Origin of the sequence: Dermacoccus sp. 147Ba, from assembly GCF_004151355.1 — a bacterium.
GTDB classification, from domain to species: Bacteria; Actinomycetota; Actinomycetes; order Actinomycetales; family Dermatophilaceae; genus Dermacoccus; species Dermacoccus abyssi.
In genome coordinates this window covers 1-44,711 of record NZ_SEHL01000013.1, presented here as the reverse complement: position 1 = coordinate 44,711, position 44,711 = coordinate 1, and the positions used below count along the sequence as shown (strand labels likewise).

The following is a 44,711-nucleotide window of genomic DNA, read 5'->3' as shown; positions in this document are numbered from 1 at the left end:
ACGAAACTCGTGCGGTGGGGGCATGTTCTTGCGCGAAAGCCCGTCGTCTCCGCTATGACGTGGATCAGCCTAACCGCGAGGAGCGGCTGAGTGGTGGAGCGGCCGCGCGTCTCGTGATCGGGCTAGGTCGCAGTGCGCTACCCGGCGTCGGCCTCCATCAGGGCTGGTCGCGTGAGAGAGTCCCAACCATGAGCACATCTCCCCTCAGCGGCGTCCGCGTCGTCAGCCTCGCGCCGAACCTCCCGGGGCCCGCGGCGGCCATGCACTTCGTCCGGCTCGGGGCGCAGGTGACGAAGGTCGAGCCGCCGAGTGGTGACTTCATGGAGGCCGCCGCGCCCGCCTACTATCGTGAACTCACCGCGGGGCAGGAGATCGTCACGCACGACCTCAAGTCCGACGAGGGCAAGGCAGCCGTTGCGGAACTGCTCGCCGACGCCGACATCCTGCTCACCTCGTCGCGCCCGTCGGCCCTCACCAAGCTCGGCCTCGGCTGGGACGCTCTGCATGCCGCCCACCCGCGGCTCGTGCACGTCGCCATCGTCGGGCACCCCGGCGACGAAGCCGAGATCGCCGGCCACGACCTCACCTATCAGGCCGTCAACGGAACCCTCGACCCACCGTCGCTTCCCCGCGTCCTCATGGCCGACCTCGGCGGCGCCGAACGCGCCGTCTCCGCCGGCCTCGCCGCCCTCGTCGAACGCTCCCGCACCGGCACGGGCAGCTATTGCGAGGTCGCCCTCAGCGACGTCGCCTACGACTTCGCCGCCCCCGCCCGTCACGGCATGACGACGCCCGACGGCCCACTCGGCGGCTCGCTGCCGCAATACGCGCTCCACCGAGCATCCGACGGCTGGGTCGCCGTCGCCGCCCTCGAGGGCCACTTCTGGACCCGCTTACGCGACGCCCTCGACCTGCCCGACGGCGACGACGCAGCCGGCGCCCTGAGCGCAGCCCTCGCCACCCGCACCGCCGCGGAGTGGGAGGAATGGGCGCGCGAACGCGACATCCCGATCGCCGCCTGCGCGGCACCGTCGAAGGGGCAGCACTGATCCGCTGACCGGGCGCGGGCGTCAGGCGCGTCGGAGCACCCGCAGCGAGCCGGTCACACTGACTTCCTCGAAGCCCTCGGCCAGCGCCCGCTCCACGACGTGCCAGGGCGCCTGACCGCCGTCATTCGGGTCGGGGAAGACGTCGTGGACGGCGAGCAACCCGCCCGGCGCCACGTGCTGCGCGAACGCCGCATAGTCGTGCTGCGCCATCTCCTCCACGTGGTTGCCATCGAGGAAGAGGAACTCCACGGGAGTGCTCCACCACGCGGCCACCTGCTCCGTCGTCGCGACGACGGCCGAGACGACATCGCGGACGTGGTCGTCCCAGGTGCGCCGGAAACTCGGCAACGTGTCGAGCAACCCCGAGTGCTCGTCCACCATCGTCGTGTCGTGCCACTCCCACCCCGGCTGGTTCTCCTCGCTGCCGTGGTGATGATCGACCGTGACGATCTGGGTACCGCCCACCTCGCGGGCCGCCTGCGCGAGCAGCACTGTCGACTTGCCACAGTAGGTGCCGATCTCCAACCACGCGCCGGGGCGAGCGGTGCAGGCCGCCTCGAAGAGCGCACGGCCTTCGTCGAGCGGCATGAAACCCGTCGTCGCGTCGAAGGCGTCGAGCACGTGCTGAGGCAGTTGCGGGGTCATCGTGTCTCCTGCATCGAACGGGGGAGGGCTGAGTCGGTCGAAGGGGCGGACGCTGCGTCACCGGTTTCGGGCCACGTCATCGCGTGGAAGAAGTTCGCCGCCGGCGTGAGGCCGTCGAGGGCATCGGCGGCGAGCAGCACCGCCCCGGCGGTCCAGCCGGTGCGTTCCTCGGGCCAGATCGCGTCGTCGTCGACGACGTAGCCGGTCCAGTACGCGCCGTTCCCGTCACGCAGTCTTTGGATCTCGGCGAGTACGCGGCGTGCCTGCTCACGCGCCCGCGCCTCGTGACGTGTGCCGTCGAGGCAGCACAACGCCATGACGAGTTCCGCGCCCTCGCCGCCCGTCACCCACGGCCGATCGTCGACGCACCGCACGCCCTCACCGACCCAGACGAACCGGGCCCAGTCGGCCTCCAGCCGTGCCCACGCGGCGTCACCCGTGAGCGCGCCGCCTAGGACGGGGTAGAACCAGTCCATCGAGAAGCGGTCACGGTCGGCGAAGGCCTCGGGCGCGCGCCGCACCGCGTCAGCGAGCCGGCGCGCAGCCTGCGGCCACTCGCCCGGCTCGTGCCCCAGTCGCCGCGCCAGCGCGCACGCCGCCCACAACGACTGCAGGATGCTCGCGTTGCCCGTCAACAGCGCGTGATCACCCAGGCCACCGCGCGGGTTGATCGCCCACGCGATGGTGCCGTCGTCGCGCTGCGCCGTCAGGACGTGGTTGATCGCATCGCGCACCATCGGCCAGTACCGCGCGCCGACCTCGTCGTCACCGGTCGCGAGCACGTAGTGCCACACGCCGACGGCCGGGTAGGCGCACTGGTTCGTGTCGCTCTCGGCGTGGACGACGATGCCGTCACGCACCTCCATCGGCCACGACCCGTCGGGACGCTGGGTATGCGCCAAGTGGTCCAAACCCGCTCGGGCCGAGGCGAGCAGCCGCTCACCGTCGGCCTTGTCGGTCGCGCCAAAGACGACGCCCGAAACCGTCAGCCCCATGAGCGCCTCGGTGTGGTTCCACGCGTCCCACTGCCCACCGGGAAACCACGGTAGCGCGCCGTCGTCACCCTGCATCCGGGCGAGAAACGCGCCGGTCTCGGCGATCTGCGCTGCGGTGAGGGCGGGCGGCATCAGACCTGGGCGGGCTTGCGCAGGTAGACGACGAAGCTCTTGCCCATGACGGGGTTGAGCGCCTTCTCGGCGGTGCGCGTCAGCTTGGGCGCCTTCATCATGTCCCACACGAGCAGGCGGTGGTACGCCTTCACCGCGGGGTTGGTGTCGTTGTCGACCCCCACGGCGCACTTGAGCCACCAGTACGGGGAGTGCAGCGCGTGGGCGTGGTGGGTCGCGAACGCCTCGAGGCCCTGACGTTCGAGGCGCTTCGTCAGCTCCGAGCCCTTGTTGATGCGCACGTGGCCGCCCTCGACCTCGTGGTACGGCGTCGACAGCATCCAGCAGATCTTCTCCGGCCAGTACCGCGGCACCGTCACCGCGACGAGCCCGCCGGGCTTCGTGACGCGCGCGATCTCGGCCATCGCGCTCTCGTCGTCGACGATGTGCTCGAGCACCTCGGAGGCGATGACGCGGTCGAAGCTCGCTTCGTCGAAGGGCATCTGCCGCGCGTCCCCGGCCACGGTGCGGTACGCGCCCGACGCCGGCACCTGACCCTCGGCGTCCATGGCGCCGAACATGGTGGAGACCTCGGCGAGGTCGTCCTCGTTGAGGTCGAACGCTGTGACGTCGCCGCCGCGGCGCAGGGCCTCGTAGCTGTGACGGCCCTGACCGCACCCGACGTCGAGCACACTCATCCCGGGCTCGACGGGGAAACGATCGAAATCAACGGTCAGCACGGGCGATCTCCTGCTCGTAGACACGGACGGTGGCGCGGGCGACGGCCCGCCAACTGTACGTGGATTCCGCACGGGCGCGCCCGTGCATCGCGAATTCGTCCCGCAGGGAGGGATCCGCGAGAAGGCGTTCGATGCCCTCGGCCAGGGCCGTCGTGTCACCCGGCTCGACGAGCAGACCGGCATCACCGCACTCGTCGTCGGGCGTGCCTTCGACGAGCTGCGGCAGTGCACCGACGCGGGAGGCGACGAGCGGCGTCCCGCATGCCATCGCCTCGACGGCCGGCAGCGAGAAGCCCTCGTAGAGGCTCGGCACGACGTGGACCTCGGCGCTCGCGATGAGCTCGGCGAGCTCCTCGTCGCTGATGCCGCTGACGAAGCGGACCTTCTCCTCGATGCCGTGACGCGCGAGCCGCCGTCGTGCGGCGCCGTTCGCCGTGCCGACGACGACGAGTTCGCTCCAGGTTTCCGCGGGCAGCTGCGCCACGGCGTCGAGGAGGACGTCGAGACCCTTGAGCGGAACGTTGGCGCTCGTGATCGTGGTGAGTCGCCCCGCCACCTTCTGCTCCGGCCTCGGCGTGAAGACCTCGACGGCCACGCCCACCGGGACGACGTGGAGGCGCTGCGGGTCCACACCGAATTCGCGGACGATGTCGTCGCGGCTGCCGTCACTCACCGTGATGATGCGGCTGCTCGCGCGGGCGACGCGGGCTTGCATGGGCACGAACGAGTACCAGCGCCACTTCGTGTACTTGCGCCACGGCGTGCGGGCGTCAGCGATTTCGAGGCGCCGGTCGGCGCTGATCGGGTGGTGGATCGTCGTGACGACCGGCAGCCCGGCGCGTTCGACGGCGAGGATGCCGGGCGCGAGGGTCTGGTTGTCGTGCAGGACGTCGAACTCGCGGACGCGCGGTGTGAGAAGGCGACGCAGACGACGCCCGAAGGTGCGCGGCTCGGGGAAGGTGCCCGAGAGCATCCCGGCGAACTCCGCGACGTCAAGGGCGTCACGGAACTCCGAGCGCGCGGGGCGGCGGAACGGGTTCTCCTCGTTGTAGAGGTCGAGGCTCGGCACCTTCTCGAGGCGCACGCCCTCGTCGAGTTCGGGGTAGGGCTGGCCGGAGAACACCGTCACCTCGTGGCCGAGCGCCACGAGCTCGCGGCTGAGGTTGCGCACGTAGATGCCCTGCCCGCCGCTGTGCGGTTTGCTGCGGTAGGACGACAGGGCGATGCGCATCGTGGGTGACCTTCGGCGGTGGGCGAGTGGACTCGCAGTTACTTTACGGGCGAGTAGGCAGACGGCGCGTCGCGGCGCCCTTGTGATCGCACCATCCGCGCAGGCAGTCCATTCGACGAATCGTTCGCCGTTGCGCAGGTCACACGGGCCGTCGCCGCGTCGGCGCCCGCCGTTGCGGCCTCCAACCCGCCGAACACCAGCGGACTTCTCGTCTTCGTGCCGTGGCAGAACACGTTCGGTTCCTCCCGCAGCACCAACGGTCGCGACGGCGCCTTCCTGCCGTACGTCCTCTACCCGACCGCGGCGCCGACGAGTGGCACCTTGACCCAGACGAGCACCGCCGCAACGGCAGGCGACCCGCTTGGTGACACCTCCTACACGCCGATGGCTTCCAGCGCGGGCGCATCGGACGACTCACGATGCTGCTCATCTTCGGCGTCGGTTCGCTGCTCATCACGTGGCCGGTGCTCGGTGCGACGGCAACGAGAAGGGCTTCCGCGTCTACCTCCTGGGCTGCGTCGCGATCTCGCTCGGGGTGTTCCTGTGGGGGCTGCGGAACAAGGAGTTCAGCCACCTCGACCGGGACTTCGGGTCGGCCTGGGACCACGACGACGAAGGCCGCCGACTCGCGGGGGAACCCGCGCGCACGGCATCGCGTCGACGTAATGGACGACGGCGGCGAGGAGATTCATGGAACACGTGCGGACGCCCGGTGCCCTCGACGGGCTGCTCATCGCCGACTTCGGGCGCGTCCTCGCCGGGCCGTACGCGACGATGCTGCTCGGCGACCTGGGCGCAGACGTCGTCAAGATCGAACGCCCCGACTGCGGTGACGACACCCGCTCGTGGGGCCCGCCGTGGACCGACGACGGCGAGGCGACCTACTTCCTCTCCGTCAACCGCAACAAGCGCAGTGAGTTCTGGGATCTGCGCTCCGACGACGATCGGGCCGCTGCGCGCGAGCTCGTGACGCGCGCGGACGTCGTCGTCGAGAACTTCCTGCCGGGCACGATGGCCCGCCTCGGCCTCGGTTAAGACGACGTCAAGGCGCTCAACCCGGACGTCGTCTACGTCTCGATCACCGGTTTCGGGGAGTCGACGCTGCCCGGCTACGACCTGCTCGTCCAGGCCGTTGGCGGCCTCATGTCCGTGACGGGCGCCCCCGACGAGCCGACGAAGGTCGGTGTCGCGATGGTCGACATCGTCACGGGCCTCCACGCGGCCGTCGGTCTGCTGGCCGCGCTGCGGCATCGCGACGCGACGGGGGAGGGCCAGCACGTCGAGGTCTCGCTGCTGTCGTCGTTGCTCTCGGCACTCGCGAACCAGTCCGGCGCGCACCTCATGACGGGCGCCGTGCCGCGCGGCATGGGCAACCGGCACCCGTCGCTCACCCCGTACGAGGTCTTCCCGACGGCCGATCGGCCGTTGGCCATCGCCGTCGGGAACGAACGCCAGTTGGCCCGCCTCGCCGACGTTCTCGGTCACCCCGAGTGGGCTGACGACCCCCGGTATGCCTCCAACGCCCTGCGCGTCGAGCACCGCGACGTCCTGGTGACGGCGATGAACGACGCCTTGTCGTCGCGCAGCGCCGGGGAGTGGGCGAGCGACCTCGGCGAGGCGGGCGTGCCTGCCGGTCCCGTCAACGACATCGAGCAGGCTTTCGCGCTGGCCGACCAGGTAGGGCTCGATATGCGTGTCGACGTCGACGGGCTCGCGCAGGTGGCCAACCCCATTCGGATGTCGGCGACGTCGGCGACCTATCGGCGCCGCCCGCCTCGCCTGGAGACGTGACGTCGACGTCGTGTCAGGCGAGGGCGACTCAGTCGAGATCGAGCTGAGGGTTTACCGTGCCCACCGTGCGAAGGCGCTCGATGACGACGCTCGCACGACGGCGAATTTCGGGACTCAACGCCTCGTCGGAGCGGGCGCTCACCGACAGACGCGTGGCGCCGTCCCGCACTCCGAGGCGAACGTAGGGCCTCTCCGCGGCACTCGATTGCGGCGTCGCTTGTAGTGTGCTCAAGGCCGTCGCGGCATCCGACCATCCGTGGGTCCGCGTCGTCGGACCCACGGCGACGGTGGCGTACGTCTGCGCGCACCGGAAGGTCAGATGAGTGCTAGTGCCATCGGTGCCGGCCGCCTTCGTCAGGGCCGCAACCGTTGGCGCGCTCACGGTGTCGAGATCCTCGCACTTCGTTGCGATGACGTCGGATTCGACGACGAAGGTAGCCTTCGCCGCAGGCTGTGCGCGGTCGGGGAGCAAGCGCGCTTCCGTCCGCGGGTTCGTGCGCGCCACGTCGAGAAAGGCGTGTGCTTGCGCCGGCGTCAGGGCTGGGCCCGAGGTGGTCACGGAGAGGCTGTTGTCACCGTTCGCGTTCAACCCGGCGGTGAAGAAGTGGATGGACGCGGGGATGTTTGCCGCCATCGGGTGCGCGCCCTCGGGGTAGCGGCTGCGGACGAAGGCCGCGGCGCCCCGAACGTTCGCGGCCGTGGCGTCGTCCGTGAGGTCGATGTCGATGTCGAACCCGTAGCGCTGACCCTTGCAGCCGTCGATGCACTCGATCGATTCCTCGGCGCGAACCCTTGCCACGCCGGGCCGCTCTTCGAGTTGCTCCTCGAGAGCATGTGCGTAGGCAGGCGCAGGCTGGGTCGGTTCGCGGAACGAGGAATCGTGCCTTGTGAGGTTGACGACGGCGACACCGGCCGCGATCAGCGCCACCACCAGGGCGAGCGCCACCATCAGCGGCCAGCGTCGGCGTCGTGTTGTTGTCATGATGTTTGGACGACAACGCCCGCGCGCCGGTTCCACGGCCCGCGCGGGCGTTCGGTTCTGGCCGGCGGGCGCGGCGGGAAGGGTTTGCCTCCGGTGTTTGTTTGAATGGTCGACGAACCACAATCTTTTTCGAGGAGCAAGGCCTGTGGCCACCATCGAACTGACCGGTGACACGTTCACCGAGACTATCGAGAACAACGACATCGTCCTCGTCGACTTCTGGGCGGCGTGGTGCGGCCCGTGTCGTCAGTTCGCGCCCGTCTTCGAGGAGGCGAGCAACAAGCACGAGGACATCGTCTTCGCGAAGGTCGACACGGACGCCGAGCAGGAACTCGCGGCGGCGGCGAACATCCAGTCGATCCCGACGCTCATGGCGTTCCGTGACGGCCTCATGGTCTTCTCCAACTCCGGCGTGCTGCCGGCGAACGCCGTTGACGACCTCATCCGTCAGATCCGCGAACTGCCCATGGACGACATCCGCGCGCAGATGGAGGCCGAAGCCAAGGGTGCAGCCCCGGCGGGCGGCGGCTGCGGTTGCGGCGGCTGCAACTGCGGAGCCAACAACGGCTGACCCAGTGGTCATCACCGACGCGATGTCATCGAGCGCCTCCAACGCCCCATCGGGGAGCTGCTGCCCACCCACATCGGCCGGATCCGCACGGTGCGTCTCGGTCTCATGATCGGCGGCGCCGTCGCACTCGTGCCGTGGGTGCTCTACGTCAGCCTCACGCTGCCCGTGCAGTACGAGGCGCACAACTGGCGCTACGCGTGGGTCGGTTTCGATCTCTTCCTCGCCGCGCTCATGGCACTCACCGCCTACTGCGGATGGCGACGCAAGCAGGTCGTCATGCCGCTGTCGTTCGCCACGGGCGTCCTGCTCGCGTGTGACGCCTGGTTCGACGTCATGACGGCGGCGGCCGCGGAGCGTGGCGAATCCCTGCTGTCGGCGGGCTTGCTCGAGTGGCCGCTCGCGTTCGTCATGATCGCCGGATCGCTGCGTCTGTTGCGCGTGGCGGCACTGCGCAGCTATCGCCTCGACGAGGGAGACTCGCTGTGGAACCTCAGTATTCCTGCCGCCTGGGTGGAGCGGACGCACCGTCACTGAGGCGTGTCAGGATGGCGCAATGACTTCGTCGTCCCCGATCGCAGCGCACCTCGTCCTCGGCACGATGTACTTCGGTACGAAGACGGACGAGGCCACCTCGTTCGCCCTCATCGACCGCTACGTCGAGGCCGGCGGCACGGTGCTCGACACCGCCAACTGCTACGCGTTCTGGGCGAATCCGAGCGGCGCCGGCGGGCAGAGTGAAGCGACGCTCGGCGCGTGGCTCCGGGCCAACCCCGGGGTGCGCGACGGGCTCACGATCGCGACGAAGGTGGCCCAGGAGCCCGTGCGTCCCGGCGACTTCACCGAGTGGGAGGGCCTTGCGCCCGAGGTCATCGCCACGCAGTTCGAACGCAGCCGTGAGCGCCTCGGCGTCGACGTGATCGACCTCTACTGGGCCCACGGCGAGGACCGTGCCACGCCCCTGACAGACGTCGTGGCCGCCATGGGCGCCCTGCACGCGAACGGCTCGGCGAGGCGTCTCGGCGTGAGCAACCACCCGACGTGGCGTGTCGAGCAGGCGCGCATGCTCGCCGAGCAGCAGGGCGTCGAATCGTGGACGGCGCTGCAGCTGACGACGAGCTACGTGCGTCCGCGCCCCGACACGCAGGTGCCGGGCAAGGATCACCGCTTCGGCTTCGTCACCGACGAGACGATCGACTACCTGCAGACTCACCCCGAGATGGAGTGCTGGGCCTACAGCCCGCTCGTGCAGGGCAGTTACGACCGCGCCGACCGTCCGTTCCCCGACGTCTACGACCACCCGGGGACGACGGCGCGTCTCGCAGCTCTCGCTGAGGTGGCCGAGGCGCACGGTGCCAAGCCGGGGCAGGTCGTGCTCAGCTGGCTCGTGCAGAGCGAGCCGAGCCTGCGACCGATCGTCGGCGTCAGTTCGCTCGAGCAACTCGACGAGGCGCTCGCCGCGCCTCAGCTCACCCCCGACGAGATGGCAAAGCTCAACGAGGCTAGCTGAGCGTCACGAGCGACGGGTCATTCGGCACGCACGACGACCATCGCGATGCCGATGCGTCCTTCGACGCCGAGCTTGCGCTGGATCGTCGCGACGTGTTGCTTGACCGTGCTCTCGCTGAGGAACAGCTCGGCAGCGATGGCCGGGTTCGTGCGTTCCGCCGCGACGAGCCGGGCGATCTCGACCTCCCGCTCGCTCAACCCTTGAAGCAGGCGACGTGCCTCACGACGCCCCTCGCCTCCGCCGTCGAGGTAGCCCGAGCGCAGGTGACCCGCGCTGCGCGCCGACATCGGGCTCTCGCCCGCGTGCGCTGCACGAACAGCGTCGTACAGCTCCTTGCTCGCGGCCGACTTGAGGATGAAGCCCACCGCTCCCGCGTCCATCGCGCGCGGCACGTACTCCTTCTCGTCGAACGTCGTGAGGATGACGACGCGCGGCGGGTGGGGCCGCTTCGTCAGCGCGGCGGTGGCGTCGATGCCGTTGAGGCGTCGCATCTGCACGTCCATGAGAACGACGTCCGGGTGATAGGCCGTGACGGCGTCGATGACCTCGTCGCCGTCGGAGGCGGTGGCGACGAGGACGATGTCGGGGGCGCCCTTGAACATGACGCGCACGAGGTCGAGCACCATCGGGTCGTCATCGACCGCGAGCACGCGGATGGGTTGTTCGGCGTTCGTCATGGGCGCTCTCTTCGCGTCGGGAGTGTGGTGAGTCATCGGGGCAGGTGCCAGGGCAACCTCGCCGTGGCGGTGTAGGTGCGGCCGTCGTCGCTCGGCCCGGCCCAGAACTGGCCACCGAGATCGTTGGCTCGCCGTCCGATGCCGGCCAGGCCACTCTGGCTGCCGGTACCCGAACCGCCGGGAGCCATCGGATTCTCGGTGGAGATGACGAGCCCGTCCCGTGGGTTGCCGTGGATGCTCAGGCGGACGAGGTTTCCGGGGGAATGCTTGCGTGCGTTCGTCAGCAACTCGGTGGTGATCCGGTACGCGCTGCGCGACACGACCGGATCGAGTGGCTTGCTCTGGTCGACGAAGACGTTCGACGAGACGGGGGTGCCCGCGTCGATGCACTCGGAGACGAGCGTCGCGATGTCGGCCAGTTCGTACGGACGCTCGCCGGCCTGGGGCCCGTGACGCAGGATCGCCAACAGCGAACGCAGGTCGGTCATCGAACCGGCCGCGCCCTGTTGGATCTGCCGGGCCCGATCTTCGACCTCCGGCGCCCCGGCTGCCTGTGCCTCGATCTCGAGCGCGTTGGCCTGCATGGCGAGGATGCTGAGGCGATGCCCCAGCACGTCGTGCACCTCCCGCGCCAGGGCTTCGCGCTCGTCCTGCTCGGCCAGGCGTCGCCCCAGATCCTGCGCGCGCGACTGAGCCTCGGCGGCGTATGTACGGGCCTGATGCGCTTGACGTTGGGCCTGTGCGGCGCGGGCGTGCTCGCGCGTCACGTCCCGACGGCTGCGCCGGAGCAGAGCCACCCCCGCGAAGGCCGCGACGAGCAACGCGGTGATGAGCACGACCTGCCACAGCGCCATCGGCTCCCACGTGCCGGGGCTGCCGTCGGGATGTTCGAGGCTGTTCCAGAAGCTCGTGCCGGCGCGCGTGCCTCGCGAGTCGCGCCACACGGCCGCGAACGTCGCCAGCGTCGCGCCCGCCGCCACACCGACCCGAGCGCGCACGTCGGGATGCCACACGATGACGCTCGCCATCGCGATGAGCGCCGGAAGGCTGTCCGCCGGCAGGAACAACGGCGGAAGACAGGCGATGACGGCGGTGACGAGGAGGGCAGCCGTCGAACGAAACCGCCAGCACAGACCCGCACACACCGCGAGTGAGGCGAAGAACGCGGCAGCAGTCAGGTCGCCGATGGTCTCGCCGGCGCGGTGACCGTAGAGGCGGGTGTCCGCATACCCGGCGGCCAGCGAGGCCGAGAGGAACGTCGTTGCGATGATGCCGACGTTCGTCCACACCCGTCGCCGCTTCGACGTATCCCCGACGGGCAGCGTCGAACTCGAAGCGGGCGCGGGGGAACTCACGGCGTCACTGTAGAGGCAGGAGGGTGGCCATCGGCCGGAACTGCCGGGGACGATCCTTCCACCCCGCCTGCAGGAGCCGGCCGCGACGAGCCGGTGCACACCCACCCGTAAGTCCCCTGCCGCCCGCCGGTCAGGTGTGCCTAGGGTGGGAAACATGACGATCAACGCCGAAGGAAACGCAAAGAACACCGAGGAGAAGCGGGCGATCCGCTGGGCTGTCGTGGGAGGCGGCCAGATCTCCCAGCAGGCGTTCATGCCGGCGATCGGCCGTACGGAGAGCTCCGAGCTGGTCGCCCTCGTCTCCGGTGACGAGGAGAAGCGCGACCGGCTCGCCGGGCAGTACGGTCTGGCGGCCTACGGCTACGAGCAGTACCCCGAACTGCTCGCCTCGGGCACCATCGACGCCGTCTACGTCGCCACCCCCGTCTTCCGCCACCGCGAGTTCGCCGTCCCGGCGCTCGAGGCCGGCATCCACGCGCTCGTGGAGAAACCGTTCGAGGTGAGCGTCGAAGCCGCCCAGGCGATCATCGACGCGGCCGAGCGTGGCGGGGCAACCCTCATGGCCGCCTACCGCCTCCACCAGGAGCCGGGCACGGTGGCCCTCGTCGAGGCGGTGCGTGGGGGCGCGGTCGGTGAACCCCGATTCTTCTCGAGCGTCTTCGCCCAGACGATCGACGAGCGCAACCACCGATCCAACAACGGCTTCTGGGGCGGCCCGGTGGCCGACATGGGCACCTACCCGCTCAACGAGGCCCGCATGCTCTTCGACGCGGAGCCGATCGAGGTCAGCGCTCACGGTGTGCGCACGAGCGATCGCGACTTCCCCGACACGGTGGCCGTCACCCTCGTCTTCCCGGACGAGCGGGTCGCGCAGTTCACCGCTGCGTACTCGACGGCGTACACCGAGAGCTTCACGCTGGCGGGCAGTGAAGGCATCATTACGTCCTCGAGCTGCTACGACTGGGGCGGTGACGTCGCCATCACCTGGACGACGACGGATGCCGACGGCAACAGCAGCGAGCACCGGTACGACCCCGTCGACCAGTTCGCCGGACAGGTCAAATACTTCGTCGACTGCGTTCGCGCCGGGTCCGAGCCCGAACCCTCGGGTGCCGAGGGCCTCTGCGACGTCAGGGTGCTCGCCGCCATCGAGAAGTCGCTCGAGTCGGGTGAGCCCGTGAGCCTCGAACCGTACGAGCGCACGTGGCACGTGACGAATGAGCAGGTGCGCTCGGTTGCCCCGGGTCACGACCCGGGCGACGACGAGATGGTCTCCGTCATCACCCAGAACCCGTGACGCCTTCGGGTGTTCACGGGCGCGCCATGCGCTGATCTCGGGGGTTGTCGGTGCCGCGCGGCACAATCGGTAGCAGTCCCCGCGATCAGGAGTGTGCCATGACCGACGAACACCCCGCTGACTCCCACGAGATCATCCGCGTCGAAGGCGCGCGGGAGAACAACCTCAAGGACGTGAGCGTCGAACTGCCGAAGCGGCGCCTCACCGTCTTCACCGGCGTCAGCGGCTCGGGCAAGAGCTCGCTCGTGTTCAAGACGATCGCGGCCGAGAGCCAGCGCATGATCAACGAGACCTACTCCTCGTTCGTCCAAGGCTTCATGCCGACGCTCGCGCGCCCCGACGTCGATCTCCTCGAAGGGCTCACGACGGCGATCATCGTCGACCAGGAGCGTCTCGGCGCGAACCCGCGCTCGACGGTCGGCACGGTCACCGACGTCAACGCGATGCTGCGCATCCTGTTCAGTCGCCTCGCCACGCCGAATATCGGTGGGCCCCGCGCGTACTCGTTCAACGTCGCCTCGGCGTCGGGTAGCGGCTCGCTCAAGAAGGCCGACGGCACGCGTGAGGTGCGTCAGTTCAGCGTCACGGGCGGCATGTGCCCGCGCTGCGAGGGTCGCGGCAGCGTGAGCGACTTCGACCTCGACCAGCTCTTCGACAAGGAGAAGTCGCTCGCCGAGGGCGCCCTCACCGTGCCGGGCATGACGATGGACGGCTGGTACGGCCGCATCTTCGCCGGCTCCGGTTTCTTCGACATGGACAAGCCGCTCAAGAAGTACTCCAAGAAGGAGATGGACAACCTCCTTCACAAGGAGCCGACGAAGATCAAGGTCGAGGGCATCAACCTCACGTACGAGGGTGTCATCCCGAAGATCCAGAAGTCGATGTTGAGCAAGGACGTCGAGGCGATGCAGCCGCACATCCGCGCCTTCGTCGAGCGGGTCGTCGTCTTCCGCACGTGCCCTGAGTGCGACGGCACGAGGCTCACGGAGGGTGCTCGCACCTCGAAGATCGGCGCGTACTCGATCGCCGACGTGTGCGCCATGCAGATCACCGACGTCGCCGAGTGGTCGAAGAGCCTCGACGAGCCGTCCGTCGCACCGCTGCTCAAGGGGCTGACGGAGACACTCGACTCGTTCGTGCAGATCGGTCTGGGTTACCTCTCCCTCGAACGCCCTTCGGGCACGCTGTCGGGCGGCGAGTCGCAGCGCGTCAAGACGATCCGCCACCTCGGAAGCTCGCTCACCGACGTCACGTACGTGTTCGATGAGCCGACCGTCGGCCTGCACCCGCACGACATCGAGAACATGAACGACCTGCTGCGGCGCCTGCGCGACAAGGGCAACACGGTGCTCGTCGTCGAGCACAAACCGGAGACCATCGCCATCGCCGACCACGTCGTCGACCTCGGCCCCAGCGCAGGCAGCGAGGGTGGCCGCATCATGTTCGAGGGCACCGTCGAAGGCCTCGCCGGGTCCGACACGCTGACCGGCCGCCACCTGCACGATCGCGTCACGCTCAAGGAAGCGACGCGCAAGGCGACGGGCGCCCTCGAGATCCGCGGCGCGAACTCGCACAACCTGCGCGACGTCGACGTCGACGTTCCCACCGGTGTGCTCGTCGTCGTGACGGGCGTGGCCGGCTCGGGCAAGTCGACCCTCGTCCACGGCGGGCTGGGCGGGCGAGACGACGTCGTCGCCGTCGACCAGAGCGCCATCAAGGGATCGCGCCGCTCCAACCCGGCGACGTACACGGGCCTGCTCGACCCGATCCGCAAGGCGTTCGCCAAGGCCAGCGGCGTCAAGCCGGCCCTGTTCAGCGCGAACTCCGAGGGCGCATGCGAGGCGTGCAAGGGTGCCGGCGTCATCTACACCGACCTCGGCATCATGGAGACCGTCGAGACGTCGTGTGACGTCTGCGAGGGCAAGCGCTTCAAGCCCGAGGTGCTGGAGTACGAGCTGGGTGGCAAGAACATCGCCGACGTGCTCGCTCTCTCCGTCGCCGACGCCCTTGCCTACTTCCGGGGCGAGACGAACGACGGCGCCGCTAAGGTGCCGGCCGCCGTCAAGGTCCTCGAACGCCTCGACGACGTGGGCCTCGGCTACGTGAAGATCGGTCAGCCGCTCACGACGCTCTCGGGCGGCGAACGTCAGCGTCTCAAGCTCGCCACGCACATGGGTGACAAGGGCGGCACGTACATCCTCGACGAGCCGACCACGGGTCTGCATCTCGCGGACGTCGAGCAGTTGTTGTCGCTGCTCGACTCCCTCGTCGACGCGGGCAAGAACGTCATCGTCATCGAGCACCACCAGGCCGTCATGGCCCACGCCGACTGGATCATCGACCTCGGACCGGGGGCCGGCCACGACGGGGGGCGCGTCGTCTTCGAAGGCACCCCTGCGGAGCTCGTCGCCGATGCTTCGACGCTCACCGGCAAGCACCTCGAGGCCTACGTCGCATCGTGACGGCCACGGGCCCGGCCACCGGTGATGCGAGCGACCGCCCGGCGGTGCCGGTCCTTGCCACCGCGGCGCGCACGGGGCGGGCGTGACCGCGCGCTCGCGAACCGGTGCGACGGCGCCGCGCCACGTCCGGACGGGCGTCAGCAGGCGCTGCGTCTGGCCGTCAGTTCGAGAGGCTTGATAATCGTGCTCATGCCCTTGGGTACGCGAGAGCACACGCTGGCCGCGGAACCGGAGTACTCGACGTTGAAGACAGGCTTGTTCGCCGCGAGCATCGGCGCGTAGCGGTCGCACTCGTCGTAGGCGACACATTCTTCGTTGACGGCGAAGTCGATGCTCGTCTGCAACTGCGGGAGGATTTCCAGGCTGTTCTTCAGGCCGATCGCGAGGCCCCGCTTGTGCGCGTCGGCGATGAGCTGACGTTGGTAAGCGACGGCGTCGGACTGCTTGAGGGGGAAGCCGCTCGTCGCGGCGTAACCGTCCATGTTGTCGGGGTCGACGGCGTCGAAGCCCTTCGCCTTGCACACGTCCATGCGCTTGGCCATGATCGGCGCCAGCGTGGCGCGCTGGCGCACGTCGAGCCAGCGCTCGCCCGGCCAGTCATCGAGCGGCTTGCCCAGCGTCGACGCGGGGAACTTCTTCGCGTCCGGACGCCACTGCTCGTACCCGCCGGCGTTGATGTAGCAGATCACCTTGATGTTGCGCCGGTGCAGAGCGGTGACGGTCTTCGTGCTCGTCCCCTCCCAGTCGAGGTTGTAGACCGATGCCTTGACGGAGGTGTCGAGCGCGCCGCTGTACTGGATCTGCCAACTCTGCCCACGCGCGGGCTTCCACCACGTGGCGCCCGGCTTACCGTTCGACGTTGCGGCGCTCGAGGCCGTTCCGGCGGCACTCGCGGACGACGGAAGGGCCTGGTCGTCCGTGGCCGCGCACGCACTTGTGGTGAGCGCGAGCACGAGCGCGCCCGCTGCGGGGAGCGAGGTCTTCATCGTTCCTTCACGAGTTCAGGGTGACAGTCGGCGTACGGCGCGGGCAGCGCGTCCCACGGGTTGGGCAGGCCACGGTCGGTGGCCCAGCTGAAGTGCGCCCCGCGGCTCGCGGCCAGGGCCGGCACGGAGGCGAGGTGCTCGGGTGGCACGCCGTGCACGAGGTGCCACTGCTTGTGCGGGCTGACCGCCTGCAACCACTCGGGCATCTGCAGGTGGGCGTAGTCCTGCCAGGCAGCCTCGGCCACACAGGTGACGTCGGCCGTCTCGACGAGGCGTCGCGTTGGCACGACGCCGGGGTTGGCGATGACGTGCTCGACCCCGGCACGCCGCAGCGCGTCGATCCACTCGACCGACCAGGCGCCCTGACGATCCTGCGACGGGACGCAGTCGAGCATGACGTCGTGGATGCCGTACCACCGCTGCCACTGTTCGACCTGCTCGAGCACGTCACCCCAGGGGCGCTGGCCATAGCCGACGTTGACGTACCCGACCGTCGTCGTGGCGAGCCCGCGCGCGAGCGGTTCGCGGTAGTAGGGATCCTGCGGTCCGCGGCCGGGCCCGTTCTCGATGTTGACGACGACGAAGCCGAAACCGAACGCGCCCTCGGCGAGGCGCTGCCAGGCGAGCGGAGCCTGCGCGGGGTGGATGTACCAGGGCACGGCCGGGGTGGGTTGAAGAACGTGGAACACGGGGATCACCAATTCGCGGAGTGGGAGGTGCGTCGGGCCGTGACGGCGCTGACGGTGACGAAGAGGACGAGCGAGGCCAGGAGGAGGCCGACGGCGTCGCCGGCGGGCAGGCAGACGAGGACGAGGCCGAGGCTGCCCACCGCCACTGCGGCAGCGCCGAGGGCGTTGCCGGTGCGCAGTTGAACGCCGGAGCCGGTCGTGGCGAGGGCGGTGATGAGCACGGCGGGCAGGAAGACGTGGGCGTCGTTGCGGTCACCGCCCGCGGCAGCGAGCATGTAGAACGCGGCGATGAGCCCTACGCCGCAGACGAGGCCGACGGCGAGAATGCCGAGCCCGGCCGTCATCCACCGCAACTGACGCCAGCTGTCCGTGAGGAACGCGAGGCGCTTCGCGCCGAGCAGGGCACTGTCGAGCACCGGTTCGCAGGCCGCGGAGGCCGCGAGACCAGCGATCGCCATGGGCAGCGTGAACGCGTTGCCGACGTGGGCGACGAGCACCATCAACTGGGTGATGAGCGCGAGCGTCTGAAGGGTGCTCCAAGCCAGGACGGGATGGAGCACCTCGCGCGCCAGACTTCGCGCGCGCTGCTGTTGCTCCCGGGCTGCGCTCGTGACGATGTACCCCGTCACCGCGGCGAACCCGACCACGATGACGCGGCTGACGACCGTTGCCGCGCCCGGTTCGACGACGAGCAGTACCCCCGTCAGCGCGGCGCAGGGCAGGACGGCGACGAGAAGCTGCACGGGCGAACCGATGACGACGAGAGCCGAGATCGCACAACTCCACAGGGCCCACAGCAGCGGCACCCACGAATCCACGACGAGGCAGGCGCCCGCGGAGAGCAGGAGGGAGACGGAGCCGACGCAGGCGCCGTTCACCTTCGCCTTGAGGCGACTCGCAGAGGACAGCCCCTGCCACATCGTCGCGCTGACGAGCTGCCCCGCGAGCCAGCCGACGGCGCCCGCCGTGAAGACGGCGTTCGTGTTGTACGACGTGACAGTCGCGATGCAGATGAGGACGCCGCACAGCATCGTGAGGGATCGGGCGAGCGCCTGGCTCCAGGCCCGCCTCCACGTGCGCACCTCGTCCGTGCGCTCGCGGCCCGTGAGGACGACGGCGCCGGCCAGGCGCGTGCGCACGAGCGCGTCAGCGTGCGCGAAGGTGTTCGCATAGCCGTGGCGCACCGAGCTGCGTCCCCCGAACCCCATCGATTCGAGGTGAGCGGCGGCGTCGAAGAGGTCGACGGTGTTGTCGACCGAGGCGGCGAGCTCGGGGTGCGTCTCGTCGTCGCCCGTCGCCCTCGTCCCGGTCGCTTCCTTGAGCGTCATCGACACGACTCGGCCTCCGTGGTGGTGGGTGCGGCGTGGGTCGCGGCGGCGTACTCACGTGTGGCGCTCGAGTCGGCTGCCTCGAGGGCGCGGCGGACGTCGTCGAGGTCTGCCTCGGGCACCGTGGCGGCGCTGCGCTGGTAGATGCACCGGTAGCGTGCGGTGAACTTCGCGAGGTCGAACGTCGACAGGGCGCGCTCGCGCGCACGGCGTCCCATGGCTTGCCGTTCCGCATCGTCGACGAGCAGGCGCACGAGCGCCTCACCCAGGGCCTGGGCGTCGCGTGGCGGTACGAGCAGCCCGCACGTCTCGTCGCGCCCGACGCACTCGTTGATTCCTCCGACGTCGGTGCTCACGGTCGCGCGGCCGCACATCATCGACTCGATGACGGTGTAGGGCAGCCCCTCGGAGATGCTGGACAGGGCGACCACGTGGCCCGCTTCGATGGCGGGTCGGGCCGAGGGCACCGCGCCCTCGAACGTCACGCTCGCCTCGAGGCCGCATGCGACGACGAGCGCGTCGAGTTCCGCCCGGTAGGCCTCGTTGCCGGCTGGCGTCGGGCCGAAGAGCCGCAGGCGGGCATCCGGTACCGAGTCGCGCACGATCGCGAACGCCTCGATGAGGGTGGCCAGGTCCTTGAGCGGGTCGATGCGACCCACGAAGCTGACGGTCGGCACGTCCGGCTCGCCCTCGACGGGTGGGAAGGCCGTGGCGTCGACGGCGTTGGGCACGGTGATGACGCGCTGCGCCTTCGCTCCGAGCTCGCGCTCCCATCCTGCGTTGAACTCGCTCACGGGCGTCATGAGTTCGCAGTGGTTGTAGACGGTCTGGCAGACGGCGCGCGTCATCGCCATAAGGGCGTAGCGCACGGTCCAGGGGAAGTTCGCGGCGCGCAGCGCGAGGTAGCGCTCGCGCAGGTGCACGCCGTGCTCGGTCAGGACGATGGGTGTGCCGTCCCGCCAGTGCCGGCCGAGTGCCATGAGCCCTGCCGGACCGTTCGTCGTGGCGTGGATGAGGTCGACGCTCGGCCATGACACGTTGAGCACCGCCAGAAAACGGTCGACGTGCCGCGAGACGTCCGCCGCCTGCGACCCCGACAGCGGTGGTAGGCCCGTGCCCTTCACGTGCGACGCCCAGGCGCCCATGAGCGCCTTCGTCCCCAGGCCGCCCGTGAAGTGCGCCATGAGGGGTTGGGCGTACTCGGCAGCGAGGACGCGCAGCCCTGCCGTCGCCGCCTGCAGGTCGACCGAGCGACCTGCAGGTGGCAACACGGCCGACCACAACTGGCGGTAGGCGGAGTCGATCTCCGACGACTCACCCCAGGCTCGCAGCGCCTCGAACGACCACCGACGCCTCACCTCACCCCACATGGGTTTGGCCTGGAACGAGCGGACGTTGGAGGGCAGCGACCACACGCTCTCGTGCTGCGTGCCGGTGAGCGTCACGATGGAGAACTCGTGTTCGGGTAGGTTCTTCACCAACTGGTCGCACCAGGTGCTGACCCCGCCGTGCACGACCGGGTAGGTTCCCTCGTTCAGTAACGCGACGTGCATGCTGGACTCAGCCGGCGGCCGCGATCAGGTCGCTGTCGGCGACCGGCTGTGCGACCACCCGCGTCGACGTGCCGTCCTTCGCCGTGCCCGGTGTGAGGGCAGGCGCGCTCGGGGTGGCGGGCGTCGCGGCGGCGGAGGTGTCCCACGAGGCGCTCGTGGCGAAACCGGTCGCGGTGGGCAGGGTGAACGTCTTGAGGCCGAGGCCGCGCAGGCGCACCCAGTCGGACGACTGCCCGCCGTAGCTCTGCCCGAACGTCGAAAGGCCCGAGCGGGTGCCGGACGGTGCCGTCACGGGCACGTCGATCGCGGAGAAGGAGTTGTTGAACAGCTGCAGCTTGGTGCCGGAGATCGTCGCCTGCACCTGCGAGCTCCTGGCCCGCCACGTCTGCTGACGCACGAGCTGCGTGCCCGCTTCGGCCGTCGTGACGTTGACGATGGGAGCGTTGTCGGCGTAGACGCCGCGGTAGGAGCCGAGAATGCCCTCGACGACCGGGTAGAGGATGCGGTCGCCCGTCAGGTTGCTCTGGTGGGCGTAGTGCGGGCGGGCGTCGTTGTCGAGCACGTGCCCCAGGGCGATCTGCTTCTCCTTGGGCACGATGTAGGAGTCGAACCCGTCCTGCGTCAGCGGCGTGATGCACGTGCTCGTGGCCGGGTTGTCCTCGCACAGCCCGGATCCGCCGTCGGCGCGGCTCGTGTAGAGCCAGTTGTACTCGTCGACGGCGTTAGCCTTCGTCGAGGTGTTGTAGTAGATGTTCATCGGGTGGCGCGGCACGGTCGTCGCGGAGCCGAGGACGCGCGGTTCGCTCTCGCGCGAGGCGTCCGAGGCGATCCACTTGATGCGCTGCTGCGTCAGGGCCGACGCGAGGTAGGGGTTGTCGGCCGGCATCTGCGGCAGCGACTTCAAACCCGAGTGCTCGCCGGTGACGAGGCTCGCGGCGTCGAAGTTGGGCAGCGTGTTCGTCTTGGCGTACGCGACGTTTTTGCTGATCTCGGAGGCGATCGTGGCCTGCGAGGCCCAGTTGATGCCACCCGTCGACGTCTTCGCGCACTGCCACGGCGTCGTCGAGTCGTCGTGAACACAGCCGAGGTAGGGGTGCGACCACGTGTGGTTGATCCAGCGGAACTCGTTCTTGTTGGCCAGCAACGACGCCTCGAGGGCGTCGGAGCCGGTCTCGGCCTTCTGGTCGGCCGCACCCGCGCCGTTGAAGGCGACGTCGAGCTTGACGCCGTTGGTGCGCTGCCAGGCGGCGAGCTGGTCGACGTCCTGGGCCGTCATGCGCGAGGTGGCGCCGGGCGCCGTCTCCGGGTAGGTGGCGGGGTCGCAGTCGTCGCCGACGGTGCAGTTGCCCTCGGCGTTCCACTCGGCGTCGGGCAGCAGGACGTCGTCGACCTGGACCGCAAAGAAGTTGCGCGAGTAGGACGTCGAGATGCCTCGGGTCAACCACGAGACGATGCCGTGCGAGAGCACCTTCCAGTGCTGCTGCGACGCGTTGGACGCGACGGTGCTGATGAGCTGCTCACGCCCGTCCTTGGCGTAGACGCCGAGGAGGGAGCCGTTCTCGCCCGTTCCGGGCACGGGGAGCGTGAGATACGGCGTATAGGTGGCGCCGTTGCTCGTGGCGGCCTTCTTCGCGATGTATCCGTAGCTCTCGGAAACACCGGGGGAGAGGTCGTCGAACGTGACCGATCCCTTGAGGTACTCGAAGCCGTTGGTCTTCGCTGCGCCGGACAGGTCGGCGGCCATGCCGTCGACGGCGCCGCTGTACTGGTTCTCCAGGCCGATGCCCGCGCTGGGCCAGTTGTACGCGCTGAACTCGCGCACCTTGAAGGTGCTCTCGTATCGCGCCAGGGTGGCCCGCTCGGCGGCGGTGAGGCTCGCCGGTTCGGCGCTGGGCGTCACGACACCCATGAACTTCGCCCGAGTGGTGAGCCACCCCTGGCTCGCGAAGAATGCCGGAGTCAGCTGCGGGCGCGAGGCGGAGGTGAGGTCGACCTTCTCGTAGTCGACGCCCTCCTTCGCGAGGCGGTCGACGATGGCACTGACCATGGGCTGGCCGTCGTCGAGGACCAGGACGGTGGCCTGGATTTCCACGGGGCGCGTGGCTGCTGCGGCAGGCGTGGCCAGAGCCACGCCTCCCGTGGCGAGCATGGCCGTAGCGGCCGTCGTCGCGATCGTGGTGGTACGCAGACGTGCGCGAATCGAGCGAGCGTTCATGTACTTCTTTTCCTTGCGGCTGGCCGAGATGACGGCTGCGATCAAGTCGGGCTGAGGCCGGACCGGGGGCGGAGCCCGGTCCTATGGTATGTGCGATAGCAGAATTAAATTTCGCCCAAGAAGCTCACGGGCGTCTAGGGCGGGTACGCTGAAACGGGCAGGGGTTCGCCAGAAGGAGCTGTCTGCCCAGTACTGGCGCCAAGTTGGTCGTGCGTTCAGCGGTTGTTATTTGATCGGTCGGCGTCGAGTGAGATGTCGGTCACTTTTTGGGTGCGCGCGCGGGCCCTGGGGCCATTGCCCGTTCAGAGGGAGTTCATAGCTTCGCGGGTGGCTCGTCGTCGGTGGCGAGTGGTTCGCCGGGACGGCTCGGCGCGGACGGTGCGCCCCGACCGATCGGGCAGGTGGATTCTGCCCGATCGACCGATGTGCGCGAGGGGATCGAGCGCGATGATCCTTCGGGTGTCGCCGCCGGATGCGAAGCGTACGAGGGGGCGACATCAACCATCGCCGTCGGCGCCACGCCGACCTTTCCCCGGAGAATCACATGAACGACGAGAACAACACGTTCCAGCAGCAGGGCCACTACCCCCAGCAGGGCTACCCGCAGGGTGGTTGGCAACCGCAGCCGCCGCCCAAGAAGAAGATTTGGTTCCTGCGCCACAAGTTCCTCACGGCGATCCTCGCGCTCGTCCTGATCGTGGGCTTCGGATCGGCAATCGGGGGAGGTGGCTCCAAGGGTGGTGACGACGCGGCGCCGAGCAGCAGCTCGAAGAGCAAGACCTCCGAGGGCAACTCGGATGGCGGGTCCAAGGACGGCGGAGACGCCTTGCCCGCGGTGGGTACGCCGGTGCGCGACGGCAAGTTCGAATTCACGATCACGAAGGTCGAGCGCGGCAAGAAGACGGTGGGGCAGCAGTACGTGAGTGAAACCGCTCAGGGCGAGTACACCCTCGTCCACGTCACCGTGAAGAACATCGGCGACCAACAGCAGGGCCTCTCGGACTCCGACCAGAAGGCCATGGACGCCTCCGGCACGCAGTTCTCCGCCGACACGATGGCAGGCGCTTCCATCCAGGGAAACGACGTGCTGTTCAACCAGATCAACCCCGGTAACCAGGTCAAGGGCGTCCTCGTCTTCGACGTCCCGGCGGGCACGAAGCTGACCCAGATCGAACTGCACGACTCGATGTTCTCCGGGGGCGTCAAGGCCGCCCTGTGACCCGCGAGGTGTCCGCCCCATCGGCGGGCGCCTCGCGTGGCCGGTCAGAACGGCTCGATCCGCCGGATCGCGTCTGCTCTCGCGCACGACCTTCCCCCGTGCCGGTTCTGGCCCGCCGAGCAAACTCCCTGCGCTCTCGTTGCGCGGGGCTCTGGGGAAGAGGGAGGGGCGCCACTCGCACACGAGTGGCGCCCCTTCCCGCCGTGCGGCGGTCGCTGCTCGGCGGTCTTCCCTGTCTCCGTCCTGCTCGCGGCCTGCCGCGTCCCTTGTCGGGAAATTGACGGCTGCGCAGGGGAAGTGTCAGCAAATCCACAGGTGCGGGAGGAGTGGACGCTCGGTGGAGGTGGTTGGCTGGGAGATGTCCGCGGTCGACCCCGCCTTCTGCGGGTTGGGTTGCCTCATCACTCCAGGAATCACCATGCGAACCTCGTCCGACGCCCCCGGCATCACCAGCTTCACCGACGAGCAACTCGTGCGTGTGGCCCGACTCTTCGCGAGCGACGATTCGCTGGCCGCGCATCTCGACGACCTGCCGGCCGACGGGAACCGCCGCCGTGCCTCGCTGGCCGGCACACCCCACCTCGAGATGTGGGCCATCACCTGGCCGCCAGGCTCCACGAGCGGTTGGCACGATCACGGTGCCGCGTCCGGTGCCTTCGTCGTCGTGCGCGGATCGTTGCTCGAAGAGGTGCACCTGCCGTCGGGGGAGAAGACCACGCGCGTAGTGACGGCCGACGAACACCGTTGGCTTGCGCCCGGTCTCATTCACCGTACGAGCGCCTTCGGTGACAGCCCAGCCCTCACCGTGCACGCCTACGCGCCGTCCTTGGCGGGCGCCCGCACCTACGAGTCGGCGGAGCTGCGCACCGACGCGTGAGCGTGGACGGCGCTCTGACGCGTCGACGCGCGGGGTCATAATGTCGGCCACGACGACCCCCTCGGTCACCGCCGACGACCTTCGTTCTCGCATTCGCCCGATGTCGGGCCGAGACCCCCACGAGAGCGGACGCGTGGCCAGCACGCTCGAGCTCCTGTTCGACCTGACGTTCGTCGTCGCCGTCGCGACGGGGGCGTCGCAACTCGCGCACGGGATTGCGGTGGGCCACGTGGCGGGCGCCGTCGGGCGTTCGCCTTCACGAGCTTCGGCATCATCTGGGCCTGGATCAACTACTCCTGGTTCGCGAGTGCGTACGACTCGGACGACTGGCTCTACCGTCTGCTCACGATGGTGCAGATGGTCGGCGTCGTCATTTTCACCCTCGGCATCCCGCGGACCTTCGAGGCGATCGAGGAAGGGCACTTCGACAACACGGTCATCGTCATCGGGTACGTCATCATGCGGGGCGCGATGCTGTGCCAGTGGGTGCGCGCCTATCGCAGCGACCCCGAGCACCGCAGGGCGATCGCGACGTACATGGCGACCCTCGTCGTCGCACAGATCCTGTGGGTCGCCACGACCTTTCTCGAGGGCATGCACCTGCCGCTCCCGGCGATCTTCACCCTGACGACTCTCGTCACGTGCGTCGAGCTGACAGGGCCCCTGATCGCCGAACGTGGAAAGGGCACCCCGTGGCACGCCCACCACGTCGCGGAGCGACACGGCCTGCTCACCATCATCACGATCGGCGAGATCGTCACGGGCACCGTGCTGACGCTCGAGGAGATCCTCGGAGACGCCGAGCGCACCATCGACTGGGGCAGCGCGATCCTCGTGGCGCTCTCGGGCATCGCCATGGCGGTGGGCATGTGGTGGAGCTACTTCATCACCCCGTTCGGCAAGGTGCTCCATCGCTTCCGCAGCCGCTCGTTCGGTTTCGGCTACGCCCACTTCCTCGTGTGGCCGAGCCTGGCGGCCGTCGTCGGGGGCCTGCACGTCGTCGCCCTGTCGTTCGAGAAGACGGGCTCGCACGTCGACCACACGGTCGCCGCTCTGGCGCTGGCCGTTCCGGTGGGCCTCTACACGGTGGCGCTGTACCTCGCCCACTACCTCACGACCCGCTCCTGGGCCGGCCTGCACACGTTCATCCTGCTCGCGACCCTCGCCGTGCTCGCGGGTGCGGTGCTCCTGTCGACGCAGCACGTGTCGCTTCTCGTCGTCACCGTCGTTCCGTGGATCACCGTGGCGGCCTTCGAGCTCTACCGCGGCGCCGCCCACGAGGCGATGGTGCTCGAGGGGCTGTACGAGCACGATCGTCGTCAGGCTGACGGCCGACGAATGGCTCGTGCGCTGCACAACCCGGGCAATCGCCTGTCGGACGCGGCGCCGTCGACGTACGCTGACGCAATGGCGAATGTGGAGACGACGATCACCGGGGGCATCGCCCACGTCAAGCTCAACCGACCGGACAAGCTCAACGGCCTCACGTTGCCCATGCTCGGGGAGCTGGTGGCTGCGGCGCACCACGTGCGCACGAACAAGGCCGTCCGCGTCGTCGTCGTCTCGGGTGAGGGACGCTCGTTCTGCGCCGGTCTCGACTTCGGATCGGTCAACAAGGCCCCGGCCAAGATCATCCCGGCCTTCATCCCCCGCCCCTGGCGCGGCACGAACACCTTTCAGGAGGCCTGCTGGGCGTGGCGACGCGTGCCGGTTCCCGTGATCGCCGCGGTGCACGGCCACTGCTACGGCGGCGGCCTGCAGATCGCCTTGGGCGCCGACTACCGTTACACGACGCCCGACGCCGAGTGGTCGGTGCTCGAGGGCAAGTGGGGTCTCATCCCCGACATGTCGGGCGTGCAGTCCCTCAAGGAACTCGTCGGCATCGATGTGGCGAAGAAGCTCACGATGACGGCCGAGATGTTCTCCGGCGAGCGCGCCGTCGCACTCGGCCTCGCCTCCGAGGTGCGCGGCGACCCCCTCGCGTCGGCCATGGAGCTCGCTCAGGACCTGACGACGAAGTCGCCCGATCAGCTCGCCGCCGCGAAGCGTCTGTTCAACCGCTCGTGGAACGCCTCGGCGCGTACGACGTTCCGCCGGGAGCGCGCCGAGCAGCTCGTGCTCCTCGTGTCGCAGAACACGGCGAAGGCTCGCAAGGCAGCGTTCGCCAAGGCGGGTGCTCGCGCCGAGGCGCGCGCGGCCGTCAAGTACAGCCCGCGCGTCCTGCCTTAAACGCGTGCAGGGATTTCATCCGTAGAGGGGTGGACGCCTGTCAGAACAAGCCGGTGACGGCGCCCTCGGAGTCGACGTCGATGGCCAGCGCGGCCGGCTTCTTCGGCAGACCCGGCATCGTCATGAGGGAGCCGCAGACGAAGACGACGAAGCCCGCACCGGCGGCCAGGCGCACCTCGCGCACCTCGACGACGTGGCCCGACGGGGCGCCGCGTTCGGCGTCGTCGGTCGTGAACGACTTCTGCGTCTTCGCGATGCACACGGGAAGGTGGCCGTAACCCTCGTCCTCGAACTGGGCGATCTGCTTGGCGACGGCCGAGGGGATCTCGAGTCGCTCCGCGCCGTAGATGCGCTGCGCGACCGTCTCTGCCTTCGCCGCGAGCCCGAGGTCGTCGCCGTAGGTGAACGACAGCTCGGGCTTCTGGCCGGACGTGATCTCGACGAGGGCCTTCGCGAGCCCCGCCGCGCCCTTGCCGCCGTCGGCGAAGTGGGTGCAGATCTGCACCTTCACGCCGAGCCCCTCGACGTGTTTCGTGAAGGCCTCGATCTCGGCGTCGGTGTCACTCGGGAAGCGGTTGACGCCCACGACGACGGGCAGGCCCCACACGTCGCGGATGTTCGCGAGGTGGCGCTCGATGTTGCTCATGCCGGCGAGCATCGCCTCGACGTTCTCCGTAGTGAGGTCGGCGACGGCCACGCCGCCCTGGTACTTCATCGAACGCACCGTCGCGACGAGGACGACGGCGTCCGGGCGCAGGCCGGTGAAGCGGCACTTGAGGTCGATGAACTTCTCCGCGCCGAGGTCGGCGCCGAAGCCGGCCTCCGTCACGGTCCAATCGGCGTGAGCGAGGGCGGTCTGCGTCGCCGTCACCGAGTTGCAGCCGTGCGCGATGTTGGCGAACGGGCCACCGTGGACGAAGGCGGGGTTGCCCTCGAGCGTCTGGACGAGGTTGGGCGCCAACGCGTCGGCGAGAAGAGCCGCCATGGCGCCGTGGACGCCGAGGTCGCTCGCGGTCACGGGTGCCTTCTCGTAGGTTCGCGCGACAACGATGCGACCGAGGCGTTCCTTGAGGTCGTCGATCGAGGTGGCGAGGCAGAAGATGGCCATGACCTCACTGGCGACGACGATGTCGAAGCCGGATTCGCGCGGCACGCCGTTCGTCGGGCCCCCGAGGCCGATGACGATGTCGCGCAGCGCGCGGTCGTTCATGTCGAGCACGCGTTTGAAGGTGATGCGGCGCGGGTCGATGCCGAGCGCGTTGCCCTGCTGCAGGTGGTTGTCGAGCACCGCTGCGAGCAGGTTGTGTGCGGCGGCGATGGCCGCGAAGTCACCGGTGAAGTGAAGGTTGATGTCCGTCATCGGGTTGAGCTGGGCGCGCCCTCCGCCGGCGGCCCCGCCCTTCATCCCGAAGACGGGCCCCATGCTCGGCTCACGCAGCGCGGCTGCGGCGGACTCGCCGATGTGGGCGAGCCCGTCGACGAGGCCCACCGTGGTGGTCGTCTTGCCCTCACCGGCGGGCGTAGGGCTCGTGGCGGTGACGAGCACGAGCTTGCTTCCCTCGCGTCGGGCACGTCGCTGCACATAGGGAAGGGAGACCTTGGCCTTGTGCGGGCCGTAGCGGAAGATCTCGGATTCGGGAATGCCGATCTTCGACGCGATCTCCTCGATGGGTTGCATGGGGGAGGCGGCTGCAATCTCGACGTCGCTGGGCATGCAATCCTCGTGGTTCAGGGGACGATGACGTTCGCCGGTGTGAGCGTCGCCGCTGACGCTACCTTTTGCGCAACTGCTGTTTCACACTCGGCCGAGAGCGAGCGCGGCGAACATGAGAGCGGCGACGCTCTCACCGTCGGTGACCTCACCGTCCGCGACGAGGCGCATGAGGCCTTCCCACGGCACGGCACGCACGGCGGAGATCCCTTCGGCCTTCTGCTCACGGGCTGCCCTCTCGGCGTCCTCGACACTGGCCGGGGCCTGCAAGCCCGTGGCGAGAAAGACGTGCTCGGGGGCGTCGCACACTCCGTTGAGTGCGTTCATGCGCCCGATTTCGCGCCACTCGCGGGCCGTGTAGCCGGTCTCCTCGACGAGCTCACGCTGCGCTGCGAGCAGCAGGTTCTCACCGTCGCTGCCGCCAGCCGGTACCTCGAGTGACATCGCCTGGGTGGGGTAACGGTAGAGCGAGACCATGAGGACTTCGTCCTCGTCCGTCATCGCCACGACGAACACGGCCGGATTGCGCATGGTGACGACGCCGTACACGCCTTCGCCGCCGTCGGGGCGCACGACGGCGTCCTCCCGGACGCTGATCCACGGGTTGGTGTACTTCGGGGTGCTCGAGCGCGTGGTCCAACAGCCGGAGTGCGTCATGACTAGACCGTAGCCAACGGCTCCCGCCGTGGCGTCACCGCGGGGCGCCGGCACCTGCCTCACAGGTGTCCTCGGTGGGTTCTGACATGCTGGGAACCATGAACTTCCGTTCCCTGTACGCGCACGGATTCGCCCGCGTCGCGGCGGTCACTCACCCCATTGCGCTCGCCGACCCGATGACGAACGCCGAGCGCGTTCTCGAGTCGATGCGTGAGCTGCACGACGAGGGTGTGGCGGCCGCGGTCTACCCCGAACTCAACCTCTGCGGTTACAGCGTCGAGGACCTCGTCATGCAGGACGTGCTGCTCGACGACGTGCTGCGCGCGATCGCCGCCGTCGTCGACGGTTCGCGCGGGCTCACGCCCGTCGCCGTCATCGGCGCGCCGATTCGTAAGGGCCAGCGCCTCTACAACTGCGCCGTCGTCGTCAAGGAGGGTGAGGTTCTCGGCGTCGTGCCCAAGAGCTACCTGCCCAACTACCGCGAGTTCTACGAGAAGCGCTGGTACGCGTTCGGCGAGGATCAGCGCGGTGAGCACGTCGACCTCGGCGAGGAACTCGGCGAGGTGCCCTTCGGTCCCGACCTCATCTTCCGAGCACGCGACCTGCCGGATCTGGCCATCCACGTCGAGATCTGCGAGGACGTGTGGGTGCCGATCCCACCGTCGTCCGAGGCGGCCCTCGCGGGTGCGAGCGTCCTCATGAACCTGTCCGGTTCGCCCATCACCATCGGTAAGTCCGCCCAGCGCAGCCTCACGGTGCAGGGCCAGTCGTTCCGCACGCTGTCGGCGTACGTCTACGCGGCCAGCGGCGAGGGCGAGTCGACCACCGACCTCGCGTGGGACGGCCAGACGATGATCTACGACCAGGGCACCCTGCTCGCCGAGACTCAGCGCTTCCCCGAGGGCCCGCGCTCCAGCGTCGCGGACATCGACCTCGGTGCCATCCGCCAGGCGCGCCAGCGCTACGGCAGCTATGACGACAACCGCCTGAGCTTCGGCCCGGCGCGACCGCTGCGCGAGGTGCCGTTCGAGCTCGGTGTGCCGGACGCCGACCTCGGTCTCAAGCGCGAGATCGAGCGCTTCCCGTTCGTGCCCGCCGACGAAGCCCGCCTCGCCCAGGACTGCTACGAGGCGTACGAGATCCAGGTCAGCGCACTCGAGCAGCGCATGCGCTCGATCGGCCAGCCGAAGATCGTCATCGGTGTCTCGGGTGGTCTCGACTCGACGCACGCGCTCATCGTCGCGGCCAAGGCGATGGACCGCCTCGGACGCCCGCGCACCGACATCCTGGCGTACACGATGCCGGGCTTCGCGACGAGCGACCACACGAAGTCGAACGCGTACAAGCTCGGCGAGACGCTCGGCGTCACGTTCGAGGAGGTCGACATCCGCCCGATGGCCACGCAAATGTTGAAGGATCTCGGCCACCCGTTCGGGCGCGGTGAGGAGGTCTACGACGTCACGTTCGAGAACGTCCAGGCCGGTCTGCGCACCGACTTCCTCTTCCGTATCGCCAACAGCAAGGGCGGCATCGTCCTCGGCACGGGTGACCTGTCGGAGCTCGCACTCGGCTGGTGCACCTACGGCGTCGGTGACCAGATGTCGCACTACGGCGTCAACGCCGGCGTCCCGAAGACGCTCATGCAGCACCTCGTGCGCTGGGTGGCTTCGAGCGACCAGTTCGACGAGCGCGTCGGCGAGACGCTGTTGTCGATCCTCGACACCGAGATCACGCCCGAGCTCGTGCCGACGAAGGAGGGCGAGACGCCGCAGTCGACCGAGGCGAACATCGGCCCGTACAACCTGCAGGACTTCACGCTCTACCACGTGCTCTCGCAGGGCTTCCGCCCGAGCAAGATCGCGTTCCTCGCCATGCACGCCTGGGACGATGTCGACGACGGCCGCTGGCCCGCCGGTTTCCCGGAGGACAAGCGCCCGGTCTACTCCCTCGAGGAGATCCGTCACTGGCTTGAGGTGTTCTACAAGCGCTTCTTCAGCCAGCAGTTCAAGCGCTCGGCGCTGCCGAACGGACCGAAGGTGAGCGCCGGTGGCGCGCTGTCGCCGCGAGGCGACTGGCGCATGCCGTCCGATGCCTCGGGCAAGGCCTGGCTCGACGAGCTGGAGCGCAACGTTCCTAAGGCCTGACCGCAGGCCCGGACGGCGTTGACGACGGAACTGCCCACGCCCCCAAAGGGGGAGCGTGGGCAGTTCGTTCGCCTCGTGGGGGCGGGCCGACCTCGCGCGGTCAGCCGGCGAGGGCTTGGTCGTCCTCCTTGGGCGGCAACCAGTAGCCGAGCGTCTTGATGCAGTCGCGACGAAGGCCTGCCGCGCGCAGCTTCTTCGTCAGGGCGCGGGTCGTGACGGTGTCGCAGGCGCCCCACGCGAACAGGCGCGTGCAGGTGGCCTCGGTGGCGTGCAGGTTCGTGCGTTCGCCTGGCGCCTCGTCTGCAGCGACGAACGCGGCGACCTCCGCATCGACGGCATCGAGCAGGCCCTGACCGTTGTCGGTGCGACGCACCCAGCGCAGCGAATCCTGAGGGCGCAGCCGAACCGGCAGCGCGCGGTCCTCAGGGTGTACCCACTCGAGGACGACAGTGGTCGGCGCGGCGCTCACGGCGTCGAGGAGCGAGTTGATCGCCGGCAGGGAGGCGGTGTCTCCGACGAGGAGGTGACGGTCGACGTCGTCGCAGTCGGGCAAGGACGGTTCCGACCCGTAGAGGCTGGCCTCGATCTCGTCGCCGGGGACCGTCTGCTGCGCCCAGCGGGCGGCAGCGCCGTCGTGGATGGCGAACTCGAGCCAGAACGTGTCGGTCTCGACGTCGGGGTCGACGAGCGTGTAGGCGCGCTGGTGGCCGGCGCCGGTTCCCGTGGGATCGGTGAACCACAGGCGCACCCACATCGTGGGGTACGGGGCATGAGTGCGCAGGAATCCGTTGCCTGCGCAGCGCACGCGCTGGTAGGTGTCGCTGACGCGCTCGGTTTCGAGGACGGTGAAGACGAAGTCCTGCGCGCGAAGGTCGGCCAGGATCCGGCCGGCCTCACCGCGATCGACTGGGCGCAACGCGCGAGCGCGTGCGGTGGTCGGGGTCATCATCGACGCCTTCCGTCTCGACTGCGGGTGCGGGCGTTGCATCGAGCAACACATATGAGGTTAGCATTGCCTAACTCACGTTGCCAGGCATTGCGTCACGTCGACGTGACGTAACTGCTTATCTGCTGTTGTCCCTTCATCGAAAGGTCCCCCGTGATCAACCGCCGTGGTTTCCTCGCCCTCGCCACCGCAGGCACTGCCGCCACCGCCCTGGCCGCCTGTGGCACCGGCTCGTCGTCCGACGAGTCGTCGGAGAGCAAGAGCTCGGGTGGGGGCGCCGGGTCTGGCTTCCCCGTCGAGGTCAAGCACGCGTTCGGTACGACGAAGATCGAGAAGGCCCCGACGAAGGTCGTCGTCGTCGGGTGGGGTGACGCCGACGTCGTCGCCGCCCTCGGCCTCGCGCCGGTCGCGGCACCCGAGGTGACGTGGGGCGCCAACGCGAACAAGTCCACCGACTGGCTCGACGCTCAGCTCAAGAAGATCGGGGGCAAGGCTCCGGCGCGCTTTAGCGACAAGGACGGTACGCCCGTCGACAAGATCGCGACGTACCAGCCCGACCTCATCCTCGGAACGAACTCGGGTCTGACGAAGGAGCAGTACGACAAGCTCTCGAAGATCGCCCCCACGGTCGCGTACCCGAAGGTCGCCTGGGGCACGTCCTGGCAGGAGTCGACGACCATGATCGCGACCGCTCTGGGCAAGAAGGCCGAGGGCGAGAAGCTCATGGCCGAGACCAAGAAGAAGATCAGCGACGCCGTCGCCAAGTACCCCGAGCTCAAGGGCAAGACGGCCTCGTGGGTCTACTTCACGCCGACGAACCTCAACACGGTGGGTGTCTACACCCCGAGCGACAACCGCCCGCGCACCCTCGCCGAGTTCGGCCTGCCCGATGGTGACGGAATCGCCAAGCAGACGAAGAGCAGCAAGTCGTTCTTCGTCGACCTCTCTGCCGAGAAGGCCGCGCAGATCGACTCGGACATCGTCGTGTTCGACGAACTGCAGGGCGCCGAGCCGAGCAAGATCAAGAGCAACGCCCTGCTGGGCAAGATCCCGGCGATCAAGAACGACACGTTCGTCTCGATCAAGGAGCAGAAGCCGTCCGCGGCGATGTCCGGCCCGAGCGTGCTGTCGATCCCGGTCGCTCTCGAGACGTTCCTGCCGCAGCTCGCGGCCGCGGCCAAGAAGGTCAAGTAAGTACCTCGAATGACGGCTGCGCGCGTTCCGCATCGCGGTGCGCGCGCAGCCGCGTTCGATGTGGTCACTAGCCTCGATGCCGATGTCATCCACCACGTCACGCCCTGACGCGCAGGCACCGAGCCGATCGCGGCTCGTCACCGGTGGCCTCGTGCTGCCCGCGCTCCTCGCGGTCGCCGTCGTCGTGTCCCTGCTCGTCGGGGCCACGGCGCTCACCTCGGGCGACCTCGGCGCGCTCCTGTCTGCACGCGGCGACCGTACGGTCGTCGGCATCCTCATCGGAGCGGCTGTCGCGATGTCGGGTGCCGCGATGCAGGGCATCACGCGCAACCCTCTCGCCGACCCGGGCATTCTCGGCATCAACGCGGGGGCATCACTGCTCGTCGTCGCGGGCATCACGTGGTTCGGCATCAACTCGCTTCTCGGCTACATCGGTTTCGCGCTCGTCGGCGCCGCGCTCGCCGCGGTGGCCGTGACGGCGCTCGCGACGGCGGCCTCACGCGGGTTCGGCGGATCGGGCAACAGCCCGCTGTCGATGGCGCTTGCCGGCATGGTGTTCACCGCCGGCGCGACCTCCGTCGGGTCGGCACTGCTCATCGCCGACGGCAAGTCGCTCGACGTCTACCGCTTCTGGCAGGTCGGCTCGGTCGCCGGTCGCGAGATCGGCGACATCGTTCCGGTGCTGCCGTTGCTCGCGCTCGGCTTCGGCGTTCTGCTCGTCGCGGGACGGCGCCTCGACATCCTCGCCATGGGTGATTCCGTGGCGCGCGGCCTCGGCGAGAAGCCCGAGAAGCTGCGCTTCGTCATCGGCGGTGCTGCAGTGGCACTCGCGGCAGGGGCCGTGGCCGTCGCGGGGCCGATCGGTTTCGTCGGGCTCGTCGCGCCCCACCTCCTGCGTCCCCTCATCGGGACGTCGTACCGCGTACTTCTCCCCGCGTCAGCCTTCGTCGGGGCCAGCCTCGTTCTGCTCGCCGACACGCTCGGCCGCGTCGTCTCCCCGCCCGGCGAAGTGCAGGTCGGCATCATGACGGCCGTCCTCGGCTGCCCGGCCCTGCTGTGGGTCGTCGCGAGGATGCGATCGCTGTGAACGAGACGACATCGACTTCTCCCTCCGCGACGCAGATGTCCCCGACGACTCTCGAGCGGTCGCGCGTCGACACCGATCCGCGCAAACGGCGCCGCCTCGTCGCCCTCGGCGCACTGATCGTCGCGACTCTGGCGATCTTCCTCGTCCGGGTTCTCCTCGGCGACTTCACCTTCACCATCACCGATGCCGTGCGCATCGTCCTCGGTGAGCAGATCGACGTGAGCGGCGCGAACTACGTCCTCATGGAGTCGAAGCTGCCGCGGGCCGTGGCAGCCCTCGTCGGTGGGGCGCTCTTCGGCGCGGCAGGTGCGGCGATGCAGTCGCTCGTGCGTAACCCACTCGCGAGCCCTGACGTCCTGGGCATCTCGCTCGGCTCGAGTACAGCGGCCGTGTTCTGTGTGACGTTGCTCGGATGGTCCGGTTGGCCGATCCTCTTCGTCGCCGTGCTGGGCGGCTTCGCCGTCTCCGGCGTCATCCTGGCTCTCGCCAAGGGGCAGACGGCGCGCATGATCCTCGTCGGTATCGCGATGGCTGCGGGTCTGCAGTCGGTGATCCAGTGGATCCTGCTCAAGTCCAACGCCTTCCAGGCGCAGGACGCGATGGTGTGGCTTGCCGGTTCGGTCTCGGACGTCACGTGGCCCGAGATCGCACGGCTCGCGGGTATCGGGCTTCCGATGCTCGTCGTGCTCGCCGTCCTGGCTCACCGCCTGCGCGTGCTCGAACTCGGACGACCGCTCGCCGTCGGCCTCGGCGTTCCCGACGGCGCCACACGAGCCTTCGTCTTTGTCACCGTCGTGCTCGGCATCGCCGTGGCGACGAGCGTCTGCGGCCCGGTCGCCTTCGTCGCCCTGCTCGCCGGCCCGATCGCCCGTCGTCTCATGGGGCGCACGAGCATCGTCGCTGCGGCGCTCGTCGGCGCGAGCATCACCATCGCCGGCGACTACGTCGGCGCCTACCTCATCCCTGGCGGCGGCAAGCTGCCCGTCGGCGTCATCACCGGACTCGCCGGCGCGCCCGTGCTCGCCTGGCTCCTCGTCGCATCCCAACGAGGACGATCGAAAGGAACGCCATGACACGGCTTCGCACCGAAGAACTCGTGCTGCGCTACGGATCGGGGCGCAACGCCGGCCCGGATGTCGTCCGTGACGTTTCGCTCGACGTGCCGGACGGGAAGGTCACCGTCCTCATCGGTGCCAACGGCTGCGGCAAGTCGACGCTGTTCGGGGGGCTCACCCGGCTCATGACCCCGGCGTCCGGGCGGGTGCTGCTCGACGACGCCGACATCGCCTCCGAGCCGACGCGTGACGTCGCGAAGAAGGTGGCGCTCCTGCCCCAGAACCCGCTGGCTCCCGAAGGGATGAGTGTCGCGGAACTCGTGCGTCAAGGGCGCACCCCGCACCTCGGTTTGCTCGGGCGCGGTGGCCCCGAGGACGACGAGGTGGTCGCCGAGGCGATGCGCGTCACCGGCGTGGACGACCTCGCCGAGCGACCGGTCGAGGAGCTCTCCGGCGGTCAGCGTCAGCGGGTGTGGCTCGCACTCGCACTCGCTCAGGACACGGACATCCTGCTGCTCGACGAGCCGACGAGCTTCCTCGACATCGGTCACGCGGTGGAGTTGCTCGACGTCGTGCGGCGCCGCAACGCCGAGCGAGACACGACCGTCGCCATGGTGCTGCACGACCTGTTCCTCGCGGCGCGTTACGCCGATCATCTCGTCGCGATGTCCGACGGGAAGATCGTCGCGCAGGGCGCGGCGGCGGAGGTTCTCACCGCCGAACTGGCGAAGCGTCTGTACGGCATCGAGTGTGTGGTTCTCGAGGATCCGTCCACGGGTCGTCCGGTCGTCCTGCCGCGCTAGTGTGAGCCTCACAGTCGGCAGTGTTCGGGAGGGGTTCGTCATGAAGTCGCTCAGGGTGGTCACGGCAGGGCTCGCGCTCACCACGGTGCTCGCCGGGTGCGGCACGTTCGGTGCGGAGGGCACCTCGACGAGCAGTTCCTCGTCGCAGAGCTCCAGTTCGACGAGCGAGAGTTCGCCGCCGGAGTCGTCGTCGAGCGAATCGTCCGCGACGGAGTCGTCCACCTCGTCCGAATCGTCCTCGTCGAGCTCGTCCCCGACTTCCTCCTCGAGTGCCTCGTCGAGTGATGCGGGCAACGCGGCTCTGCCGGCCGGCACAAAGCTCGTCACGGCTCCTGACGCCGGGATGAGCTTCGCCGTGCCGTCGGGCTGGCAGAAGGTCGAGGCGTCGCTTCTCGACAACCCGCGCTCGAAGAAGAACATCGAACCGCTCGCGAAGAAGTCCGGGCTCACGCCCGAGCAGATGGTCAAGCAGTTCGAGACCCAGGCCGACATCGTCGTCATCGATCTGTCCGGCACGTCGAACTTCGCCGACAACGCGAACGTCACGAAGGTCGCCATCCCCGTGAAGCCCACGAAGGGCCAACTCGACTCGTCGTTCGACCAGATCGGCGGAAAGCCCGTCTCCTTCAGGGAGATCGAGACGCCGCTCGGACAGGGTGTGCAGTACGAGTACAGCCTGCCGGTAGCCGAGACCACCGTCCGCGGCGTGGCGCTCTACGTGCCGGACGGCAAGGGCTCGTACCGCAACATCACTGTCAGCTCCGGCACGGCCGAGCGGGCACAGAAGCTGGCCAAGGACATCGTCAGCAGCCTGCGCGAGTCCTGACCCTGTGTGGTTGTCGCGCCAGGAGTTCGAGGACGCCGTCGGTGACGCGCTCGACGCGGTGCCGACGCAGTTCCTCGACCGCCTCGACAACGTCGTTTTCCAGGTCGAGGACGAGCCCACGCCCGAGCAGCTCGCCGACGTCGACGGTGGGGAGCTGCTCGGTCTGTACGTGGGCGTCGCGTTGCCTGACCGCGGAGATGGCTATGGATGGGGCAGCTTGCCCGATCGCATCTACCTGTTCTCCGGTCCGATTCAGCGACTCTCGAGGACGCGGGAGGAAGTCGTCGAGCAGATCCGCGTCACTTTGCTGCACGAAATCGGCCACTACTTCGGCATCGACGACCACCGCTTGCATGAACTCGGGTGGGGCTGAGCCGGCTCAATCGCTGAGAGCCCATGCCCCGACGACGTCGGGGCGATCGGTCTCCCACATCGCCACCGTCCACCCGGGGATCGGGCGGGCACGCACGTCGCTGACGTCGTCGCGGTCCATCGGCACCGTGATGCCCTCGCCCGTTCCCTTCAGGAGCGCCTCCTTGCGCGTCCAGATCTCGGTGAAGACGCTGCACGCCGCCCGCGAGGACGTCTCGAGCGCTGCGGTGACGGCAGCCCGCTCGCGCAAGTGCAGCTGCGTCGCCACGTCGCGGACCACGTCGAGCTCGGCCACCTCCTCGAGGTCGAACCCGACGGGACGTTCGGCGAGGGCGAGCGCGACGACGGGACGCGGGCCACGCACGCTGGTCACCGAGAAATGCAGATCGGCTGCACGCGGATAGGGCCGTCCGTGCGGGCCGCCGCACTGCACACACGGACGGTGGTCGATGACGATCTCGGCCGGAGACCCGCCGAGACGCGCAGCCAGTTCGGTGCGCAGCAGGGCCCGGCGGGCGACGAACATGCGGTGGGTCTCGCCGTCGCGCAGCGTGTTCGCGTGGTGAAGCTCGTCGGGGGAGAGACACGCACGTTCCGCGTCGAGGTCGTCGGTCGGGGCAGGCGTGCGCAGGATGATCGTCGGGGGCGTGATGGGCTGACGCTCGCGGCTCACAAGCTCATCGTAGGCGGGTTGCGAGGTGGGTACCTCGGTCCCGGTCCGCACCTCGCACGGGCGGAGCTCCGGCGTTGTCGGTGGGCTGCGTTAACCTCGCGCACGTGACGATGAAGTTCGAGCCGGACGAGGCCACGTGGGTGCTGTCGAGCACCGATGTCGGTCTGGCGGCCGTCGTCGGGGAGGGTGCGTTCAGCCGGGGCCTCGACTATGCCATTCGCGGCAAGGTCGTCGCGCTGGCCACGGCGGACCGTGGGCGGGTGCTCATGGGTACCGTCACCGGCAACGGGCTCGCCCCGTACCAGTGCCTCGTCACGCACAAGGGCGAGGCGGCCAACGGTGAGCCGCTGTGGGTTTCGCGGTGCACGTGCCCTGTCGCCACCGAGTGCAAGCACGCCGTCGCCGCCATCATCGCGGCGCGCCGTGCGATTACCGACGGCGTGAGCAAGGGTTCGGTCTCGCGCACCCCCGCACGTTCGAGCGCCCAGTCCAACGTCGTGCCCCTCTTCGGCGGCAGCGGCGTGGCCACCGCGTCCTGGCGGGCACGGTTGTCGGAATCCCTCGGACCCTCGGAGCCCGAGCGGGTGGAGAAGCGGGTCGAGAGTCCCACGAGCAGTTCGTGGCGCGCCCAGCTCGGTCTGCAGTTCGAGGCCAAGGCTCGGCCCGCGTCGATGTCGGACTCGACGCCGGTGCAGCGCCTCGAGCTCAAGCCGACGAAGCTCATGCGCACCGGGCGCTGGTCGCGCACGGCGACGTGGGTCGACGTGCGCAGCAGCGCGGGTATCTCCGAGGCCGAAGAGCATCAGCAGGAAGTGCTCAAGCGCTTCGTCGCGGCGCACAAGCCCCAGGTCGGCAGCGGTCAGACGGTCTACCTCGACGAACTCGGCCCGGGCGTCTGGCCGGGGCTTCGCGAGGTGGCCGACGCCGGCATCACGCTCATGCTCGCGGCCACGCCCGGTGAGGGCGTCACGCTCGCCGAGCCCGCGGAGGTCACGCTCGGCATCCACCGCAGCGAGGCCGGGCTCGTCCTGACGGCCGACGTCGTCGGCGTCGACCTCGGACCCGAGTTCGGTACGGCCATCCTCATCGGCGAGCCGGCTCACGGCGTCGCCGTGTTCGACCGCGGCAGCCTGCGGCTCGTACCGTTCCACGAGACGCCGCACTCGGTGCTCCAACCGCTCCTGCTGGGCGACGTCATCGAGATTCCCGAGGACGAGATCCCCGAGTTCGAGAGCGAGTTCCTGCCCCGCCTGCGTCGTCACACAAGCATCAGTGACGTCACGAACACCCTGAGCGATCCGGTCGAACCGCGTCTGCTCCTCGTCGTCACGCCGAAGACGGTGGGCAAGGTCGAGGTCGAGACGTTCTTCACCTACGGCGACAAGCGAGTCACGTCGACGCCGGTGGGTCGCGGGCGTAAGTTCTCGAGCGAGAGCGCCGTCATCGCCCGCGCCGCCGTCCTCCTCGGGCGTCTGCGCCTCACGCGTTCGGTGCCCGGCTTCGATCTGTGGGTCAAGCCGAAGGCCGAGCTCCTCGGCATGGAGGCGGTCAAGCTCGCCGACGCCGTTCCGGAACTCAAGGCCGTCGACGGCGTCGACGTCGTCATGGCGGGTGAGCTGCCGGTCTACGAGGAGGCCGAGGACGATCCCATCATCGAGGTGGGCGTCAACGAGGCCGGCAACAAGCCGGACTGGCTCGACCTGCAGATCACCATCAGCGTCGACGGCCAGGAGGTGCCCTACCCCAACCTCATCGAAGCGCTGCACCGCGGCGACGAGACGATGATGCTGCCGTCGGGCACGTACTTCCGGCTCGACTCGCCCCAGCTTCGTGACATCTCACGCGTTCTCGAGGAAGCCCAGGAGCTCACCGACAAGACCTCGGAGAAGCTGCAGATCAGCCGCTACGACATCGGCCTGTGGGACCAGCTCGTGGGGCTCGGGGTTGTCGAGCAGCAGCGCACGGCATGGCAGGAGGCCGTCGAGGGCCTGACGAAGCAGGGCTGGAACCCGCGGGCGGTCGAGACGCCGGTGGCGTTCGATGCCACGTTGCGGCCCTACCAGCTCGAGGGCTACGCCTGGCTCGCCAATCTGTGGGACGCGCGTCTCGGCGGGGTCTTGGCCGACGACATGGGCCTCGGTAAGACCATCCAGACGCTGGCGATGCTCGAACGGGCCCGCGCGGCAGGGGAACTCGACGACGCTCCGGCCCTCGTCATCGCGCCCACCTCGGTGCTCGGCGTGTGGGCACGCGAGGCGGCGCAGTTCACGCCGAAGCTGCGTGTCAGTGTCCTCAACGCCACGTCGAAGAAGCGCGGCACGGAGGTGGCCCAGGAGATCCGCGACGAGCGTGCCCATGTCGTCGTGACGAGCTATGCGGTGGCCCGCCTCGATGCCGACAACTTCCACGCCTGCTCGTGGCGCGCCCTCGTGCTCGACGAAGCCCAGATGGTCAAGAACCACACGTCGCAGACGTTCCAGGCCATCAAGAAGATCGGGGCGCCGTTCGGCCTGGCCATCTCGGGCACACCGCTCGAGAACTCCGTCATGGATGTCTGGTCGCTGTTCAACCTTGTCGCGCCGGGCCTCTTCCCCCGACCGGAGGACTTCATCCGGCGCTACCGCAAGCCGATCGAGCAGGGCGAGGGGCACGTCGTCACCGACGCCCTGTCAGCGCTACGCCGCCGCATTGGGCCGCTCATGTTGCGTCGGCGCAAGCAGGACGTGGCCCCCGACCTTCCCGAGAAGCAGATCCAGCGGGTCGATGTCGCGCTGTCGCCTCAGCACGAGCGTGTCTACAAGCGGCACCTTCGCCGCGAGCAGCAGCGCGTCATGGGGTTGCTCAAGGATCCGGACGCCAACCGCGTCGAGATTCTCGCTGCGCTCACGCGCCTTCGCCGACTCGCGCTCGACCCGGCGCTCGTCGATGACGAGTTCTCTGAGCGGAGCGTCTCGCGCAAGGTCGAGGCCGTTGTCCAGCAACTCGCCGACATCGCGGGCGAGGGGCATCGTGCGCTCGTCTTCAGCCAGTTCACCGACTTCCTCACCATCGTGCGTGAGGCCGCGGCGGATGCCGGTGTCTCCACGGCCTACCTCGACGGCTCGACCCGCAACCGGCAGCAGGTCGTCGACGAGTTCAAGGACGGCGACGCCGACGCGTTCTTCATCTCGCTCAAGGCGGGCGGCACCGGGCTCACGCTCACCGAGGCCGATTACGTCATCGTCCTCGACCCGTGGTGGAACCCGGCCGCCGAGGATCAGGCCATCGATCGCGCCCACCGCATCGGGCAGACGAATCCGGTCATGGTCTACCGCTACGTCAGCGCCGGAACGATCGAGGACAAGGTCGTCGAGCTGCAGGAGAAGAAGCGCAAGCTCTTCGAGGACGTCGTCGACGCAGGGGCCGGCGGTGGTCGCCTGAGCGGCGCGGACATCGCAGCCCTTCTCGAATGAGAACGAATCAAGTATCTTGATGTCAAGATACTTCGACGGAAGGTGCAGCCGATGACCCGAGAGTGGAACGCCAAGGTCTACGACGAGCTGCCGTTGCCGCACGTTGCCTGGGGCAAGCGCACGATCGAGCGCCTGAACCTCGCCGGCACCGAGCGCGTCCTCGATGCCGGCTGCGGTACGGGCCGCGACGCCGAGGAGCTCCTGCGCCGGTTCCCCGACGTCGAGCTCGTCGGCATCGACGGGTCGTCGCAGATGGTGGAGCAGGCACGCGAGCGCTTCGCCGATCGGCCAGCCGAGCGTGCGAGCTTCCACGTGCGCGACCTCGAGCAGCCGCTCGACCTCGAAAACTCCTTCGACGCCGTGATGAGCGTGGCCTGCTTCCACTGGATCGCCGACCACGACGCGCTGTTCGCGAATCTCGCCGAGGTGATGCGTCCCGGCGCCCGCCTCGCGTCCGACTCTGGCGCCGAGGGCAACATCGCCATCGTCGAGGCGGCCATTTCCCGAGTTCGCGGCGTGCCGAACGAGCCGAAGGGCTTCGTGGGGCCGCAGGAGACGAAGGAGCGCCTGGGGCGTCACGGCTTCGACGTCGAGCGCGTCGAACTGCGTCCCAGCCCCGTGCGCATCGACGATCCGGCCACGATGGAGCGCTACCTCGCCACGATCTGTCTCGGTGGATACCTCGACGGCATGACGGATGACGAGGCCCGCGAGTTCACCCGGGCCGTGCGTGAGGCGATGAGCGAGCCCGTGCTCGACTACGTCCGCCTCGAGATCGACGCACTGCGCCGCTGACGTTCAGCCGCGAAGGATCGAGGTCATCTGCTTCCCTCGGGCGAGTTCGTCGACGAGTTTGTCGAGGTAGCGGATCCGCTGCGTGAGGGGGTCCTCGATTTCCTCCACCCGGTGCCCGCAGATGACGCCGGTGATGAGTTCCGCGTTCGTGTTGAACGCCGGGGCCTCGTCGAAGAAGCCCTGCATCGTCACCCCGTCGTAGATGACGCGGCGGATGCCCTCGTCGTCATACCCCGTGAGCCACGTGATGACCTCGTGCAGCTCGGCGACGCTGCGCCCCTTGCGCTCCACCTTCGTGACGTAGTGCGGGTAGATGCTCGCGAACGGGGTGTCGAAGATGCGGTGGCCTGCCATGGTCACGAGTATGCCGGTTTGCACAGCGACGGAGGCGATGCGCCCGTACGGTCGGGGGCATGATCGGTTTCGGACGGAAGATGCGCAACTACGCGGGCGCGTGCGCCCTCGTCACGGGCGGCGCCTCGGGGCTCGGTCTCGAACTCGTGAGGCTCCTCGCCGCTGACGGCGCGCGAGTGCTCGCCACCGACATCCACGAGAGCGTTGACCCCTCCCTCCTGCCGAACGGCGTCGACTACCTGCGCCTCGATGTCCGCAGCGACGACGACTGGGCTGCTGCCCGCACCTGGGTGCAGTCGCACTGGGGCCACCCCGACGTTCTCGTCAACAACGCCGGCATCGCCGTCGGCGGTCGCATCGAGGCCGCGGGCATGGCCGACTGGGATCGTGCGCTCGCCATCAACCTCATGGGCGTCGTGCGGGGGTGTCACACGTTCACGCCGATGATGAAGGAGCGCCGCAGCGGCCAGATCGTCAACACCGCCTCCCTGGCCGGCCTCGTTCACGCGCCGGCCATGGCCACGTACAACGCGACGAAGGCCGCCGTCGTTGCGGTGAGCGAGACGGTCTCCCACGAACTCTCGCCCTTCGGCGTCGACGTGAGCGTCATCTGCCCCTCGTTCTTCCGCACGAACCTCGCGAGTTCCCTCGAGGGCGCTGACCGGGAGATGGAGGAGAGCGCGACGAAGCTCATCGACGAGGCGCCGCGCTCGGCCGCGCAGGTCGCCGCGGCCGCCTTCGCGGGGATGAAGGCGGGCAAGCACATCATCCTCACCGAGCCCGACGGGCGCGTGGCTTACGGGGCGAAGCGCTACGCGCGTCCGCTCTACGAACTCGGCATGAAGTCGGCGGCGAAGCGCCTGGCGAAGGGCAAGTCGCCCCAGCCCGGTGCGATGCAGGTGGCCGACAGGTTGGCTCGAGCTCGCGCCGCCAAGTCCTGACCGGCCGCGGCAATCCGGGCGTTGTCTGACGCTCGTGACCACCCGCTGCACCCGACGCCTGTGGCCGCCGTTGTCAGCCGATTCGTAGGAATGCCGAATCACGTTGGCAAGCGGAACTCTTCACCAACTTCTCACCCACAGGGGTGGGTTCGCCGCGGGGGTGGAGGTCGTAGCCTCAAGGGGTGATGAACGCTAACCCGATCCGCTTGGCCGTCGTCGACGACTACGAAGTGGTGGTCAACGGCCTGGTCAAGATGCTCGAGCGGTACAAGGACCGTGTCGTCGTGGTCGAACTGGACACCACGCCCCAGGAGCCGGAGGTCGCCGAACAGTGCGACATCGTCCTGTACGACACGTTCGGCCAGGCTTACGGTGACGAGGTCACGCTGTCGCACCTCATCGGCGCCCCGAACGTTGGCGACGTCGTGGTCTACACCTGGAACTTTCAGCCGGATCTTGTGCGCCGCAGCCTGGAGGCCGGCGTGAAGGGCTACCTGTCGAAGACGCTCCCGGCCTCGGAACTCGTCGCAGCGCTGGAGCGGGTCCACGCCGGGGAGACGATCGTCTCCGCCGAAGTGGGTACGGGGCCGATCGCCGGTGAGTGGCCCGGGCGCGAAGAGGGGCTCACGCCTCGTGAGGCCGAGGTGCTCGCGCTCATCACACAGGGGCTGTCCAACAACGAGATCGCAGCCCAGACTCACCTGTCGATCAACTCGGTGAAGAGCTACATCCGCACGGGCTACCGCAAGATCGGGGTGACGAGCCGGAGTCAGGCTGTTCTGTGGGGAGTGCGCCACGGGTTCGAGCCCGACCACCGACGCATCGTTGCCGGCTCGCAGAACGGCCTGTGACCACCAGGCGCTGACGCCGAAACCGGCCCCCGACGAACGTGCGCCAGTTCACACGCCCTCGATTTGCCCGACACTCTCCGGTCGCCTAATGTTTACGGAGTCAGCCCGGAAGGGCATCGCGGCCGGGGCCGCTCACACTGACTGTTTGGTTGGTGGTTGAGTGTGCGGGTCGGGTGCTTGGGTTTGATGGATTTGTCTGGAGCCAAGTGCGCGAGATGAAGATCCTCACTGGTCACGGTTGTGGCGGTGGCGGGTTGGATTTGACGCCCAAGAGCCGGATGGATTAAGTTAGACAAGTTGCCCCGGAAACGGGCCGCCACCACTGGGTGGGGTTTGTTGAT

The 44,711-nt window shown here is 68.7% G+C and carries 37 protein-coding genes and 2 pseudogenes; 22 read left to right on the top strand and 17 right to left on the bottom strand.

The annotated features are described in order from the left end of the window. Positions 1 to 188: 188 nt before the first annotated feature. Positions 189 to 1,049, top strand: a complete 861-nt coding sequence (locus EVU97_RS13865) for a CaiB/BaiF CoA-transferase family protein (protein WP_129666638.1) — start codon at positions 189 to 191, stop codon at positions 1,047 to 1,049. Between the two features lie 21 nt (positions 1,050 to 1,070). On the opposite strand, the gene EVU97_RS13860 is transcribed toward EVU97_RS13865, so the two are convergent. From EVU97_RS13860 to EVU97_RS13845, 4 genes are read right to left on the bottom strand one after another with little or no spacing between them, the layout of a single operon-like run. Then, complete coding sequence (locus EVU97_RS13860) at positions 1,071 to 1,694, bottom strand: class I SAM-dependent methyltransferase (protein ID WP_129666636.1); 624 nt, start codon at positions 1,692 to 1,694, stop codon at positions 1,071 to 1,073. Then, a complete protein-coding gene (locus tag EVU97_RS13855; protein WP_205744928.1) occupies positions 1,691 to 2,821 on the bottom strand; it encodes a prenyltransferase in 1,131 nt (376 codons plus the stop codon). Before EVU97_RS13855 ends, EVU97_RS13860 begins: the two co-directional genes overlap by 4 nt. Next, a complete protein-coding gene (locus EVU97_RS13850) occupies positions 2,821 to 3,540 on the bottom strand; it encodes a class I SAM-dependent methyltransferase (protein WP_129666634.1) in 720 nt (239 codons plus the stop codon). Before EVU97_RS13850 ends, EVU97_RS13855 begins: the two co-directional genes overlap by 1 nt. After that, on the bottom strand, positions 3,527 to 4,771 hold the full coding sequence (locus EVU97_RS13845; protein ID WP_129666632.1) for a glycosyltransferase family 4 protein: 1,245 nt from the start codon (positions 4,769 to 4,771) through the stop codon (positions 3,527 to 3,529). The genes EVU97_RS13850 and EVU97_RS13845 overlap by 14 nt, the downstream gene beginning before the upstream one ends. 690 nt (positions 4,772 to 5,461) lie before the next feature. Between EVU97_RS13845 and EVU97_RS13840 the strand changes: the two are divergent. After that, a pseudogene (locus tag EVU97_RS13840) lies at positions 5,462 to 6,562 on the top strand (CaiB/BaiF CoA transferase family protein). Between the two features lie 28 nt (positions 6,563 to 6,590). Here EVU97_RS13840 and EVU97_RS13835 read toward each other — a convergent pair. Next, the gene (locus EVU97_RS13835) at positions 6,591 to 7,544 is read right to left on the bottom strand and encodes a hypothetical protein (protein WP_129666630.1); all 954 of its coding nucleotides are present in this window, start codon (positions 7,542 to 7,544) and stop codon (positions 6,591 to 6,593) included. Positions 7,545 to 7,689: 145 nt separating this feature from the next. Here EVU97_RS13835 and trxA point away from each other — a divergent pair, with 145 nt between their 5' ends. The 3 genes from trxA to EVU97_RS13820 all read left to right on the top strand — a co-directional run bounded on the left by trxA (position 7,690) and on the right by EVU97_RS13820 (position 9,622). Continuing rightward, positions 7,690 to 8,115, top strand: a complete 426-nt coding sequence (trxA, locus tag EVU97_RS13830; RefSeq protein WP_118914664.1) for a thioredoxin — start codon at positions 7,690 to 7,692, stop codon at positions 8,113 to 8,115. A 90-nt stretch (positions 8,116 to 8,205) separates the two neighbouring features. Further along, entirely contained in the window at positions 8,206 to 8,649 is a 444-nt protein-coding gene (locus tag EVU97_RS13825; protein WP_205744927.1) for a hypothetical protein, read from the top strand. A gap of 19 nt (positions 8,650 to 8,668) precedes the next feature. After that, complete coding sequence (locus tag EVU97_RS13820) at positions 8,669 to 9,622, top strand: aldo/keto reductase (protein ID WP_129666628.1); 954 nt, start codon at positions 8,669 to 8,671, stop codon at positions 9,620 to 9,622. Between the two features lie 17 nt (positions 9,623 to 9,639). On the opposite strand, the gene EVU97_RS13815 is transcribed toward EVU97_RS13820, so the two are convergent. Then, positions 9,640 to 10,299, bottom strand: a complete 660-nt coding sequence (locus EVU97_RS13815) for a response regulator transcription factor (RefSeq protein ID WP_165357980.1) — start codon at positions 10,297 to 10,299, stop codon at positions 9,640 to 9,642. 32 nt (positions 10,300 to 10,331) lie between these two features. Then, positions 10,332 to 11,654 carry a sensor histidine kinase gene (locus tag EVU97_RS13810; protein ID WP_165357979.1) on the bottom strand — a complete coding sequence of 441 codons (1,323 nt, stop codon included), beginning with the start codon at positions 11,652 to 11,654 and terminating at the stop codon, positions 10,332 to 10,334. 154 nt (positions 11,655 to 11,808) lie between these two features. Here EVU97_RS13810 and EVU97_RS13805 point away from each other — a divergent pair, with 154 nt between their 5' ends. Together EVU97_RS13805 and EVU97_RS13800 are read left to right on the top strand one after the other, a co-directional pair. Beyond that, a complete protein-coding gene (locus tag EVU97_RS13805) occupies positions 11,809 to 12,951 on the top strand; it encodes a Gfo/Idh/MocA family protein (protein ID WP_129666624.1) in 1,143 nt (380 codons plus the stop codon). Positions 12,952 to 13,049: 98 nt separating this feature from the next. Continuing rightward, positions 13,050 to 15,413, top strand: coding sequence for an excinuclease ABC subunit UvrA (locus EVU97_RS13800; protein WP_129666622.1), 2,364 nt, complete (start codon positions 13,050 to 13,052; stop codon positions 15,411 to 15,413). A gap of 137 nt (positions 15,414 to 15,550) precedes the next feature. On the opposite strand, the gene EVU97_RS13795 is transcribed toward EVU97_RS13800, so the two are convergent. Genes EVU97_RS13795 through EVU97_RS13775 form a run of 5 tightly spaced genes read right to left on the bottom strand, consistent with a single transcriptional unit; the run spans position 15,551 to position 22,184 of the window. Beyond that, complete coding sequence (locus EVU97_RS13795) at positions 15,551 to 16,399, bottom strand: endo alpha-1,4 polygalactosaminidase (RefSeq protein ID WP_129666620.1); 849 nt, start codon at positions 16,397 to 16,399, stop codon at positions 15,551 to 15,553. Beyond that, positions 16,396 to 17,088, bottom strand: a complete 693-nt coding sequence (locus EVU97_RS13790) for a spherulation-specific family 4 protein (RefSeq protein ID WP_165357978.1) — start codon at positions 17,086 to 17,088, stop codon at positions 16,396 to 16,398. Before EVU97_RS13790 ends, EVU97_RS13795 begins: the two co-directional genes overlap by 4 nt. A gap of 5 nt (positions 17,089 to 17,093) precedes the next feature. Continuing rightward, the gene (locus EVU97_RS13785) at positions 17,094 to 18,422 is read right to left on the bottom strand and encodes a hypothetical protein (protein ID WP_129666617.1); all 1,329 of its coding nucleotides are present in this window, start codon (positions 18,420 to 18,422) and stop codon (positions 17,094 to 17,096) included. Continuing rightward, positions 18,413 to 19,969 carry a GT4 family glycosyltransferase PelF gene (pelF, locus tag EVU97_RS13780; protein WP_129666616.1) on the bottom strand — a complete coding sequence of 519 codons (1,557 nt, stop codon included), beginning with the start codon at positions 19,967 to 19,969 and terminating at the stop codon, positions 18,413 to 18,415. The genes EVU97_RS13785 and pelF overlap by 10 nt, the downstream gene beginning before the upstream one ends. Before the next feature lie 7 nt (positions 19,970 to 19,976). Next, on the bottom strand, positions 19,977 to 22,184 hold the full coding sequence (locus EVU97_RS13775) for a hypothetical protein (RefSeq protein WP_129666615.1): 2,208 nt from the start codon (positions 22,182 to 22,184) through the stop codon (positions 19,977 to 19,979). Between the two features lie 544 nt (positions 22,185 to 22,728). On the opposite strand from EVU97_RS13775, the gene EVU97_RS13770 reads away from it, so the two are divergent. The 4 genes and pseudogenes from EVU97_RS13770 (at position 22,729) to EVU97_RS15370 (ending at position 26,509) form a co-directional block, all read left to right on the top strand. Next, on the top strand, positions 22,729 to 23,403 hold the full coding sequence (locus tag EVU97_RS13770; protein WP_129666613.1) for a DUF4352 domain-containing protein: 675 nt from the start codon (positions 22,729 to 22,731) through the stop codon (positions 23,401 to 23,403). Positions 23,404 to 23,821: 418 nt separating this feature from the next. After that, positions 23,822 to 24,280, top strand: a complete 459-nt coding sequence (locus tag EVU97_RS13765) for a cysteine dioxygenase family protein (RefSeq protein ID WP_165357977.1) — start codon at positions 23,822 to 23,824, stop codon at positions 24,278 to 24,280. Positions 24,281 to 24,538: 258 nt separating this feature from the next. Next, positions 24,539 to 25,498, top strand: a pseudogene (locus EVU97_RS15375) (low temperature requirement protein A); the annotation flags it as partial. 66 nt (positions 25,499 to 25,564) lie between these two features. After that, the gene (locus tag EVU97_RS15370; RefSeq protein ID WP_370448541.1) at positions 25,565 to 26,509 is read left to right on the top strand and encodes a crotonase/enoyl-CoA hydratase family protein; all 945 of its coding nucleotides are present in this window, start codon (positions 25,565 to 25,567) and stop codon (positions 26,507 to 26,509) included. 40 nt (positions 26,510 to 26,549) lie between these two features. Here the strand turns inward: EVU97_RS15370 and EVU97_RS13750 are convergent, their stop codons facing one another. Continuing rightward, positions 26,550 to 28,223, bottom strand: coding sequence for a formate--tetrahydrofolate ligase (locus EVU97_RS13750; protein ID WP_129666609.1), 1,674 nt, complete (start codon positions 28,221 to 28,223; stop codon positions 26,550 to 26,552). A gap of 81 nt (positions 28,224 to 28,304) precedes the next feature. Next, complete coding sequence (locus EVU97_RS13745; RefSeq protein ID WP_129666607.1) at positions 28,305 to 28,877, bottom strand: NUDIX domain-containing protein; 573 nt, start codon at positions 28,875 to 28,877, stop codon at positions 28,305 to 28,307. A gap of 98 nt (positions 28,878 to 28,975) precedes the next feature. Here EVU97_RS13745 and EVU97_RS13740 point away from each other — a divergent pair, with 98 nt between their 5' ends. Then, complete coding sequence (locus EVU97_RS13740) at positions 28,976 to 31,021, top strand: NAD(+) synthase (RefSeq protein ID WP_129666605.1); 2,046 nt, start codon at positions 28,976 to 28,978, stop codon at positions 31,019 to 31,021. Between the two features lie 100 nt (positions 31,022 to 31,121). Here EVU97_RS13740 and EVU97_RS13735 read toward each other — a convergent pair whose 3' ends face one another. Then, the gene (locus EVU97_RS13735) at positions 31,122 to 31,967 is read right to left on the bottom strand and encodes a siderophore-interacting protein (RefSeq protein ID WP_165357976.1); all 846 of its coding nucleotides are present in this window, start codon (positions 31,965 to 31,967) and stop codon (positions 31,122 to 31,124) included. Between the two features lie 153 nt (positions 31,968 to 32,120). Between EVU97_RS13735 and EVU97_RS13730 the strand changes: the two genes are divergently transcribed. The 6 genes from EVU97_RS13730 (at position 32,121) to EVU97_RS13705 (ending at position 37,305) form a co-directional block, all read left to right on the top strand. Beyond that, complete coding sequence (locus EVU97_RS13730) at positions 32,121 to 33,161, top strand: iron-siderophore ABC transporter substrate-binding protein (protein WP_129666600.1); 1,041 nt, start codon at positions 32,121 to 32,123, stop codon at positions 33,159 to 33,161. 82 nt (positions 33,162 to 33,243) lie between these two features. Next, entirely contained in the window at positions 33,244 to 34,248 is a 1,005-nt protein-coding gene (locus EVU97_RS13725; protein WP_240730244.1) for an iron ABC transporter permease, read from the top strand. Then, on the top strand, positions 34,245 to 35,321 hold the full coding sequence (locus tag EVU97_RS13720) for an iron chelate uptake ABC transporter family permease subunit (protein ID WP_240730243.1): 1,077 nt from the start codon (positions 34,245 to 34,247) through the stop codon (positions 35,319 to 35,321). Before EVU97_RS13725 ends, EVU97_RS13720 begins: the two co-directional genes overlap by 4 nt. After that, the gene (locus EVU97_RS13715) at positions 35,318 to 36,106 is read left to right on the top strand and encodes an ABC transporter ATP-binding protein (RefSeq protein WP_129666596.1); all 789 of its coding nucleotides are present in this window, start codon (positions 35,318 to 35,320) and stop codon (positions 36,104 to 36,106) included. The genes EVU97_RS13720 and EVU97_RS13715 overlap by 4 nt, the downstream gene beginning before the upstream one ends. 40 nt (positions 36,107 to 36,146) lie before the next feature. Further along, positions 36,147 to 36,932: a hypothetical protein gene (locus EVU97_RS13710; protein ID WP_129666594.1), complete on the top strand. Its 786-nt coding sequence runs from the start codon at positions 36,147 to 36,149 to the stop codon at positions 36,930 to 36,932. Between the two features lie 4 nt (positions 36,933 to 36,936). After that, a complete protein-coding gene (locus EVU97_RS13705; protein WP_047311017.1) occupies positions 36,937 to 37,305 on the top strand; it encodes a metallopeptidase family protein in 369 nt (122 codons plus the stop codon). A 6-nt stretch (positions 37,306 to 37,311) separates the two neighbouring features. Here EVU97_RS13705 and EVU97_RS13700 read toward each other — a convergent pair whose 3' ends face one another. Further along, a complete protein-coding gene (locus EVU97_RS13700; protein ID WP_129666592.1) occupies positions 37,312 to 37,977 on the bottom strand; it encodes a 4'-phosphopantetheinyl transferase superfamily protein in 666 nt (221 codons plus the stop codon). Positions 37,978 to 38,087: 110 nt separating this feature from the next. On the opposite strand from EVU97_RS13700, the gene EVU97_RS13695 reads away from it, so the two are divergent. Then, complete coding sequence (locus EVU97_RS13695) at positions 38,088 to 41,429, top strand: DEAD/DEAH box helicase (protein ID WP_240730245.1); 3,342 nt, start codon at positions 38,088 to 38,090, stop codon at positions 41,427 to 41,429. 51 nt (positions 41,430 to 41,480) lie between these two features. Further along, positions 41,481 to 42,224, top strand: a complete 744-nt coding sequence (locus EVU97_RS13690) for a trans-aconitate 2-methyltransferase (RefSeq protein ID WP_047311019.1) — start codon at positions 41,481 to 41,483, stop codon at positions 42,222 to 42,224. Positions 42,225 to 42,227: 3 nt separating this feature from the next. On the opposite strand, the gene EVU97_RS13685 is transcribed toward EVU97_RS13690, so the two are convergent. Further along, positions 42,228 to 42,578, bottom strand: a complete 351-nt coding sequence (locus EVU97_RS13685; RefSeq protein ID WP_129666588.1) for a DUF2200 domain-containing protein — start codon at positions 42,576 to 42,578, stop codon at positions 42,228 to 42,230. A 59-nt stretch (positions 42,579 to 42,637) separates the two neighbouring features. Here EVU97_RS13685 and EVU97_RS13680 point away from each other — a divergent pair, with 59 nt between their 5' ends. Both EVU97_RS13680 and EVU97_RS13675 read left to right on the top strand, forming a co-directional pair. Beyond that, a complete protein-coding gene (locus tag EVU97_RS13680) occupies positions 42,638 to 43,519 on the top strand; it encodes an SDR family NAD(P)-dependent oxidoreductase (protein ID WP_205744926.1) in 882 nt (293 codons plus the stop codon). A 185-nt stretch (positions 43,520 to 43,704) separates the two neighbouring features. Further along, entirely contained in the window at positions 43,705 to 44,370 is a 666-nt protein-coding gene (locus EVU97_RS13675; protein WP_129666641.1) for a response regulator transcription factor, read from the top strand. The last annotated feature ends 341 nt before the right edge of the window (positions 44,371 to 44,711 follow it).

Bases quoted from the DNA above. Each gene is read 5' to 3' on its own strand.
- EVU97_RS13865 (WP_129666638.1), top strand. From the start codon at position 189: ATGAGCACATCTCCCCTCAGCGGCGTCCGCGTCGTCAGCCTCGCGCCG.
- EVU97_RS13860 (WP_129666636.1), bottom strand. From the start codon at position 1,694: ATGACCCCGCAACTGCCTCAGCACGTGCTCGACGCCTTCGACGCGACG.
- EVU97_RS13855 (WP_205744928.1), bottom strand. From the start codon at position 2,821: ATGCCGCCCGCCCTCACCGCAGCGCAGATCGCCGAGACCGGCGCGTTT.
- EVU97_RS13845 (WP_129666632.1), bottom strand. From the start codon at position 4,771: ATGCGCATCGCCCTGTCGTCCTACCGCAGCAAACCGCACAGCGGCGGG.
- EVU97_RS13835 (WP_129666630.1), bottom strand. From the start codon at position 7,544: ATGACAACAACACGACGCCGACGCTGGCCGCTGATGGTGGCGCTCGCC.
- EVU97_RS13820 (WP_129666628.1), top strand. From the start codon at position 8,669: ATGACTTCGTCGTCCCCGATCGCAGCGCACCTCGTCCTCGGCACGATG.
- EVU97_RS13815 (WP_165357980.1), bottom strand. From the start codon at position 10,299: ATGACGAACGCCGAACAACCCATCCGCGTGCTCGCGGTCGATGACGAC.
- EVU97_RS13805 (WP_129666624.1), top strand. From the start codon at position 11,809: ATGACGATCAACGCCGAAGGAAACGCAAAGAACACCGAGGAGAAGCGG.
- EVU97_RS13800 (WP_129666622.1), top strand. From the start codon at position 13,050: ATGACCGACGAACACCCCGCTGACTCCCACGAGATCATCCGCGTCGAA.
- EVU97_RS13795 (WP_129666620.1), bottom strand. From the start codon at position 16,399: ATGAAGACCTCGCTCCCCGCAGCGGGCGCGCTCGTGCTCGCGCTCACC.
- pelF (WP_129666616.1), bottom strand. From the start codon at position 19,969: ATGCACGTCGCGTTACTGAACGAGGGAACCTACCCGGTCGTGCACGGC.
- EVU97_RS13775 (WP_129666615.1), bottom strand. From the start codon at position 22,184: ATGAACGCTCGCTCGATTCGCGCACGTCTGCGTACCACCACGATCGCG.
- EVU97_RS13770 (WP_129666613.1), top strand. From the start codon at position 22,729: ATGAACGACGAGAACAACACGTTCCAGCAGCAGGGCCACTACCCCCAG.
- EVU97_RS13765 (WP_165357977.1), top strand. From the start codon at position 23,822: ATGCGAACCTCGTCCGACGCCCCCGGCATCACCAGCTTCACCGACGAG.
- EVU97_RS15370 (WP_370448541.1), top strand. From the start codon at position 25,565: ATGGTGCTCGAGGGGCTGTACGAGCACGATCGTCGTCAGGCTGACGGC.
- EVU97_RS13750 (WP_129666609.1), bottom strand. From the start codon at position 28,223: ATGCCCAGCGACGTCGAGATTGCAGCCGCCTCCCCCATGCAACCCATC.
- EVU97_RS13745 (WP_129666607.1), bottom strand. From the start codon at position 28,877: ATGACGCACTCCGGCTGTTGGACCACGCGCTCGAGCACCCCGAAGTAC.
- EVU97_RS13740 (WP_129666605.1), top strand. From the start codon at position 28,976: ATGAACTTCCGTTCCCTGTACGCGCACGGATTCGCCCGCGTCGCGGCG.
- EVU97_RS13735 (WP_165357976.1), bottom strand. From the start codon at position 31,967: ATGACCCCGACCACCGCACGCGCTCGCGCGTTGCGCCCAGTCGATCGC.
- EVU97_RS13725 (WP_240730244.1), top strand. From the start codon at position 33,244: ATGTCATCCACCACGTCACGCCCTGACGCGCAGGCACCGAGCCGATCG.
- EVU97_RS13715 (WP_129666596.1), top strand. From the start codon at position 35,318: ATGACACGGCTTCGCACCGAAGAACTCGTGCTGCGCTACGGATCGGGG.
- EVU97_RS13710 (WP_129666594.1), top strand. From the start codon at position 36,147: ATGAAGTCGCTCAGGGTGGTCACGGCAGGGCTCGCGCTCACCACGGTG.
- EVU97_RS13695 (WP_240730245.1), top strand. From the start codon at position 38,088: ATGAAGTTCGAGCCGGACGAGGCCACGTGGGTGCTGTCGAGCACCGAT.
- EVU97_RS13690 (WP_047311019.1), top strand. From the start codon at position 41,481: ATGACCCGAGAGTGGAACGCCAAGGTCTACGACGAGCTGCCGTTGCCG.
- EVU97_RS13685 (WP_129666588.1), bottom strand. From the start codon at position 42,578: ATGGCAGGCCACCGCATCTTCGACACCCCGTTCGCGAGCATCTACCCG.
- EVU97_RS13680 (WP_205744926.1), top strand. From the start codon at position 42,638: ATGATCGGTTTCGGACGGAAGATGCGCAACTACGCGGGCGCGTGCGCC.
- EVU97_RS13675 (WP_129666641.1), top strand. From the start codon at position 43,705: ATGAACGCTAACCCGATCCGCTTGGCCGTCGTCGACGACTACGAAGTG.